Below are 56186 nucleotides of genomic sequence, written 5' to 3' on the forward strand. Positions count from 1 at the left end.
AAGCCGGCGAGATTCAGTATTCGTTCAGAGTTTCCATTGCAGTTTCGCTTTGCATCCAAACGGATGGCGCAGCCGATCAAATTGGCTTGCAGATGTCAGAAGGCAAAGTCGTCCCGCGTAAATCCGGGGACATGGGAACAGGCGCAAAGCGCCATAGATTGAAGGGAATATAATATGTCCAGCATTCTGACCAACAACAGCGCGATGGTGGCGCTTCAAACGCTGAAGTCCATCAACTCGAACCTTGCCAGCACACAGGCCGAGATCTCGACCGGTAAATCGATCAGTTCGGCCAAAGATAACGCAGCCGTCTGGGCGATTTCGAAAGTCATGGAATCTGACGTAAAGGGTTTCAAGGGTATTTCGGAAAGCCTTTCGCTGGGGGAATCGACCGTCGCCGTTGCGCAGAAAGCAGCGGAAACAGTGACCGATCTTCTGACGCAGATGAAAGGCAAGATCGTTGCCGCGCAGGAAGAAAACGTGGACCGTTCGAAGCTGCAGACTGATATCGCTGCGCTGCGCGACCAGATCGGCTCGGTTGTGAACGCAGCCCAGTTCAACGGTCTGAACCTGATCGACGGCACCAGCACCGACACAATGGACGTTCTGGCTTCGCTGGATCGTGATTCGTCGGGCAACGTGACGGCCCGTCACATCGAAGTTGACCGTCAAAACCTGTCGGTGACCACGCCGGTGACGTCGGCCGCATTCGGGACCACCGACCCGGCAGACCAGGCAGCAGCGAACGCGTTGATTCAGGCGGGTGCGAACAACACCCAGTTCAACGATGCGGCTTTTGACCCGGCCTCGCCGACCGCAACCATTGCGGATGGTGGAAGCCTGACCTTCACGATCGGATCGGTCAGTGAAGGCGACAGCTATCAGGTCATTCTGGATGATGTGAATGTCAACGTTGCCGGAGGCGGCACGTCGTTGGGTCAGCGCACCTTTGAATATGTCGCTGGCGCCAATGACGGTACTGCCGACGTCGCACAGCAGCTGGTCTCGCAGATCAACTCGTTCTTCGCGGCAGCGACCGGATCGGCTGAAGGCTACTCCATCACGCAAGGCACCGGCAGCAATACCAACCAGTTCACCATCACGAATGCGACTGGCGGTGTTACTGATGCCATCAACGTGGGCGTACGTGCACAGACTGGTGGCACACCGGGCACGACGGCAGCTTCGGGCGGTTTGGGTGCATTGCAAAACATTGATGTCACCACTGATTCCGGTGCGACTGGCGCGCTGACCGCGATTGAGGGGTTGATCGACAAGTCAATCGATGCAGCAGCGGCCTTTGGCTCGGCTCAGGGCCGGATCGAGACACAGACGAACTTTATCTCGTCTCTGTCCGACTCGCTGACCTCGGGGATTGGTGCGCTTGTGGACGCGGACATGGAAGCGGCCTCGGCACGTTTGCAGGCGCTGCAGGTTCAGCAGCAGCTGGGCACTCAGGCGCTGTCGATTGCCAACCAGGCGCCGCAGAACATCCTGTCGCTGTTCCGCTAAATGGCGTGACTGTGGGGCGCCAAAACGGCGCCCCGCGCATCCCTTCTCCATGACCACTATTGTATCCGGAAGGACATCCTGTGACCGCTATGAACATGACCAAAACGGCTTATGCGGCAACTCAAAACACCGTTCGCACACCGCGCGGTATCGAATACGAGGCATTTGCCCGTATCACACACCGCCTGAAATCCTCGGCAGAGAAAGGCCGCGGCGAATTCGGGCAACTGGCGCAAGCCATTCACGAAAATCGTCAATTATGGACCTTGCTGGCCGCCGACGTCGCCGCCGCAGACAACGGCCTGCCCGCCGATCTTCGCGCCCGCATTTTCTATCTTTATGAATTCACCAATCAGCATTCGCGCAAGGCTCTGAAAGACCCGGTTGAGGTCGACGCCCTTGTTGAAATCAACACAGCCGTTATGCGCGGCCTGCGCCAGACAGGAGTAGCAGCATGAGCGGATTGGTCCTGAAACTCAGCCCGAAAGAACGTGTGTTGATCAACGGAGCCGTCATTGAAAATGGCGACCGGAGATCACGGCTGTCCGTCGTCACACCGAACGCCAACATCCTGCGCCTGAAAGACGCCATCCACCCAGAGGAAGTGAACACGCCTGTGCGACGGGTCTGCTACATTGCTCAACTGGTTTTGTCTGGCGACGCGAAACAGGAAGATGGGCAACTTCAATTACTGCGCGGAATTGAGCAGCTCTCTCAGGTGCTCACAGATCCAGACAGCCGTAAGTTTCTGGATGCGGCCTCTGGTGCGGTTCTGGACAACCAGTACTATCAAGCGCTCAAGCAACTCCGCGCCTTGCTACCGCGTGAAGAACGCCTTCTGTCGGCACGGTTCGCATGAGTTTTCAACCGGTCATACCGTTCAGCGGCGCGGCCGGTTGGGCTTTTTTGCAGCGCACGAAAGACGCGCAGCAAGCTTCGTTCGAAAGCGGCGCGGTCCTTCAACGCGACGTACAGTATTTCCAAGAAAACATCGGAAAAGTCACAACGGCTGAAGAACTGGTCAGCGATCGCCGACTGCTCTCGGTTGCGCTTGGGGCTTATGGGCTAGGCGACGATATCAATAACACCTATTTCATCCGCAAAGTCCTAGAAGACGGAACGCTAAGCACCGACGCGTTGGCCAACAAGCTATCCGACCAACGCTATTTTGAAATGGCTCGGGATTTCGGGTTCGGAGACTACAATATTCCGCGCACCCAAATCTCGGATTTTGCCGCCAAGACGGTCGCAGCATATAAAGTGCGGCAGTTCGAAGTCGCGGTGGGCAATCAAGATCAGGATATGCGCCTTGCGATGAGCCTGGAGCGAGATCTAGGCAATATCATTGGAAAATCCACTTCAGATACTGCGAAATGGTATTCGGTCATGGGGAATCCGCCATTGCGTCAAGTGTTTGAAACGGCGCTGGGGCTTCCGTCCTCTTTCGGGACCATCGACATCGACAAGCAGCTTAAAGTCTTTCAGGAGAAATCCGAACGCTATTTCGGGTCCTCTGCGGTTGATCAATTTTCGAAACCCGCACAGCTGGAAGAACTTACCCGCCTGTTTCTCGCACGGTCTCAGATTGCGCAGGGAACGGCGGCGCTCAGCTCAAACTCAATCGCTCTGACATTGCTTCAGAACGTGTGACGCTAGTCCGCATTCTTGGACAAACAGGCCGCCAGCCGATCGAAACTGGTGCGCGTGTCCAGCACCTCGGGTGCAGCCAGAAATCCATCTATCTTTGGCCAAGCCTCAACCGCGTGATCCAGCATTTCATCTGCTCCTGCAGAATATAGTCCCGCTTGGATCATCATTTCAGACCGATCATACAATCCCAGTAACTGGCGCCCTTCTAGAATAAGGGCATTCTCGTCGTTCGAGGCCGCTTCCGGCAAGGCCCGCGATACCGACCGCAGAACATCAATCGCCGGGAAGCGCCCGCGTTCTGCGATCTTGCGATCCAGCACGACATGACCATCCAGAACCCCACGCAAGATATCCGCAACGGGCTCCTCCATATCAGATCCCGCGACAAGGACCGAAAACACAGCTGTGATGTCTCCTGTCCCGTCGACACCCGGCCCCGCCCGCTCACACAGAGAGGTAATCTGTTGCGTGGTAGATGGGGGAAACCCACGCAGATTTCCCGTCTCGCCTGAAGCAAGCGCAATCTCGCGATGCGCCTCGGCAAATCGGGTTACGCTGTCTGCCAGAAACAACACCTGCCGCCCAAGATCGCGAAAATGCTCGGCAACCGACATTGCCATCCATGCGCAGCGACGACGCATCATCGGCGATTGATCCGAAGTCGCGGCGACGACAACCGCACGCTTCATCCCTTGTTCGCCCAAGACACGCTCCACGAATTCACGCACCTCGCGCCCGCGTTCACCAATCAATGCGATCACGACCACATCAGCGTGCACGCCCCGTGCAAGCTTGGCCAGCAGGGTGGATTTGCCCACTCCCGAGCCCGCAAAAAGTCCGATCCGCTGCCCGGACACAATCGGAAGATAGGTGTTGAACACGGTCATTCCGGTCTCAAGCCGATCCCCCAACGGGCGGCGCGCGGTCGGGTTCGGCACCTCACCTTTCAAGGCGCGCACCTGAGTCCCCTGTAGGATCGGCGCACCGTCCAGACTTTGCCCCAACGGATCCACAACCCGCCCGATCCAACTGTCATCCGGGGAAATACTGGTGCCACCCAGCAACTCAACCTCGTCTCCGATCTGCAGTCCGGCGCAATCCCCATCTGGCAAGACCGAGATCGTGTCACCCGACAGCCCCAGAACCTCGCCCATCCGGGGTGTACCACCGCGCGGATGGATCTGCACCAGATCCGCCTGTGCGGCGATTTTTGCAAGCCCCGACACCTCGACCATACCCTGCCGAATGTGGTTCACACGCCCGATATGTCGAACGACCTGCAGTGATGAAAGCGCTGCGGTCACCTGCTCGAACCCAACATTGTGCATCGGCATTCTCCTAAAATTTTCACTGAAACTGTTTATAAAGGAATCAGGGTTAAGCCTTGGTTGAAGCCAATCGAGGGAGAAGCCCCGATGTTTGAAAAACTGAGTATTTTTGCAAAGGCGAACGACCTTGCGCTCCATGCTGCGGCACGGCAGTCCGTCATCGCGCAGAACGTGGCGAACGCGGATACGCCGGGGTATCGCGCCCGCGACGTTGCCTCGTTTTCTGAGACGTATAAGCCTGACCGGCCTGACCAAATGCGCGCCACGCGCAGCGGGCATATCGGGACAGATGCGGCCACCTCCCCTGCAACAGAATCGAACGTCGTTTATCGCGCCGGCGCGACCTCGCCCAACGGGAACTCGGTGTCGCTTGAGACCGAGATGATGATGGCTGCCGAGGCCAAGCGGGACCACGACATGGCGCTGGCCGTTTACAAGTCCACGCTGGGCATTATGCGCAGCGCGCTGGGGCGGAGGTAACGGGCCATGAGTGATCTTCGCAATTCGGTCGCCGCTGCCGCATCGGGCATGAAAAGTCAGGCCAACCGCCTGCGCCATGTGTCTGAAAACATCGCCAATGTGGACACGCCCGGCTATCGCAGAAAAATGGTCAGCTTCCAGGCCGCGCTTGAAGGTGGGCGCACCACGGGACTGGTGGAAACAGGTCGCGTCCAGTTGGACAAAACTGCCTTGCCCGCCATTTACGACCCCTCACATCCGCTGGCTGATGAAAGCGGTCACTATCAAGGCTCGAACGTCGATCTGGTGATCGAGATCGCGGACGCCCGTGAAGCGCAGCGGAGCTATGAAGCTAACCTGAAAATGTTTGACCAGTCGCGCCAGATGTCGCGCGGGCTGTTGGATCTGCTGCGCCGGTAGGAGGATAGATTATGGATATTCGTGCAACACTCGCCTCGCAGCAATATGCGGCCTCGCGACAGGCAGCTCAGCCGACGGCGAATAATGAACAAAAAGTGAACAATTTCGCGGGTGTCGCGCAGGATTTCGCGCAGACCCTGCAAACTGGCGAACGCACCGCGATGGCCGCGCTGTCTGGTGATGCGGATCCGCATGCATTGGTGCAGGCCTTGGCCCAGACCGAGCTGGCGGTCGAGACCGCAGTGACCGTCCGCGACAAGGTGGTCGAGGCCTATCAGGAAATTCTAAGGATGCCGGTCTGATGGACGAGATTATCTTCTATGACACGCTGCGCGCGGGGCTGTGGGATGCGGTCCTGATCTCACTTCCCATCCTGTCGGTCGCGCTGATTGCCGGTCTGATCGTTGGCCTGTTTCAAGCACTGACTTCGATCCAGGAAATGACCCTTACCTTTGTCCCCAAGCTGGTGGCCATTCTGGTCGTCTTCTGGGGCAGCATGGGGTTCATGACCGAAACGCTGGTCAGCTTTTTCCAGCTGCGCGTCGTTCCCTTGATTGCAGGAGGCTGAGATGGACAATATCGGCTATACGTCCCTGACACGGCAATCTGGCCTGATGCGCGAAATGCAAAGCATCGCCAACAACATTGCCAATGCCTCGACCACCGGGTTCCGACGCGAGGGCGTGATTTTTTCCGAGTATATTCATGCGCTTGAACGGGGTGATCCGTCGCTTTCCATGGCAACGGCCAACACGCGCGCGCTGAATTTGGAACAAGGCGCACTGACCCAAACCGGCGGCACATTCGACTTCGCAATCGAAGGCGATGGTTTCTTTCTACTGGACGGACCAACCGGCCAATTCCTGACCCGTGCAGGAGTCTTCACGCCATCCGCCGAGGGCGAGCTTGTGACCCCTGACGGCTATCGTCTGTTGGACGGTGGCGGGTCCCCCGTCTTCATTCCGCCCGATGCGAAAACCGTATCGATGGCCGCGGATGGGACGCTGTCTGCCGACGGCCGGGCACTGGCCTTGATTGGTCTGTTCACCCCGGTCGATCAGACCGACCTTCAGCACCGCGACGGCGTCCGGTTCGAAGCGCCCAGCGGGGTCGAACCGGCCCTATCTGAGGCCTCGATCCTGCAGGGGTTTGTCGAAGGATCCAACGTCGATCCCATCGCCGAAATCGCCCGCATGATCGAGGTGCAGCGCAGCTATGAGCTGGGTCAGAAATTCATGGAAAAAGAGGATGAACGCATCCGCTCGGTCACCAAAACGGTCATCGGACAATAGGAGGCTTAAATGCGCGCACTGAACATTGCAGCAACCGGGATGTTGGCCCAGCAAATGCGGGTCGAGACGATCTCGAACAACCTCGCGAACATGTCGACTACGGGTTACAACACTCGGCGGGCCGAGTTCGCGGACCTACATTATCAGCAGGCCACGCGGGCGGGCACGATCAATGCTGCGGACGGGACGGTCCTGCCGACTGGCGTCCAGTTGGGTCTCGGAGTGCGCCCAACCTCGGTCACGATGATGGTGCAGCAAGGGACGCTGGCGCAGACCAATGGCGATCTGGATCTGGCCATCGAAGGGCGGGGATATCTGGAGGTCACGCTGCCTTCTGGCGCGTCTGGGTACACGCGGGACGGTGGGCTGAAATTGTCTGGCGACGGCTTAATCGTGACCTCGGACGGCTATCCGGTCGCGCCTGAAATCACCATTCCCAGCGACGCGCGCCAGATCTCGATCAACGCAGATGGCGAGGTCTATGCCTATTTCGACAACACCATCGAACCCGAACTTATGGGCGCCTTCACCCTTGCCAGTTTCACCAATGACAAAGGGCTTGAGGCGATCGGCTCGAACTTGTTTCGCGAAACGCCTGCCTCGGGCCCCGCTTTTGTTGGGGCCCCGGGGACGGACGGGCGCGGAACGCTACGGCAGGGCTATCTGGAAAACAGTTCCGTCGATGCCGTACGCGAAATCACCGAGCTGATCGCGGCCCAGCGGGGCTATGAACTGAACTCGAAAGTCATCACCGCGGCTGACCAGATGCTTGCGGCAACCACACAGGTGCGCTGATGAAACGGTTTCTGACATTCCTTTTGATGGGGCTCGCAGCGCCTGCTGCCGCCGATACGGTCGTCGCAGCCAAGAACCTACGGCCCGGCATGATCGTCTCGGCGATGGACGTAAAGCTGGTCGAGGCCGATATCCCGGGCGGCTTTCAGCTGCTCGACGATGTCATCGGACAAGTGGCCCGCGTGGTGCTGTATGCCGGGCGGCCCGTGTTGCCCAATGACATTGGCCCGCCTGCTCTGATCGACCGAAACCAGATCGTTACTCTGGTCTATACCGCCGGACCCATGACGATCCTGACCGAAGGGCGCAGCCTTGGGCGCGGCGCGGTCGGGGACCGCGTGCGGGTGATGAACCTGTCATCGCGCACGACGATCACCGGCTCGGTGTCCCCCAATGGCGACGTCATCGTTTCGAATTCTCACACCCAATTTTGACAAGGAAGACCCATGCGTTTGACCCTGCCCCTTCTGATCCTGTCCCTGGCTGTGACCGCCTGTTCCCGCATAGAAAATGTCGGCAAAGCCCCTGCGCTAAACCCTGTTGAAATGAGCGCCGAGCATCACGCGATGCAAGCCTCGGCGCTACCGCAGAACCTTCCGCCGCAAGGCACCGTGGACCGTTCGTCCTTGTGGAGCGGCGGGCGACAGTCGCTGCTTGGGGATCGGCGCGCTCAGCAGTCGGGCGACATTCTGACCGTGGTAATCGAAATCAACGATCGCGCAGAGTTCTCGAACAGCTCGTCCCGCGCGCGTGGGGCGTCTGACGATATGGGCGTTCCGCATCTGTTTGGGATCCCACAAGCCATCGACGGCGCACTGCCCGAGGGTGCCTCGATGGCGAACGCAGTTGGGATGTCGTCCAGCAGTGCGTACAACGGCAACGGGTCGGTGAAACGGAACGAGAAACTGGAACTGCGCGTGGCCGCCACTGTCCTCGGGACGCTGCCAAATGGCGTGTTGAAAATTCAAGGCTCGCAAGAGGTTCGGGTCAATTTCGAACTCCGCGAACTTCTGGTCACTGGGTTCGTGCGGCCTGAGGACATCTCGCGCCAGAACGAAATCCCGTATGACAAGATCGCCTCGGCCCGTATTTCCTATGGCGGTCGCGGGCAAATCACCGACGTCCAGCAGCCGCGCTATGGTCAGCAGATTGCTGACATCATTCTTCCGTACTAAAGGGGGGCGAGATGGGTAAAATCATCCCAATCATTCTGGCTCTGATCGGGCTTGGTGTCGGTGCTGGGGCAGGCATGATGCTTCAGCCTGAACCAGAACCTGTGGTGATGAACCCGTGCGGAGACACGGATACCGCCGAAAAAGATGACCATAAAGACATGGACGAGGACACGCCCTCGGACACCGAATTCGTGAAGATTAACAACCAATTCGTTGTGCCTGTCGTCGCAGATGGCAATATCTCGTCCTTGGTCGTGATGTCCTTGAATATCGAGGTCGACCTGGGCGGTCGCGAAACAGTCTACCAGCGCGAACCCAAGCTACGTGACGAGTTTCTTCAGGTGATGTTTAACCACGCCAATACGGGTGGGTTCGACGGCGTGTTCACGCAATCAAGCCGCTTGGATCCCCTGCGCTCGGCCCTGCTTGAGGTGGCACAGTCCATTCTGGGACCGAGCGTGAAAGATGTGTTGGTAACAAACATCGTGCGGCAGGACACCTAAGATTTGGTTGGCCGGCGTTGTGCCCCTTGAAACACTTCAACCTGCCCGGTGATGTTGCTAGTCTGCCCCAAAGGGAGACCATTGAATGCAGTTGAAATCCGTGGACGTGTCGAAGACCGCCTCAGCCACCACTATTATTTTCGAGGCGTTGAAACAGGCCATCGTCGAAGGTGAGCTGGAGGACGGGACCCCGCTGCGGCAAGACGAAATTGCGAAGATGTTCAACACGTCGCGCATCCCAGTTCGCGAGGCCATCCTGAAGCTAGAAGAGCACGGGTTGGTAACATCGCAGCGCTATAAAGGAGCGGTTGTCTCGTCCCTGTCGCAGGATGAGGTGCGCGAGATCTTCGACTTTCGTGCTTTGCTAGAGCCGCATGTCATCGCGCAAGCCGTGCCGAAAATGGATGCCGAAACGCTGCGCACCGCGCGGGGGTACTACGAGGCGCTGGCCTCGTCGAACGACTCCTCGGAATGGGGCGATCTGAACCGGAAGTTCCACGCGACACATTACGCCGCCAGTGGCCTGACCTATCATCTGGCTGCCATCGACAACGCCCTGAACCGGATCGACCGCTATCTGCGGGCGCGCATCATGATGGATGATGGCATGATCCGCGCCAATCATGATCACCTGATGATCCAAGAAGCCTGCGAGGCCGGAGACGCGGATAGAGCGGCCGATTTGACGCTGACGCATATTCAAGAAGCACGCGACAAGCTGTTGGCCTATTTTGGGTAAGCCGTCCTAGGCGATATGCGTGGTGACGCTGCCCAGCCCGTCGATCTGCGCAACGCATGTGTCGCCTGACTGAAGCGGTCCAACATTTTCCGGCGTTCCGGTGAAAATCAGATCACCCGCGCTGAGCTCAACCAGCGTCGACAGATAGGCAATCACATCGGCCACCGGCCAGATCAGGTCAGAGATGTCCGAGTTCTGGCGCGTCTCTCCATTCACGCTCAGCGAAATGGCGCCTTTAGTGAAATGCCCGACCTCGGCCACGGGATGCAGCGCGCCGCAAGGGGCGGAACGGTCGAACCCCTTGGCCATATCCCACGGACGCCCGTTGGACTTCGCGTCCGCCTGAACATCGCGCCGGGTCAGGTCGTTGCCGACTGCATAGCCCCAGACATGATCCAGCGCGGCGGCGGCGGCGATGTTTGCACCGCCTTTGCCGATCGCCACGACCAGCTCGACCTCGTGATGCAGGTTCGACGTGCCCGGCGGATACGGGATACTTGCGCCATCCGCGACCAGTGCGTCGGCAGGTTTCGAAAAGAAGAAGGGCAGCTCCCGATCCGGGTTCGACCCCATCTCGCGCGCGTGGGCGGCGTAGTTTTGTCCAACGGAGAAAATCCGGCGTACCGGGAATTTCTGGTCCGAGCCAGCGATGGGAAGAAACGGTTGTGCGGGAGCGGGAATGGCCCAAGTCATTTCAGGAACACCTTGCCTTTCATCGTGTCTGCAATCGGCGCGCCCATCAGGGACAGCACTGTGGGCGCAAGCTGAGTTTGGCACAGAATATCGCTGTCATCGACCACGTCCGCATCTCCGAAATAGTAAAGCGCGACGTCTTGTTGCACGTCCTCGTGCCCGCCGTGATGGCCACGATCGGTCTGGCCGTGATCGGCGGTGACGATCACCTCGTATCCCTGATCCCGCCAGCGCTTGATGAAGGGGGCCATCTGTTCATCCATCGCGAAACATGCGTGATCCATTTCGCTGCAATCATGCCCGAACCGGTGGCCCATGCTGTCCAGCGTACAGGTGTGCAGAATGCCATAGTCGATCCCCTTACGCTCGCACAACATGGTCAGCGTGCCGAACAGGTCGACATCCGCGGGGGTGCATTGGTTGATCATCCCATAGCCGGTCATCGTGTGAAAACGGCCGTGGTTGATCGAGGTGCTTTCGGGCTCGTCATATTCCACATCGCGCACCACATCGAAGGGCGCGCGATTGAAGAACTCGGACCAGAAGGAATGCGTGACCGCGCCGGTTACGCCGCCAGCCTTGCGCACCTGGCTGAAGATGTCGTCATGCGACAGACGAAAGACATCGTGATTGCCAGTGCAACCGTGCTCCTGCGGGGTCACGCCCGTATGGATCGACGCGTAGCAACTGGCCGATGTCGACGGCAACACGGCACGCATCTTCAGAAGCTTCGCGTCACCCGACTGCACCCAGCCTTCCAGATTGCCAAACAACCGACGCCAGTTACGGTGCGGCACCCCGTCGATGATGAGAAGCAGGAGTTTTCTGTCCATGTCAGCGCCCTTCCAGATTGCGCATTGATTTTCCCAAGACTAGGCGCGGGGCGTCACGGATTTATGTAACAGACGCGCCAAATTGGGTCGGTTTTGGTCTGAAGAAAAGAAAACGGGGGCGCAAGTGCAGCGCCCCCGATATGTTCGAGTTCCAGCAATCAGTTGCCGGCGCTTTCCATCTTGCGGTTCTGCACGACCTCTTCCAGCCAACCCAGCCGCATCTCGGGGACGGAACTGAGCAGCAGGTCGGTATAGTCGTCGAACGGAGGCGCCAGCACCTCGGCCTTGGGGCCATAGCGCACGACGCGGCCCTGATACATCACGGCAATTGAATCCGCGATGGCCTTCACCGTCGCAAGGTCGTGGGTGATGAACAGATAGGCGACATTTTCGATCTTCTGGAGGTTCTCGAGAAGCTTCAAAATGCCGTCCGCCACCAGCGGATCCAGCGCCGAGGTCACCTCGTCACAGATGATGACCTTGGGCTTGGCGGCCAATGCGCGGGCGATACAGACACGCTGTTTCTGACCACCTGACAGTTCCGCCGGGTAGCGGTCGATGAATTCGACCCCCAGTTCGATCTCGTCCAGAAGTTCGATGATCCGCGCGCGCTTTTCCTTGCCCTTCATGCCGAAATAGAATTCCAGCGGACGACCGATGATCGTGCCCACGGTCTGACGCGGGTTCATGGCGACATCCGCCATTTGATAGATCATCTGCAACTCGCGCAGATCCTCGCGCGAGCGGCCCTCAAGATCCGGCGACAGGTCACGCCCGTCGAAATGGATCTTGCCTTCGCGCGGCGGCAACAGGCCGGTGATCACGCGGGCTGTGGTCGACTTACCCGACCCGGATTCGCCCACAACGGCCAGGGTTTGGCCCGGGTGAAGCTCCATCGTGACATTGTGCAACACGTCGAAGTTGGTGCCCTTGTAGCGGGCGGTGACGTTTTCCACGGTCAGAACCGGGTTGTCCGTTGGCGGCTTGCCGTCGTGCTGGGTGGACCGGACCGACACCAGATCGCGGGTATATTCCTCAACGGGATGGTTGATGATCTGATCCGTGGTGCCATGCTCGACCATGTCGCCCATACGCAGCACCATGATCTCGTCCGAGACCTGAGCCACCACCGCAAGGTCGTGCGTGATATAAAGCGCCGCAACGCCAGTATCCCGAATGGCATCCTTGATCGCCATCAGAACGTCGATCTGCGTGGTCACATCCAGCGCCGTGGTGGGTTCGTCGAACACCACCAAATCGGGCTCGGGGCACAGGGCCAAAGCCGTCATGCAGCGTTGCAACTGACCACCCGACACCTGGTGCGGATAGCGATTGCCGATGTTTTCAGGATCCGGCAGACCTAGCTTGGTAAACAGCTCTACCGCACGTGCTTCAGCCTCTTTCTTCGAGAACTTGCCTTGGTGCAGAGACGCTTCGATCACCTGCTCCATGATCTTCTTGGCGGGGTTAAAGCTGGCCGCAGCCGACTGGCTAACATAGGTCACCTCGGTTCCGCGCAGCTTGCGCAGGTCGCGCAGGTTGGTGCCAAGGATCTCGCGACCATTGACCCAGACCTTACCGCCGGTGATCTCAACCCCACCTCGACCATAGGCCATCGAAGCCAGACCGATGGTGGACTTACCAGCACCCGATTCCCCGATCAGGCCAAGAACCTTGCCCTTCTCAAGTTCAAAGGACACGCCGTGCACGATGTCGATGTTTCGGGGTTTTTCGCCGGGAGGATAAATCCGCGCGCCGATTTTCAGGTCTTCGACCTTCAGAAGCGTATCGCTCATCCGCGGCCTCCTTTCAGGCTGGTGGTGCGGTTCAGCACCCAGTCGGCAACAAGGTTCACGGAAATTGCCAGCGTCGCGATGGCCACAGCGGGCACAAGGGCTGCCGGGATGCCATAGACGATGCCGTCTTTGTTTTCCTTCACGATGCCGCCCCAGTCAGCGTTGGGCGGTTGCACGCCAAGGCCAAGGAACGAAAGCGTCGACACGAACAGCACTGCGAAGATAAAGCGCAGGCCCATTTCCGCCACCAGAGGCGACAGCGCGTTGGGCAGGATCTCGCGGAAGATAACCCAGCGACGGCCTTCACCGCGCAGTTTGGCAGCTTCAACGAAGTCCATGACGTTGATGTCCACCGCAACCGCACGGGCCAGACGATAGACACGGGTCGAATCCAGAAGACCCATCACAAGTATCAGGATGAACAGCGTCACCGGCATAACCGACAAAACAACCAGTGCGAAGATCAGGGTCGGGATCGACATGATCAGGTCGACGAAGCGGCTCATCACCTGATCGACCCAGCCGCCGACAACGGCTGCCGTGAAGCCAAGGATCGAGCCCAGCGTGAAGCTGAGGATCGTGGCCGCGGTGGCGATGAAGATCGTCGTCCGCCCGCCATAGATCATACGGGTCAGCAGATCACGGCCGATATTGTCGGTGCCCAGCCAGTGCTCGGACGAAGAAGGCTCCCAGACGTCACCGACGATTTCAGTCATCGAATAGGGCGCAATCAATGGGGCGAAGACTGCCACAAAGAAATACAGCCCGGTGAAAAACAGGCCAATCAAGGCCGCGGGGGGTATTCTCATCATTTCGGATGCCTCAGCCTTGGGTTCGCCAGGATCGACACGATGTCAGCCACCATGTTCAATCCGATGTAGACCGCCGCAAAGATCAGACCGCAGGCCTGCACAACGGGCACGTCACGTTTGGCCACGTGGTCGACCAGATACTGGCCCATGCCGGGATAGACGAAGACCACCTCGACAACCACAACGCCCACGACAAGGTACGCAAGGTTCAGCATGACCACGTTCACGACCGGCGCAATGGCGTTCGGGAAAGCGTGGCGCGCGATGACCTGAAAACTTGTCAGACCCTTCAGCTCAGCCGTCTCGATATAGGCCGACTGCATCACGTTCAGAATGGCGGCACGCGTCATGCGCATCATGTGCGCCAGCACGACCATGGTCAGAACGGTAACGGGCAGTGCAATCGCGCTAAGCTTTTCGCCCAGAGACATGCTGTCATAGATCGTGGACACGGTCGGTGCCCAGCCCAGTTTCACGCCGACATAGTACATCAGCACGTAACCGATCAGGAATTCCGGAACCGAGATCGATGCCAGCGTCACCGCCGAAATCAGCTTGTCCGGCCACCGCTCGCGATAGCGCACGGCAAGCAGGCCAAGGAAAATGGCCAGCGGCACGGCAACAACTGCGGCCCAGAAGGCCAGGAACAGCGTGTTTTTCAGACGCCCGCCAAGGCTGTCGACAATGTCACGCCCGTTGGTCAGGGCTGTGCCAAGGTCGCCCTGCAATGCACCGAACAGCCAGTTGAAATAGCGTGTGGTTGCAGGTTGATCCATGCCCAGCTCTTTGCGCAGGTTGGCAAGGCTTTCGGGCGTGGCGGATTGTCCAAGGATGTTTTGTGCGACGTCACCCGGAAGGATGGTGGTGCCCGCAAAGATCAGCACCGACGCTGCGAGAAGCAGAAGGGTGCTCAGCGCTAAGCGCTGAGCAACCAGTTTAAGGACGGGATGCATGTGAATCCCTTATTTCAACCAGCAACGCGAGCCTGCCAGACCGGCCATCAGTTCGGCGTTCGGATCTGGCATATAGCCACCGATATCGTTGCTGACCCCGTCGATGAAGTCGTTGAACATCGGAGCAATCAGGCCGCCTTCTTCGTGCAGGATGCGGGCCATTTTGCCGTACATCTCTTTGCGCTTGGCTGCATCCAGCTCGGCCTTGGCAGCTTGCAGAAGACTGTCGAATTCGGCGTTGTTGAAACGGGTGTCGTTCCAGTCAGCGGTCGACAGATACGCAGTCGAGTACATCTGATCCTGAACCGGACGACCCGTCCAGTAAGACGCACAGAACGGCTGTTTGTTCCAGACTTCCGACCAGTAGCCATCATTCGGCTCACGCTTGATTTCCAGCGGAATGCCAGCCGCTGCGGCCGACTGCTGGAACAGCTGTGCTGCGTCAACAGCGCCCGGGAACGCGGTTTCAGCGACACGCAGGATGATCGGAGTGCCGTCATGGCCCGAGTTCTTATAGTGCTCGGCAGCTTTGACAGGGTCATACTCGCGCTGCTCAAGGCTGTCATCAAACAGCGGGTAAGCTGCGTTGATCGGAATGTCGTTGCCGACACCGCCATAGCCACGCAGGATCTTGTCCACCATTTCCTGACGGTTGATTGCGTATTTCAGTGCCAGGCGCAGTTCTTTGTTGTCAAAGGGCGGCGTGTCGGTGTGCATGATGAACACATAGTGGCCACGGCCCGAGACGTTTTGAACGGTGATGTTCGGCGCACGATCCAGCAGGTTTGCGATTTTCGGATCAACCGAGTTCACCATGTGTACCTGACCCGACTGCAAAGCCGACATACGGGCGGTCGCGTCATTGATCACCAGAATTTCGACCGAGTCCGCGTGACCTACGCTGTCATCCCAGTAGTTTGCGAACTTGGTGAAGGTGTGACGAACGCCCGGCTCGTTGTTTTCGATCTGGTAAGGGCCAGTACCGATCCCCGCGGCGGGATCATCCATGCCACCATTGGGCTGAATCACAAGGTGATAGTCAGCCATCAGATAGGGAAGGTCAGCATTCGGTGTATCAAGGTTCAGCGTCAGCGTATTGCCGTTGACCGACATGCTTTCGATGCCTTTTACGATCCCCAAAGCACCCGATTTGGATTCTTCGTTCGAATGACGCTCGATCGTTTTCATCGCGTCTTCGGCGGTCAGGGATTTACCATTGTGGAACTCGACACCCTGACGAATGTTGAAGTGCCAGGTTTTCGCGTCTGCCGAGCTGTCGATGCTTTCGGCAAGGCGCATATCGATCTCACCGGTCGGCGAAACGTTTACAAGAGTATCACCCCAGTTACCCAGAGCAGCCCGCGGGGTCTGCGATGCAACCAGACCTGGGTCCAGCGAATCCGTACCGGCGCCGCCGTTCATACCCAGCTTGATGGTGCCGCCTTTGTTGGGGCCGGCTGCCATGGCCGCGGTCGACAGCATGGTGCTTGCGGCAGCGGTCGACACGCCCAAGGCGCTTGCGCGACCCATGAAGTCACGACGCGACAGCTTGTTTTCCGCAACGCGCTTGGACAGATATTCTAGTTCTTTCGACATTTATTGCTCCCTGAGTTTCGGCGCTACCTGTTGGTGCACCGCATTTTATTGGTTCCGGTAACAGAGTTGCCTAGTTGCCGCCGTTCTGCAAGGGCGGTTCCCGACTCTCGAATACATGTTTACGACATTAGATGACGCAAAACGGCAAGTTTTATAGCAGAAACGACCGCGGCGGTCGTTCCATTTCCAACAAAAAGGGCCGGATAAAATCCAGCCCTTTCAATTATTTATATACTTATCCGCGTTTGTGGATCAGAAATTCAACGAGATGTCGCGGTGATAAGCCGTACAAGAGGCCATCTCGAGCGCCTGATCTCGCGTAAAGCGTGCCTGCTGGCGGATACCAAGAGTATCCCTGATTCCGTCCAGATAGGCATTCAGTCCGCTGCGCAGCTTGGCGTCAGCCTCGGCGCGCCATGCGACCTGAGCCTCATAGGCGGCGACGGCATCGTCATAAGCGGCGAGCGCTTTTTCGCGATCCGGGGTCTTGGACTTCAACGCTTTGCGCGCCTTGCCAAGGGCCTTCTTCACGTCATCCGCACCTTCGACCTTGCCGAACACTTTAGACAGCTCGTTCACAAGCTCCTGCGCCTCGTCTTCCGGCGTCGACATGATCGTCGCTTTCATATTCCGCAGATCCTGCTCCAACGCAGCGAATGCGTCGTTGGCGTCCAGCACGGCCAGAACCGACAGCGGGGCTTCCCACGCCTCGTCCGCCGCACGACGATACTTGGTCCGTGCACCGTTTTCGGCCTTGGTCAGGGTCAGGAACTCTTTGTTCACCCCTGCCCAGCTTTCTGGGATTTCAGTCTCAAGATGCGCGATTTCGGCTTTCAAGGCAGCAGCCTTGGTTTCAAGCTTGGCGCGCTCAGCCGCCTGACTTTCGTCACGCATCCGGCTGGCAGTTTTCTCGATCTCATCCACCTCGCGTTGGATGTTGCGGATCTGCTTTTCGATCCCGCGTACCAGTCGCAACTGCGGACGATACTCGCCCGAGGCCGCCTGTACGTTGTCAGCCGCCGCAAAGGCACCTTCCAACTGCGCAATCGCGTCGTCAGCCGCATCCAGACCATCGGTCAGATCACCGGCCAGATCCTTCGGCAGCACCGCAAGATCCAACCCACGCGCAGCCGCAATCGCATCCCGCGTGGCCGAGCTTTCCGCAAGTCGTTGACCCACGTAATCCTCGACACACAGCTGCAGTTTCGGGTTACGCGGCGGCGGGCTGCTTTCCGACAGGAAGCTGACGCGGTTCGGCAGATAGTTCACCAGCGGCGGGTACAGACCCACGATCACCAGCGCCGCAATCTGCAGCGAGATGAAGGCAATCACGCCCTTGTACATCTGCACCGTCTTCACGATCGCCGGGGCCACACCGCGCAGATAGAACAGCGCGAACCCGAACGGCGGCGTCAAGAAGCTGGTCTGAATGTTCAGACCAATCATCACACCCAGCCACACGGCGGTGATGTTTGCCTCGGGATCGGCCAGCAGGATCGGGGCCACGATCGGCACCACAACCACGGCGATCTCGATGAAGTCCAGGAAGAAGCCCAGAACAAAGATCACCAGCATGACGATGAAGAACTGTGTCCAGAACCCGCCCGGCAGACCCTGAAGGAACTCTTTCACCAGATCCTCGCCCCCGAAGGCACGGAAGGCGGCGGTCAGCATGGCGGCACCCAGCAGGATGATAAACACCAGCGAGGTCGTCTTGGCCGTTTCCAGCATGACGCCTGCCAGCGTGTTCTCGATTTTCAGAACGCGCCAGCACGACCAGACCAACGCGGTCAGAAGCATAATCGACCCGATGGCGCCAAGGATGATGCCAAACTGATCACGGCTATCCTCGATCGCTTTCACGTTCATGTCGTAGTTGATCAGGGCAAAGGCAATCACGGCCAGCGATGCAATCGCCAGAAGCGCTGGATAATAGAGTCCCTTGTTGGCCTCAGGCAGGCGATAGCCCGCCATGATCATTGCACCCGCCGCACCGATAGCACCCGCTTGGTTCACCGTGGCAACACCGGCAATGATCGAGCCCAGAACCAGGAAGATCAGGGCCAGCGGCGGCACCAGTGTGATCAGCACGTTCTTCAGGAAGGCTTTGTCATACTTGCCTTCGTAAGGCACCGCCGGCGCCTGCTTTGGCTTCAGGATCGCGTAGACAAGAATGTACAGCATGTACAAACCCACCAGCAGCAGCCCCGGAATAAACGCACCCAGGAACATCTCGCCCGCCGAGGTCGATCCCACGTCGAAGACCGACGGCATCGACAATTCGCCCGTAGCGTCCTTGTGCAGCGCCTTCCGCGCGGTCGAGGCTTGGTCCGTGGCCGAGGCCAACTGGTCGGCCAGAATGATCAGCACGATCGAGGGCGGGATGATCTGCCCCAGCGTACCCGAGGCCGCGATGGTCCCGGTCGCCAGCGATGGCGAATAGTTGTTGCGCAGCATTGCGGGCAGCGAAATCAGGCCCATCGCCACAACGGTTGCACCAACGATCCCGGTGGTGGCCGCCAGCAGCGCACCCACGAAAACAACCGAGATGCCCAGACCACCCGGCACCGGGCCGAATAGCTGTGCCATCGTGACCAGCAGGTCCTCGGCAATCTTCGAGCGTTGCAGCATGATGCCCATGAAGATGAACAGTGGGATGGCGATCAGGGTATCCCTCTCGACCTCCCAATAGACGCCCCTTAAGTTCGTGACCCCGGCGGACAGCCATTGGTTCGGCCCGCCCGAGTGGAAATAGGCGTCTGTCGAGCCTGCAAAGATGTAACCGGCACCGGCCGCAAGGCCGATGGTGATGATGGCCGCGCCGGGAAGCGCAAAGGCCACGGGATAGCCGGACCCAAGGGCAGCGGCCATGATCAGGATAAGAAGGGCTAGGAAGTAGAATTCCATCTGTCGTGTCCTTAATGGGCCGCCGGGGCGACTTCGCGGTGTCCGGGCTCGTCACGTTTGTCGGCGACGGCCTCGAGGAAGTAGCTAACGAACTGGATCAGCATGGTGATGGCAAACACACCAAGGAAGGCGGCCATCTGGTATTTGATGAACATGCCCACGCCACCAGACTGCGAGATCTCGAAGTTGATGATGGGGCTGTTGATGATCGCGGTCTTGCCGTTGAAGCCAACCGCAAGGATCACCCAAACGGTGCTCATCCCCAGCGCGATCGAGCCAAAGGCGTTGACGAACCCGCGGGTGGTACGGCCAAAGCCTGCATACAGAACGTCCACGCGCACGTGGCCTTCCTCGAACAGGGTATAGGCCGAGGCAAACAGGAACAGGGCGGCGTACCAGTAACGGACAAGGTCACCCATCAGCGCTTGCTCATAGCTGAACACGAAGCGCGAGATGACGATCAGAAGCTCGGCAGCGACGATCATCAGCGCCAGCCACGTAAAGCCCAGCGTGCGGGTAAACAGGGCGATGACGAATCCGGCCACGATCAGCGGCATGTGGATGTAAGGGCCAACCCAGCGCGATTTGTTAAACAGCTTGGCGGTGTCTTCGCTGAACATGCCCGCCAGAATGCCCTCGACCCGCATAAAGGCGATGGCGCTGTCGGCGATCCCGACCAGCAGAACAACCCAGAACGACGCACGGATCAGGTAGACGTTGAACTTGTGGATCTTCATCGCATCCCAGCGCAGCGCCGTGGCCTTCGTGCTGACAACATAGAGCGCTGCCACCGCGATGCAGACGACATAGACTGCCAGATTGGCCCAGCTGCCACCTGTGGCGCCGCCTTGGAAGATCGGCTTTGTGCCGGGCATGCCGAAGCCTACGACCAGCGCGTTGTTAACCAAGAACGCGAACAGGAAGCCAAGCATGCCCCATGCAAACAGCCGTGCGGCAATCGCCGGGCTGCCTTCGCGTGAAATGTCGGAAAAATCGGTTGCCATCAGCTCCCCCGAGGTCGGTTTGCGTAAGGGTCAGGGCAGTGGTCGCCCCTGTGTCTTACAAAAGAGCGGGACCATTTCGGCCCCGCTCTGATTGCTTTTCAGCGATCTGCGACTTATTCGCCCAGACCCAGCACGCGGTTACGCTGGTTGATGTAGCCCACTTCGAACTGAGCCATCATGGTACCCATCTCGCGCAGTTTCGACTGGAAGTCGTCGTTGATACGCGCTGCCAGCTCCGAGTGGTCGCGGGTTTCTTCGAACACTTCTTCTGCGGCTTCACCGAAGCTGTCCCAAACATCATCGTTGAACGAACGGACTTCTACGCCCTGCTCGTCAACCAGCTTGGCCAGATACTCGCCGTTCTTCGCGATGTTTTCTTCGTGCGATGCGGCGTGCTCTTCGTTACAGGCGGCCTCGATCACGGCACGCTCCCAGTCGGACAGGCCGTCATAGAACGCACGGTTCATGCTGAAGGACAGACCGCCGCCCGGCTCGTGCATACCAGCGGTGTAGTAGTACTTGGCCGCTTCGTAGAACTTCATGAAATAGTCGTTGTACGGACCAACCCACTCGGTCGCGTCGATGGCGCCCGATACAAGGTTTTCATAGATCTGCGAACCGGGAACCGACACGGTCGATGCACCAAGCTTCGACAGAACCTGGCCACCCAGACCAGGAATACGCATTTTCAGACCTTTCAGGTCGTCTGCGCTTTCGATCTCGCGGTTGAACCAGCCACCGGCCTGCGTGCCGGTCGAACCAGCAGCAAGAGCTTTCAGGCCAAACTCGCCCGAGACTTCGTCCCACAGTTCCTGACCGCCACCAAACTTGATCCACGCATTCCATTCAGGCGTCGACATGCCGAACGGCACCGAGGTGAAATACGCAAAGCCGGGATGCTTGCCGGTGAAGTAGTATTCAGCGCCGATATAGGCCTGAGCGTTACCCGATGCGACTTCGTCGAACACGTCGAAGGCCCCAACACGTTCGCCGGACGCAAAGTATTCAACATTCAGTGCACCGTCGGACAGTTGGCCAATACGGGCGGCCAGACGCTGCGCCGAAATACCCAGACCCGGGAAGTCCCGCGGCCAGGTCGATACGATGGTCAGGGTTTTGCCACTTTGGGCAAGGGCGGGCGTTGCAAGAGCGGTTGCACCAGCGCCCAGCGCTGCACCCTTTAGAAACTTACGGCGTTCCATATTGGAATTTCCTCCTCCGAGTTCTTAATTTTGTTCTTCTAAGACGCACAGGTAAACCAATGGCCCGCCCGCGCTGCCACGGTAATTACTACGCAGCTAGATTTAGATTTCAATTGGAATCTACTTAACTGGTAAAATTATCTTACCAGAAAACACCCCTATGCTGTCGGTTCTCGGGAACCGGCATGACGGCGCTATCGCTTGATCTGAACTGAACCGCACCACGCAGGAAATTGACACCGTTATTTTGAGGATGCGCCGCTTGACGTAACGTCCGCCGCTCACGCCAGCGAATTTGATTTATTTTCTGGACATTTCATTTTCTGAACTATATGTGAGCGCTCACCATGGAGGGAGTCCGTCCGATGAACGCACCAATAGGCCAAGATACTGCCGGGCTTGAGCCCGAACTGCGCGCCCTGATGGGCGTCTTCTCACTCTACACCTATATCGACACGAACATGCGTCAGCAGGGTGACGACTGCGGCGGCCCCAACCTGGAACGCAAAGTTCTGGTCAAGCTGGACCGGCCCAAGCGGATCGGCACGTTGGCCCGCGATCTGGACGCATTGCCGTCAACCATGACCGCCGTGGCCGACCAGATGGAAGAGCGGGGCTTGATTGAACGCATGCGCGATCCGGATGACCGCCGCGCGTGGCTGCTGTGCCTAACGGAAAAAGGCCAAGAGCAGCGTAAGGAAACTGTCGGCCTTGCCCACGCGCTTCTGCACGAGACGCTGGGCCTGTCCGATGACGAGGTCGAGGCCTTCGCCCAGATCTCGCTTAAAATTCACCTGAAAATCCAAGAATTGAACAACGGCTGAGTAATGCACATGACCCATTTCGCCCGTCCCCTTGTTGCCGCCGCATTGGCAACCGCATTGTCCTTCGGCGCAGCCGTCGCACAGGATACCGCTAAACCGGTCAAACTAATGACCATCTCGGAAAGCCAGCAGACGTTTTCGCGTACCTTCTATGGCAAGGTCGTCGCGCGTCAGACCATTGATCTGGCCTTTCAGGTCGGCGGTCAGATTGTCGACTTCCCAATCATCGAAGGCGAGCTTCTGCCCGAAGGCAGCTTGATTGCGCAACTGGATCAAGAGCCGTTCTCGTTGGCGCTGGAGCAGTCCATCGTCCAGAAAGATCAAGCCGACCGCACCGTTGAACGTCTGACCAAGCTAAGCGGCAACACGGTCAGCCAAGTCACGATCGACGACGCAACAACGCAGGCCAGCCTTGCCGACATCGCCTTCCGTCAGGCCGAGAAGAACCTGGACAACGCCACGCTTTACGCCCCGTTCGACGCGCTGGTCGCTTCGCGCAATGTTGGCAACTTCAACACCATCGGCGCCGGCACCCCCATCGCGCGCCTGCATGACATGAGCGAGATCCGCATTGAAATCGACGTGCCCGAGATCCTATTCCAGTCCGCAGGCGACGAAGAAAAAATCGCGATCATGGCGCATTTCGCCGGCCACCCCGAGGCCTATCCCCTTGGCATCCGCGAATTCAACGCCGAAGCCGCCGCCGCTGGCCAGACCTATCGGCTGACCCTTGGGATGGCACCGGTTGAAGGGCTGCAACTGCTGCCCGGCTCCTCGGTCGACGTGCGCGTCAGCGCGACCAACAACGTGCAGGAAATCAAGCTGCCCGCCACTGCCATTTCCGTTGATCCGCAGGGCAACACACTGGCCATGCGTTTTGTGGACAGCGGCGACGGCACCGGCAGGATTGCCGCGACCCCGATTGACGTGACCACTGCCTCGGATGGCAATTTCATCGTGACCTCGGGCCTGTCGGACGGTGACGTGATCGTCGCCGCCGGTGCCGCGTCGGTGAAAGACGGTGAAACTGTGCGTCCGTTTAACGGCTTTGCGAACTGAGGCCCGACATGTTGAACATCGCCCGCGCCTCGATCGAGAAGCCGCTTTATACGTGGCTGATCATCCTCACCATGCTGTTTGGGGGAACCTATGGGTTCTTCAATCTGGGCCGTCTTGAGGACCCAGCATTCACCATCAAACAGGCCGTTGTGGTCACCCAATACCCCGGTGCCAGCGCCCAGCAGGTCGCGACCGAAGTGTCCGAACCCTTGGAAAGCGCCCTTCAGAAGATGGAGGAGGTGGACAAGATCACCTCGACCAACCGTCCGGGGGAAAGCCGGATTGATATCGAGATCAAATCGACCTACCCGGCCGAGGCTTTGCCCGACATCTGGACACGCCTGCGTGCGAAAGTCCGCGACACCGCGCGCAACCTGCCATCCGGCGCTATGACGCCCTTCGTGAATGACAGTTTCGGAGACGTGTTTGGCCTGTACTATGCCGTCACCAGCCCCGGTTTCACCGACGCTGAACGGCACGAGCTTGCCACCTTCCTGCGGCGCGAGCTGTTGGTCGTGGATGGCGTGGCCGACGTGGATCTGGCGGGTCTTCCCGATGAGGTGATCTATGTCGAGCCCAACATGACGCTGGCCGTCAATCAGGGCATCCCACCCAATGCGATTGCGGGGGCCTTGTCGACTTCGAACTCGGTCGCATCTGCGGGCGGGTTGGACAATGACGCAGGTCGCACCATGTTCCGCGCGCCGGAAGGGTCGGAAACCATCGACGATATTGCGTCGCTAAACGTCGGCGTGAACGGCGTTCTGGTCAACGTGGCGGACATCGCTCAGGTGTCGCGCGAACGGCTGGCGAACCCGGATCAGGTCATCCGTTTCAACGGACAAGAGGCCTTCACCATCGCCATCGCTGGCCTTGAAAGCGAAGACATCGTTCAGGTCGGCCATCGCGTTGACGCCCGCATCGCCCAGCTTAGCGAAAACATCCCGCACGGGATCGACCTGCACCCGATCTATCAACAGCATCTGGTGGTCGAGCAAAGCTCGAACGACTTTCTTGTAAACCTTGCCATGTCGGTGGGGATCGTGATCGTCGTGCTGGGCGCCTTCATGGGCTGGCGCGCGGCTATCGTCATCGGCACCACGCTTCTTCTGACCGTGGTGGGCACCATCCTGTTCATGTGGCTCTTTTCGATCGAGATGGAGCGAATTTCGCTGGGCGCCCTGATCATCGCGATGGGGATGCTGGTGGATAACGCCATCGTGGTGGCGGAAGGGATGCAGATATCCATGCTGCGCGGGCGCAACTCGCGTCAGGCCGCAGATGACGCCGCAAAGAAAACGCAAATCCCGCTTCTGGGCGCGACCGTCATCGGCATTATGGCCTTTGCAGGGATTGGGCTGTCGCCGGATTCGACTGGTGAATTCCTGTTCTCACTCTTTGCAGTGATCGGCATTTCGCTGCTGCTGTCGTGGGTGCTGGCGCTGACCGTGACCCCCCTGCTGGGCCACTATCTGTTCAAGCATGACAACCAGAACGCCGAAGACGCCTATAACGGCCCGTTCTTCCGTCTGTATAAACGCACGCTGGATCTGGCCCTGTCCGCACGTTGGATGGTGATCGCCGCGCTGGTCGCCATCACAGTGGTCTGCTTTGCCGGGTTTGGCCAAGTGAAACAGCAGTTCTTCCCGAACTCGAACACGCCCTTGTTCTTTGTCTACTACAAGCTTCCGCAAGGCAGCTCGATCCATCAGGTGTCGGACGATCTGGCGCAGATGGAAGCGTGGTTGCTTGAAGAAGAAAAGGTGGTCTCGGTGGCCTCTTACGCGGGGCGCGGGGCGTCGCGCTTCATGCTGACGTATGATGGCGGCAAGGACAATCAAAGCTACGGTCACCTGATCATCCGGACTGAGGTTCTGGACGACATTCCCGATCTGCATGCCCGCCTTGAAAGCTTCGGCAAAGAGACCTTCCCACACGCCGAATTCCGCGTGCAACGTCTGGTCTTTGGTCCGGGCGGCGGGGATCCGATTCAGGCGCGCTTCTCGGGCAGCGATCCGAAGGTCCTGCGCGAACTGGCTGATCAAGCAGCGCAAATTATGCGTGAGAACTCGGACAACCTGCTGAACCTGCGCACTGACTGGCGCGAGCAGGAACTGGTGATCAAACCGATCTACGCCACCGAACGCGCGCAGACCGCAGGCGTGACCCGCGAAGACATCGCAGGCACCTTGCAGTTCGCCACCGACGGGCAACGCATCGGCGTCTATCGCGAACGCGAGCGTCAGATCCCGATCATCATGCGCCGCCCGCAGGAAGAGCCGTTCAACATCTATGATCAGCTGGTCTATTCGCCGGTCGCGCGCAGCCATCTGCCGATTGAACAGGTGACAGACGGGTTCGAAGTGCGCACGGAAAACACCCTTGTGCACCGCCGCAACCGCGTCCCCACGATCTCGGTCGGGGCGGACGTGGTGCCGGACGTGACCGCAGCGCAGGCGCATTCCGAGATCCGCGCCGCGATCGAGGCGATGCCGCTTCCCCCGGGCTATAAGCTGGAATGGGGTGGCGAGTTCGAGAACGCCAGCAACGCGCAAGCCAGCCTTGGCGCGCAGCTGCCGGTCAGCCTGTTGATCATGGTCATGATCTCGATCCTCTTGTTCAACGCGATCCGCCAGCCGATCATCATCTGGCTTTTGGTGCCCATGTCGGTGAACGGCGTTGTGGTCGGGCTTCTTGGCACCGGGCTGCCCTTTAGCTTCACCGCGCTTCTGGGTCTGCTCAGCCTGTCGGGGATGCTGATCAAGAACGGCATCGTTCTGGTCGAGGAAATTGACCTTGTCCGCGCCGAAGGCAAAGCCCTGCGCCCCGCGATCATCGAGGCCTCGGCATCGAGGGTCCGACCCGTGGTGCTGGCCGCCGTGACCACCATCCTTGGCATGGCCCCGCTGCTGGGCGACGCGTTCTTTGTGTCGATGTCCGTCACCATCATGGGCGGCCTTGCCTTTGCGTCGATCCTGACGCTGGTTGCCGCCCCGGTGTTCTACTACGTGTTTTTCAAGCGCGACGAACAACGCGAAGCCATTTCTGCTGCCTAACCCACCCCAACTCACGGAAGCAGAAAAAGAAGGGCGGCCCATTGGGTCGCCCTTCTCTTTGGGAATAAGCGCTTAGAATATACTGACGCACTGCTGCAGGATGGGCGCCTGCACGACACTTTGGGCAGCAAGCCTCTTGTGCGGCCTAGACCAATATGGCGTCCACAACCTCCTGACCATACCCAAGACCCGTCAAGTAATCCTCGACTTGCTGGGCACTTTGGTAATTGGCGTACTGAATATTTCCGTCAGCGTGCATCAGCGCCCGCAAATAAGCTGTGCCGTCGACCGTCTTAAAATAGATCTCTTGGAAACCGTCACCATCGAAGTCAAACGCATCCACAACGCGCAGATTGTCAATATTCAGGTCATTTTGAAATCTGTGCTGACTGTCATGCTCCGAGAACTTTGCAACAACGCCCGCCTCGACAAGTGGATCAATATAGACACCTACAACGCGTGTATCGCCGCCCGCGCCATGATTATTGAAATCAAAGGCACCTTGCGCGTCTGGGCCAACCGTCGCCCAGCGCCCAATGTTGCTGTTGATAAAGATAAACTCTCCGTCCCCGTCGAACTGAATGTCTGCTTCACCAATCAACTGCCAACTGCCGCCCGCACCTAAGTCGTTCCCGTCAAAATCCCGAATCTGGGACATGTCGGTGGGGGCCGTGCCGTTAGCGGTCTGTGTGCGACCGGCGAATTTCTCATCTGGGGTCACGAAGGTCAGATAAGTGTCTGCGCCATTGAACGCAGTTTGGAATTCGACGTAAGTAAAATCGCCCTCCAGCAGGATCTCAGCGTCTGAAAGGCCGTCGTCATCCTCGTCCAGCTGCAGCGTGGTTCTGTCTTCCGCCGCATCGTACACGACGCTGATGTCATCCGTGTCAATCTGGCTGGATTTAAACACAATCACATCTTCCGAGGTGAAATCGAGGATCGTGTCGTCGTGCAGTTCCGATAGCGTTCCAATGGCAGTGTCAGCACCACCACCAAGCGAGATCCGATCGGCCCCTGCGCCACCAAAAACAGTGTCACCGCCCGCCCCGCCATAAAGTTCATCAGCTCCGCCTTGGCCTTCCAACAGGTCATCACCATCATGGCCATAGAGTATATCAGCACCCGCTCCGCCAATGATGGTGTTATTGCCCCGGTTGCCGCTCAGCGTGCTGGCCGCGTCACTTCCCGTCAGGTCGATATTGCCAACGCCAAGCAAAGTCGCCTGAGTGATTCCCGATACGATGGTCAGGTTCGCCGAAGCCAGCAAGTGACTTCCATCAACCACGTCAAGTTTGACATTTCCAGCCGTCAAATCAACATCAACCACCGCAGCAAGGGCATTGTACGCAATCGACACCTGCGCAGAAGAGGCCGCAGCAAGCGCCAGCGCATACCCCCCAGAGGAAGTGCTTGTTGCAGAGGCCCCACCAACGGTGAACGTCGCGCCCCCTGCGCCTTCACCCGGCGCATAGAACAAATCGCTATCTGCATCATTGAACACAACGCCGGTCACGAAGACCGATGTGCCAGTTGTTGCGAAATTCTCGGTCACCATCGAGGCGTTGAAGGTCACGCCATTTGTGTGTGTGAACTGGCCTGCGATCTGCGCCAGACCAACTTCGCGGAAAGATCCATTCAGTGTGTTTTCCCGATGCCCTGCACTGAGGAACAGACCTTCGTGCTGGCGTTCGATCGCCGCTTTCAGATCTAGCGCCCCGGTTGTGCCACACCAGGAAATGTTTTCCCCCCAAGACCATGCTCCTGTGAAGACATACCCGGCTGCTGCCATGCGGTCGCCAGGCGTGCTGTCACCCGATCCAGTATGGCTGAACGTATCTGTCTGCAGCATCCAGTTAGAATGGCCTTCTGCCGCGAGCTCTAGCAGATCATTTGGGGCCAGGACCTGCTTTTGGGTGCCGTCAAGCGTCCCGGGGGCAAGGCCTTCATTCAGGTCGATTCCGTAGCGCCCTGCCTCGGCAAGTGGGTCAAGGCGGGATCTATTGATCAGTTCCAGAAGATACTGTTCATAGTTATTCAGAGCCAACTCAGCCTCCAGAATGAATGTGCGCTAGCGGGGCATCACGCGTCCCCAAAACGCGCCTTTCGCTCTTTGAGAGGTTGGCAGCACGGCGTTAATTTAGCCCTAAGATCTGGTCTGGGCTGATCGCTTACAGCGAAATTCATCGCGACGCCCCTTAAGTTTCGCACGTTTGCAGCGCATAATTTGCGACACTTGCGTATGGTTGGAACCTTGCAACCAAGACGTGTGAAATGAAATAGCCAAAAGAACGTATCATGAGCGCTGTGCACCCCAACAGCGCTGGCAGCACGTAGGAAAACAGCCTCAGAATCGCCGAAAAGGTAAGGGTTGAATAAGTGGAATTTTCTGTCGCAGAAATCTACTTTGTGGTGTAGACGTGCTATTGAGTGCCGTGATCCACATCATCAACGCGGCGACCCACAAACTGGTACCGTTAGCCTATGCTCCCATCCCATAAACGTCTAATTTTATGCGTTTCCCTTCTTCTAAGCGGGTGTGCAGACTTGCCGCGACAGGGCCCAACTGCGGATGAGCTTCTGGCTCCGTCGCCTTCAAGCGCGGAGAGCACTGCCGTCAAAGGCTACGACGTTGTTCGGGTGACTGAAACCATACTTGAGATCGAAGAACGCCGCGCAAGCCCGTCCTTGCGTGCAGCATTTGGGCAAGATCGCAAAGACGCGTCGATGGGTATCGGCATCGGCGACACGGTTTCCCTAACCATCTGGGAAGCCGGACCGGGCGGTTTGTTTGCCACGTCAACGACCACAGCCGATGGCGGAACCACAACTGGTGGGCGAACCATGATTCCCGGGCAAGTCGTCGGGCAGGATGGGAAAATCACGGTTCCATTTGCCGGGCGCATCCGGGCAAACGGGTACACACCCGCACAGCTTGAAGATCAGGTCGTCCAGCAACTGACAGGCCGGGCGATCAATCCGCAGGTCGTGGTCAGTGTCAGCAATCGCGTCTCTGGGTCGATCAACATCATCGGCAACAACGTCGCTTTACCCAGACTTCCTTTATCGCCCGCCGGGGACCGGATATTGGATGTCATTGCACGCGCCGGGGCAGCAACATCGTCGGTTGAGAACACCGAGGTGCGCCTGACGCGCGGCAGTCGATCTTCGGCCATTCCGTTTACAAGGCTGCTACAGGATCCCTCGGAAAACATTTACGTCCAGGCAGGGGACAATGTCTTCCTGACCGAAAACCCGAACGAGCTGACGATTTTGGGGGCGGCGGGTCGCAATACTGCCGTGAAATTTGGGGCCGAGGTGTTCTCGCTTGGGCAAGCAATCGCCAATGCTGGCGGCCTCTTGGATCGCCAAGCTGATCCGGCTGGAATTTTTGTTTTCCGCATGGAGCCCCATGATGGACGCCGGGCTTCACATCAGCGGGGTGGGCGCCCGACAATCTATCACGTGGACCTCACCACCGGCATGTCTATTTTTCAGGCCAATCGCTTCCAGATGCGAGACGGCGACGTCATTTACGTCGCCACCGCGCGAACCAACGCCCTCGAGAAATTCATCGCCGTCCTCAGCGCCGCCAGAAGCGAAGTGTCCGCCATTGGCGCGCTCTAGGAATCGTGCTGTGAAGATTAAGTTCGATGTGACGCAGTTTCTGCTACAAAATGGGTTTCAAACGCCCACTGGGATCAGTCGCGTTGAACTGGCCTATGCCAAGCACCTTCTGGACCAAACGGACTATGACGTCAGCTTTGTGACGTCATATCCCCCCTTTCTAAACCGAATAGATCGATCAAAAATTGAGGACTACGTCCATGCGACCGAGCTGTGTTGGAGCGCCGACGGCGACGCGAAGAAAAACGTAGCCCAAAGGCGGCGCGCGGCGTTTTCCGCAGTAGGTAACGCAACTAAAAACGGGATTCTCCATCGGGAAAAACTGTCGCAAACCCCACCCAACAGCACCGAGATTTACCTTTCCGTATCGGGCTGGCGTCTCCCCACTCCGTGGGTGGCCAGTTGGCTTTTGAAGCACCCAGAAACCAAGCCCGTTTTCCTGTTACACGACATTATTCCCTTGTCGCACCCCGAGTATGTTCGGAAAAAATCGCAGCGAAAGTACAAGGTCTATTTGGAGCGTATCTTGCAGTGTGGTGCACTGATCCTGGCGAACTCAGAAGATACGAAGCACAAGCTGTCAGAACATTGCACGTCAAAAAACATCCCTGTTCCGCAGATTGAAACGCTTCCTTTGGGGATCAGTCCAAGCGCAGGACATAAACCCGTTCCCCGCAATTCGACGACCCCGTACTTCATGATCATCGGGACCGTTGAGCCCAGAAAAAACCACCTGCTTCTGATTGAGGCCTGGAAACGGATGCTGGCAGAAGCGGATGGAAAGCAGGTCCCCAAGCTGTTCATTGTGGGGAAGCTCGGGTGGTCGGGGTCCAAAATACTGAACACTCTGAACCAAGACGATGCTTTGAAAGATCATATCGTTCACATCACAGGCGCCAGCGACGAAACCATCGAGAAGATGCTTCAACAAGCAACCGGTGTTCTGTTTCCTTCATTTGTCGAGGGATATGGCCTGCCGCTGGTCGAGGCGCTGGACAAGCGGGTGCCGGTCATTTGCTCGGACTTGGCCGTTTTTCGCGAACTTGGCGGGGAGCATCCACGCTATGTCCCTTATGATGACATAGAGGGATGGATATCCGCCATTCAGGACCTCACCAATCAATCGCCGTCAGACAGGATGGCTGAAATTGAACGGCTCGAGGGTTTCTCGGCCTATCAATGGACAGACCATTTCGCGCAATTGGACCGCCTTCTTCGCGCGCTGCCGGATAAGGCGTCTATCTGAACGACAATCTCTCGCGCGAAGACAGCATGCTCCAGATCCCCAGAGCATTCATGACGATGCACCATATAATCACATAAGGGACCGAGTAGTGCGCGGTGATCTCGGATCCAAAGAATCCCTCTCGTATCATTTCATACATATGTGGAAGCGGGATAAGCAGCGCCAGATGACGCAACTCGACCGAGAGCCACGATACCAGATAAAAGCAGCCAGAGATCGGTAGAAGCAGATATTGGAAGGGCTGGATCAGGCTTGATACCGCTTCCGACCTCTCTGAAAGGCCAGCCGCCAAACATCCGAAGCTGAAGCCAAACCACGTCATCAACACCCACCCCAACACAAGAGATGTTGGATTGGCGATTGGCGCGGCGAAGCCCAACGTTAGGACAAAGAAATACACGATCAAACTGGCTGCTGTGACACCTGCGAGCTCGGTCAATGTACGCGCGATGATGATGTCGAAAACCGATGTTTGTCGGTGGTACAGAAGCCCAAAGTTATTGGACATCAAACGCGGATATGAACTGACATGCCGCCAAAGCGTCAGAGGCATGTAGCCGCTGATGACGAAGGTGATAATCGGCAAGCCATTCTTGCCGTCCGCTTGCGACAGCCCCCAGATCAAGATCACTCCGGTAACCAGCGCCAGCGGTTCAAGAAGCAGCCATAGAAAGCCAAGATTCCCGCGTCCGTATCGGGAAACCACCTCGCGGATCATCAGGGCCGCGATCACATTCTTCTGGATGCGCAAACGATCAAACAAAAGCCCCAATGCGCGATGGCTTTTGGATGGGGTGATGTTGAATTTCCCGTCTTTCATGATCCCCTACCGATAGGTTTAGGCCTGAAACCAGCCCCCGCGGACACTTACTTCAGCAAATTCTCAATTTGCGTGCATTGATAGCAATTGTTAACTACCTTAGGTTTATAGAGCATTACACACTCAAGGAAAGCGACATGTATGTTGGCCACCCGCCATTGAAGGAACAGACCAAGCTTCCGGGTGTTCACGAAAACAAAATCCTGTTGCTTGAGCCACTTGAACCGACAGCAAGTGATGATACCGGGACCGAGAACTATGGCGGGGTGAAACGCCTGCGTCGCTGGTCCGATTTGGACGGATGGTTCGGCTTCCTTCTCGTGGTGATCGCCCCCACGTTTTGTGCAGTGTTCTATTTCTTTTTCATTGCCGCTGATCAGTTCACGTCAAAGGCTGCGTTTGTGGTGAAATATGCAGAGCAGCAGTCGTTCGGGGATATTTCCGCACTGTTGGATGGTCAAAGCGCGGCATTGCCTGCGGCGACAGGCGCGGGGATCGGATTTGGAAACAGCGATTCCCACATTGTGTCCGCCTATATCTCGTCCATGGCGGGGATGGAGAAAGTCGACGAGCAGGTCGATCTTGAAGCGGTGTTCAATCGGGACGAAGCGGACGCCCTCGCCAGATTTGACCCCCTTGGAAATGCGCACACACGAATTGATCTTCACAGATATTACCTGCGCATGACGGACGTGGAATTCGATCCCGCGACCACCATTACAACCCTACAGGCCACGGCGTTTCGCCCCGAAGACGCTGCAAGAATTCTGGAAGTTCAAATCCAAGTCGCAGAAGAGCTGATCAACGGCATTAACGATAGAATGACGCACAGTGCCGTTGAGCTAAGCGAGCAGAGATTAAGTCAGGCCCAAGGAACTCTGACCGAAATCGAAGCACTGATGATCGCATTTCACGAACGCGAGAACATGCTCAGCCCCGTGGAAGTCTCGATGGCGATCTCGGCAACAATTGCAGAGCTGATCGCAAAGCGCGCCAAACTTCGCAGCGAGCTAGAGTACCTTTTGCGCGTGGCACCGGAAAGCGAACACATTGCGTTGCTGCAGTCACAACTGGCTACGATCGAGAATCAGATTCAGCAAGAACGCCAAGATTTGGCCGGGCCGCAGGGTGAATTGACACCTGCACTCATGGAGTTCGAGCGGCTCGCAGCGCGCCGAGAGATCGCGAACCAGATCTATATCGCCGCGGTCCAAGGCTTGGACGAGGCAAGGTTCTCGGAGCTTGAGCAACGGGTGTTCATCGAACGGATCTACGATCCGGTTCTGCCCGACTATGCCCAGAAACCGCTGAGGGTGCTGTGGTCGCTGGTGATCCTCGTAACATCCCTGTGCGTGTTCTCTCTTCTGCGTGTCTTCATTCGGGATTCGAGGATGCATCATGGCAGATGAGGCAAAAATGCTGTCGCGGACCAAACCCGTCCCTGTGCAAGCTGAGGCGCCCGAGATCCGCGTCCAAAACATTGTAAAGGAATTTCACACCGAGATCGGAACCCGGCGCGTATTGGACGACATATCGTTTACCGTTCAGAAAGGCGAAAGGATCGCCATTCTGGGCCGGAATGGGGCTGGGAAATCCACCCTGATCAGCATTCTGTGCGGGTTGCAGAAGCCCACCTCGGGCCAGATCACGCGCGGATTATCAATGTCCTGGCCGATCGCGATCGACGGCGCCGTTCAGGGAGAAATGACAGGGTATGATTACGCCCGGTTTATTCTTCGGATCTACGGCGCCCCGTTCGGCGAAACTTTCGAATACGTGCGAGAATTCGCAGATATCGGACAGCAGATTTTCACCCCAATGAGGTACTATTCGACCGGCATGAGAGCCAGGCTGGCATTTGCGCTTTCGTTCGCGATTAACTTCGATTGCATCTTGATCGACGAAGTTCTGGCGGTCGGTGACCAGAGTTTTCAAAAGCGGTGTAACCACATGCTTTTTGAACAAAGGAAGGACAGCGCGATGATCATTGCCATACATGATCCCGGCTTTGTGCGCGAGCATTGCACCTCGGCTTTGGTTCTGAAAGGGGGGCGGGGTCGTGTTTTCCAAGACGTTGATCTTGCTGCAAGAATTTATGAAACGCTGTAACCGATGCCTTTGGGTGCTTAAGTCTTAAGGGGCGACACATGGCAGTAACCTTTCCAGTCTTCCGGTTTGCCCGCAGGAACTTGGGTGTTCTGATCGGCATCGTTTTTCCAGTCGCAATTTCGGCGATCTATTTCTTTGGGTTCTCGACCCCCCGGTATGTGTCCGAAGCCCAGTTTGTGGTCCGTCAATCCACCTCGAACCAACAGTTTGGCGGGCTCAATTCCTTTCTCCGGTCGGCGGGGCTTAGCTCTAGTGCGGATAACTCCAGCATCGTGAAAGCATACATCGCCTCGCGCGCGGCCCTTGAGGATCTTGAGCAACGCATCCCGGTCCGGGAGCACTATCAAGGGTCAGGAGCAGACTTCCTATCTGCCTGGCCTTCCGTTCTCTATGGCGAGTCGAGCGAAGAGTTTTATCAGTACTTCCAAAACAGGATCAGCATCACCGTGGACACCTACACCGGGGTTCTGATCTTGCGAGTCGAGGCCTTTTCTCCAGAGTTTGCACAAGAACTGGCCGCCAATCTCATCTCTCTGTCTGAAACGAAGATAAACGAGATCAATGAACGCATTGTGGAAAGCACCCTGACCACCGCGCGCTCTGAACTTAAAAGAAGCGAAGAGGAACTCTCGAACAGCCAGTTTGCAGTGGCTTTGTTTCAGCAAGGCGAACTGACACTGGACCCCACCCAAAGCGTGTCATTATTCGGGTCTTTGTTGGCGGAACTGAACTCCGAACTGTCCGAGGTCGAAACACAGATTCAGAACCTTCGCAAAGCCGCGCCAAACAGCCCCAATCTTCCGTGGCTGCTGAACAGATCCGAGGTGATCGCGGACAGGATCGAGCAAATCAAATCCGAATACTCAAGTGAAGAGACCGGATACACAGAAAGCATTTCAGAATTCGAGCGTTTAAAACTACAGCATGAACTCGCTCTCAAGCGGCTCGCCGTTGTTGTCGCATCGTATTCCGCGGCCCTGTCAGAGGCACAAAGGCAAAAAGTCTTCCTAGAGCACTTCGTGTCACCAAACCTGCCGGACAAGTCGACCGAACCAAAGCGGCTTGCGATTACCCTAACTGTTCTGGGGTGGTCGAGTTTGCTGTACTTGGTTGCCTGGCTGATGATTTCCGGCCTTCGCGAGCACTCAGTCAGAGAGTGACAGAGACCAGCTTTCTTTCAAACTCACATCAGTTCGCCGGTTCGCTGATCTTTTCCAGCATCGCTCAATCTTTTGTTAACGGCGCTATTTTACTCCTTTGATTAGGCGTCGAATAATTTGTGAATTGCAGATTGGAAGCACGCCAATATATGTATACTCATGATTGTACTGTATGTAGTATAATCCCGTTATAAGAGATCATGGCGTACCTATCATGTTTCAGTTTACAGACCTTACAGATCGTTTTCAGCAACACCCTGTTGGTAGCGCACTCGCCCGCGATCTTTTCAGTCAAGAAGACCGCGCGCTCATTGCGATGTCGAACGATCTAAGCACATGGCTCCACAAAAAAGCGCTTCCGCTCTGGGCTGAGCGGGGTTTCTGCGCCGATGAATGCCGCTTTATCGAAGGTTTGTGCGAAGATGATCAGCCGCGCGCGCTGGCCGACAACCGCGCGCGGGTTCAACCCCGGCAGATCTTTGCATTTACATCCGCATGGCTGCGTGGCTGGCGTGGTATGTCACCTGAATTGATCACCGGCAGTTTCGACTGGTTCATGTCCCGATACCGCCGTTCTGATGGAACTTTTGGGAATATCGTGAATGCTGAAGGTGTCCTGACTGACCCACAGTTCGACCTATATAATCAGTCCTTCGTGCTATTGATGTTCGCCCAGATGGCGCAGTTTCAACCCGCGCAAAAGGCCCTCTTTGAAGCTGAAGCTGTTTCATTGCTTAAGGCAATCAAAGCCAAATACGCGAATCCTCACGGGGGATATCTGTCGGGGCCCGCTGCGGGGGGTTTTATGGAAGCCAATCCGCACATGCATCTGTTTGAGGCTGCGCTCGCGTGGGAGGGAATTGCAAACGACAATTCCGTTTGGCTGGATCTCTCGGACGAAATCGGCACACTCGCCATAAGACGTATGATTGACCCCAGTCAGGGGACATTGGGCGAGTATTTCAATTTGGATTGGACGCCTGCAGCGGGCGCCAAGGGAAAAATTGTCGAGCCGGGACATCAGTTTGAATGGGCTTGGCTGCTTGTTCGGTGGGCGAACCGCTGCAACAATCCTTGGGCAAAGAAAGCCGCGCTACGCCAGTATCAGTTCGGGCGGATACATGGGACATCCCAACACGGGTTGGTCATGATGTCCGTTGGACAGGATGCCACCGTCATTGATCCGACCGCTCGGCTTTGGTCTCAGACCGAATGGCTTAAGGCCGCCATCCTTTTTGCCCAAGAGCCGTCCATTTCGGGTCAACACGACTTCATGAGCGATATTAATAGCGCACTCCAAGCCGTCTTCGCATTCCTGAATGCAAAAGAGAACGGCTCTTGGATCGATCGGATTGATCCCAACGGTCATACGCTTGATGCCAAGGCCCCTGCCAGCTCTTTGTATCACATCATAAGCGCGATTTACGAACTTGAAGACGCTCTGGATGTGCTGACCTATCATAAGCATTTCTAAAGAAATGCCATTCCATAAAGGCTCGCGAAACATGCTCTCCCCCTTGGTTCAGCCCGTAATATTAGCCGGTGGATCGGGTACGCGTCTTTGGCCACTTTCGACGCCGGCCTACCCCAAGCAGTTCCGCCCTTTGCTTGGGGATACGTCTACATTTCAAGACACGCTGGCGCGCGTAACAGTCCCCGGGCTGTATAATCCACCGATCACCATTACAAGCGCGGCACATATTGAGACCGCCAAACAGCAGCAACAAGCCGTGGGCGTGAAGGGGACGCTAATCGCCGAAACGGCAAGACGTGATAGTGCGGCGGCCGTCGCTGTGGCGGCTCTGTCTGCACAGCGTCATGACCCGAAATCGCTGGTTTTAACCCTCGCCGCAGATCACGTGGTGCAGGACAATCTGGAATTCAACGCCACGGTCCGGGCAGGATGCGCCGCCGCGGAAAGTGGCTCTGTCGTTGTTTTTGGCTTGCGCCCTTCCGAACCGAAAACCTGTTACGGGTACATCAGCCCGGGGCTTCCACTGAATGGATCGGAGCGGGTGTATATGGTCGACAAATTTGTCGAAAAGCCCAACCCCCAAAAGGCAATCGAGTTCTTCAGGGACGGCTACCTTTGGAATTCGGGGAACTTTCTTTTCCGTGCAGACATCATGGTTGAGGCATTCCGCAGTTTCGCCCCAGACATCCTTGCCGCAGCCCAAGCCGCGCTCGAACAATCCTCGGAATGTGAGCCTGGCATATGGGAACTCAACCAATCTAGCTTCCAAAAAGCTCCCACGATTTCTATCGACTATGCAATCATTGAAAAACTAGAAAACTGCGCGGTTGTCGAGGGCCGGTTTGCTTGGTCGGATGTCGGGGCCTGGGACGCAGTTTGGGAAACCTTGCCCAAGGATAGCGATGAGAACGCACATGTTGGATCCGCGCATTTTTCTGGATCACAGGGCTGCTTCGTTCATTCAGAAGGCAGGAAAACGATCGTGCATGGAATGTCCGATGCGATCATCATCTCCACAAATGAGGCAGTGCTGGTGCTCCCCAAAGACCATGCGCAGGATGTCAAAAAGATAGCGCAACTTCTGGAGGACTAAAGGGAATAGACCTATAGGTCAGTTAAGTATCTCGCGCGCAATTTAGAAAGTTTCTTACGACAGACATGAAGCGGTTTCAGATCAACTATTTTGGCAAGGCGGAATCCTGGATTGTTCCCCGGATGGTTCGCGCGTTGCCGAGGTGGGTAACACCCGACATGATGACCCTGCTTTCGCTCGTTGGGGCGGGATTGGCGTCTTATGGCATGGTCAAGAAGGGTGACGTGATTTGGGGACTTGTGCTTTTAATCTGCGGGCTTCTTCTGAACTGGATTGGCGATTCAAGTGATGGCGCTTTGGCACGCCTCAGAAACAGGCAGCGCCCGATACTAGGCTTCTGGATCGACCGTGCCGCTGATACGATCTGCTTCGTACTCCTCTTTGTATCGCTTGGCGCATCGCCCTATCTGAATATGGGGTCAGGGTTGGGGCTGGCCGGCGCATACCTGTTCTTCCAACTGGCGTCATTGAACCTAGCGCGGAGAAATCGGATCGCATTGATTGGATATGGGGGCCTAGGAGCAACCGAAGCTCGACTGCTAATCGCGTTTTCCGTGACAATACAGTATGTTTTGATATCCTTTGATATCAGGCCATCGATTGGACCTCTCCCCCTCGACGCATGTGTTGCAGCAATGTTTTCGTTCGGAATGGCAACTGCGGGTGTTCGACTTCTATCTCAGGCCACCAAACACACGTCCCGCAAGAGAGTACTGAGCTAGAAGTCCTTTCGAAGAAAGTGGGGATACACGGTCTGCCATGCGCACGTCTTTCCCCAGCAAGTGGGTCCTTTGCAATTCAAGCCTGAAGGCGGCGGTAAAGATCCCCCATACGCTTTTCATAGGCCTTCATCGAAAACAGATCAGCTTGCTTTCGTCCCAGATCAGAAAGCCTGTTTCTAAGGTCTGCGTTGCTATTCAGCTCGCGGATACCCTCTGCCATCTGCCGCGTATCATATGGATCCACCACAAGCGCCGCCTCGCCCACAACCTCTGGCAGCGAACCACCATTCGAGGTCAAGACCGGTGTGCCAAGCTTCATTGCCTCCAGAACGGGCAGGCCGAACCCCTCGTATAGCGAGGGGAAACAGATCGCTTTCGCCCCCATGATCAAGCTCACAAGAATTGGGAATGGCGCATAGTCGATATGAATGATCCGCTTGCGCCGATAGAACCCTGTGCCGACCTGCTCCAGATAGGATGTGGCCTCGTCATTGATCAGCTTCATTTCTTGCGCAGATTTCCAGGCCAGCTTTCCCACAAGAACAAGCGGCGTATCAACATTCGAGGTCAAATAGGCTTCAATCAGGCGCCCAACATTTTTCTTCGGTTCAATTGCGCCGAAGAACATGAAGTACTCTTTGTAATCGAGGTTGAAGCTGCCCTTTACCTCTCGGCGAACTACATCCGCTGACTTAGAGCTGTACTTTTCAGGAATATCAACGGCTTGATAGGTGTTTGTCACCTTTTCTTCTGACACCCCGAGAAGGTTAATGATGTCTTTTCTTGACGTTTCAGAGACAGTCACGATGTGATCGGCCTTCTTGGCGATCATCTTGCATAGCTTGTAGTATGCCGCTTTCTTATCAAGTGTCGTAAAAGGCAGTCGAAGTGGCACAAGGTCGTGGAGCGTGTAGATGTTCTTCGCACCCGGCGTGTACATTGGAAGCGGATAAGTCCAGTGGGCAATATCGGGCGTTGATGGTGTTTTTACGGCCAGCCGCATCGGGTGGATGCTGAGCGTCTTCCAAAAATGACGGTGCGCCTTGCCGAAAATATCCGGGCTGCTCACAATTTCGTCGAAGTACGGCATTCTCGATTTGTAATGGTTCGAGACAACGTTCCCTGCGATTTCAATAGGTTTGGCAGTCGTTGGAAAGAAAGAGCTTAGGCTTTCGGTCAGAAACCGCTGAGCAAGCGTCCACTTACCCGCCTCTTCAATATCCGGGTCAAAGAAAAACACTTCCTGAAGCAGCAAGTTATTTTTGGGCCCGTTCTTCGTGTCATAAAGGACGCTGGTCTTGTAGTTCAAATTTCGTGTGCAGTAGCTTAGATTTCTTGCATAGGTTGCAACCCCAGTTCCCTTTTCGAGTCCCAGATTGAAGCCATCAATCATTACATGCGTCATGTGTGCCTCTGCTGAATTCCCCAGACGGGTACCGTGAACAGTTTTATCTACCTATGGTTACTTTAAGTTGCGCAGCAAGTACATGGCCGAGGTGCACGCTGGTTCTAGGCCTATGCCGGACGTCGCGACACACTGACGTTGAGAAGTCCGACATGCCCGAAGATCGCACCTTCATCGCTCTTAATTCGGACCTCGATTGGTTCTTGTGGATATGCTACATCCACCACCAAATTGGCGGCAAACTTTCCGGCTGTCGCAGCAGCCACCTTCCCCCGACCGATTACGTTCTTGTTCACGACTTCGAGGGTCAACGGTAAACCGATGGCATCCTCTGAAAACTGCATTGCGATCCTGAACTCATACGACCCTTGGGGGATGTGAAAATAGGGGCCGTAGTACAAAGTTCGGGCGGGCCCGGTCAGGTCCAACCACATGCTTCCAACGGGTTCATTTATCTCTCCAAACATGAAGAGAGGATAATCCCATTCATATCCTGCGGTTGGCTTGCCACTTTTCGGGCGACCAAAAAGCTCGGTATACGGCCGATTTTCGACACGTTCCCCTTCGCTTTGATGCGCCTTGGGAAGACCTTGCCCCAATTCCTTTAACAGGTCTTCACCGCATTCAGCTATACCGCAAGCTTCCTGAACAAAGCCCTGCAGTTTCCGGACAATATCGTGCCCATACGCGAAGCGATTTCTATCCACGATCAACGTATTTTCAGTTTTGACGAGGTCAGCACAAAGGGCCACACTGGCCGAAATCGCCCGCAAATCCGCAAGCGCTTCTTGTGGTAGTTCCTCTTGATCACGTCCAAGCGAACAGACAGGCTCTTCAAAAAAGCCCACTATGGGGATGGATGCGCGCGCACAATAGTTGGCGAGCAGCGGGTTTGGAAAGTTGGTTGATACAACGTGACACCCTTCCGCATCGCCGAACGTGCCGGAAAAATCCTGTAGGTCTATATGGCTATGCGTCACCCGCATGTGGGATGCGATAAGAGACCTAAGGGCACCTACCCCCCAATTGAAAAATGCCCCCGGGTAGCCGATCACCAAGATCGTCATCTCAGTTCCACCTTGTCTCACCTCTGACCATTTGATGGTCGTTACATTTCGCTCCCGGCGCTTAGGTCAGCCGATGGCGTTCCTAACGCCAAAATCAACCTGGACTGCATGAGCGCCCCTGCGTTTCGTTTACCCTAGCCTTTGTCGGACATTCTCCAGACTCCGCGCGACCAGTTCCCGAGCTTGGTGGGATGTCGGTGCTTCGGCATAGCAGCGGAACTCTGGCGCATTGCCGGACGGGCGAAAATGGACAACCAGACCTTCCTCAAAAGACATGCGCAGACCATCCGTTGTATCCAGCGATGTTTCTGCCCCGAGGCCATTAAAGAACGAAGCACGAGCGCGGGGTGATTGAGTGAGCTCCGCAATGAAGTTTCGCGAGAGCTGCGTTGATACCTCGGTCAAGCGGTCACCCGCAGTGAAGCGCGCGGGAAGCGTCGCGACCAGTTCCGACAATGTGACACCCTTGGCGCGGGCAGCTGCCAGCGGTGCAAGCATGGGTAACAGGCAGTCACGGGTCATCAGCGGCACAAGGGTCTGCCCTGTCGGACCAATGGCGGAGAAGCCCAAAAGAAAACCTCCGTTCGCTTCATACCCAACCACCCGCGCATCCGGATCAGACTTCAGGGCGTCCTCCATTGCGGCGATGACATATGGGGATCCGATGCGTGTCAGGCGAACGGTCGCAAACCCGTCCATCTCTTGCACCCCTGAATTTGATGAGACAGGCGTACAAATTATCCGAGCACCCAGTATTTGCGCGGTCAACATTCCCAAAAGGTCGCCCGGCACGACGGCACCATCCGCGTCCGCAACCATAGGACGGTCCGCATCGCCATCGGTTGAAATCACCGCGTCCAGATCATGCTCAGCACACCAGCCAGCCAACAGGGTGCGGGTGTTCGGGTCCAAAGCCTCGGTATCGACGGGGATAAACGTGCTGGACCGCGCCAGTGGCACCGCCTCTCCGCCCAAAGCACTGACCACTTCACACATGATGTCACGGGCCACCGAGCTGTGCTGATAAACACCAATCCGCAACCCGGTCAGAGCATCAGGCCCAAATCCGTTTGTATAGCGCGCCACATAGTGTGTGCGCGCGGTTTCATCGCTGATGATTGGCGCTGAAAGACCAAGACTGCTTCGGCCCAGATTTGCCTGAATGCTTTGTTCATCTTCTTTCGAAATTTCGCCAGTCGGTACGTAGAATTTTATGCCGTTTCTGTCCGCGGGGATGTGGCTTCCGGTGATCATGATGGCGGCGTTGCCCGCGTTCAGAGCAGCCAGCGCCAAAGCTGGGGTGGGCAGTGCGCCACAATCGATAACAGGCACGCCCTGTGCCTGGGCTGCAGCGGCAACCATGGCAGAAATAGACGGAGAAGACGGGCGGAGATCACGCCCTAAGAATAATGCGCCACCGTGTGGACAGGCCTCCAAAAAGGCGCGCGTGTAATCTTGCACAAGGGTCACGGTCAATTCAGTGGTCAAGCCGCGCAGGCCACTGGTGCCAAATTTAGGAGCCATTTCAGTTTTCGTTTTGTTAATGAGAGCAAGCCCGCACAAAGCCAGCCAGGTTCGTCTCTATAGGGTTCAGTCACATTACCCTTTATAGTGGCGTTTTATTAATTTTGTCTATTATGGCGAGTATTGGCAATTTTTATACGTGACACTCTGCTTTCGAGTGAAGTCGAAAAAATCCATCACCTCACGCTCTTGACGCCCAGAAGCGCATGAAATATGTCCTGTTTTTACTGAGCGGGCGTTGTGTAGTGGTAAGACCTTAGCCTTCCAAGCTAATGACGCGGGTTCGATTCCCGCCGCCCGCTCCAGACCTTCCTGACATCGCAGATTTGGCACCCGAATGGGGTCTTTCGCGGGCGTTTAGCCCCGCGCGTCACTCTTCGATCTTGCGCGCCTCATCCACCAACATCACCGGGATGCCGCCACGAATCGGGAAGGCCAGATTGGCGGCTTTCGACAGAAGCTCTTGCTTGTCCGCATCATAGGTCAGCTGCGTCTGGGTCACGGGGCAAACCAGAGCCTCGATCATGCGACGATCAAACTTGGTTTCAGCTGGGGTGGTCATTGAACTTTCTCCTCGCCCGTGCCTGTTCGCAGAGCAAATTCCATAAGCGTTACAAGGGTTTCACGACGTGTCGGCAGCGATGGTGCCTCGAGCAACGCCTGCTTGTCTTCAGGTGCAAAGGGGCACAGCATGGACAGGGCGTTTATCAACAACTCGTCCTCGGCCGATTCAAGGCTTTCCCAATCGGTCTGCAATTCCTGCAGATTGAAATAGCGGGTCAGCAGCGCCAAAAATTCCTCGCGGTTCAAGCTTCGGTCATGTTCGGGCTGGCCAAGATCGCGATCGAAGCTGTCCCACCCCATCTGCGCTTTCAGATAGGGGGTAAAGCCGGTCTCGACCTGCCCAAGACGAAAGCGCGACACGCCAGTCAGCGTGATCATATAGCGCCCGTCATCGGTTTCCGTGAAGCTTGTGATCCGCCCCGCGCAGCCGATGCTGTGCAGCCGCGTATCCTCGCCGCATTCTTCGCCAATGGGCTGGATCATCCCAAGCAACCGCCCGGGCGTCTTCAGCACATCGTCGACCATCGCAAGATAGCGCGGTTCAAACACATGCAGGGGAAGCCGGCCACGCGGCAACAGCAGCGCGCCCGGCAAAGGGAAGATCGGAAGGGTATCCGGCAGATCAGCTGGTGAAATCATGACAGCAGTCTAGCGCGACTTTCCCATTCACACAAAGATCATCGACGACAGCTTGCGACGACCGGTCAGAGCGATCGGGTCCTTGGCGTCCAGAGCGTCGAAAATGGTGAAGAGCTGCTGCTTGGCGGCGGCGTCGTTCCAGTCTCTATCCCGGCGGAAAAGCTCCAAAAGCTCGTCCACGGCGCCTTGCACATCGCCATCAGCGTTCATCGCAACGGCCAGATCAAAGCGCGACTGGTGATCGTCGGGGTTGGCGTCGACAGCGGCGCGCAGCTCGGCAACAGGGCCGGCGCTTGCGGCCTGACGGGCCAGTTCGATCTGGGCGCGCACGGCTTCAAGATCCGGCGCGTCCGAGATCTCGGCCGGGGCGCCATTCAGGGTCGCTTCGGCGTCGTCGGCATTGCCAACAGCAAGGTGCGTGCGGGCCAGACCGGCATAGGCCGGGCCCGAGTTCGGGTCTTCTTCAAGGATCGCGGCATAGGTCTGGGCGGCGTCCTGAACCTCGCCCGCTTCCAGCATTTCGTCCGCGGCGGCAATGGCATCCGCCAGACCACCGTCACCGCCAAGGGCTGCGACACGGTTGACGAACTCCTTGATCTCGCTGGGCGGCACTGCGCCTTGGAAGCCATCCACAGGCTGGCCTTGAAAGAACGCATAAACGGTCGGGATCGACTGCACGCGCATCTGGCCTGCGATCATCTGGTTTTCATCCACATTCACCTTGGCCATGCGCACTTTGCCGCCAGCCTCGGTCACAGCGGCTTCCAAAGCCGGGCCGAGCGTTTTGCACGGGCCGCACCACGGCGCCCAGAAATCGACGATCACCGGCACCTCTTGCGAGGCTTCGATCACGTCCTGCATGAAGGTCGCTTCGCCCACATCTTTGATCAGTTCCACGCCCGCAGACGCGCCGTCCATTCCGAATTCCATGGCTTTGGCTCCGTTAAATAGGTTTACCGCTTATATGGCGCGGGTGAGGGTGGTTTTAAAGGTCAAACGTCGCGAAGACCGGCGCGTGATCCGAGGGCTTCTCCCATCCGCGCGCGTCGCGCATCACCCGCGAACCGTGGCCTGCGTTGGAAATATCGGGCGTGGCCCAGACGTGGTCCAGTCGGCGCCCCTTATCGGCGGCGTTCCAGTCGCGGGCACGATAGGACCACCAGCTGTAAAGCTGCCCTTCGGGGATGTCCTGACGTGTGATGTCGACCCAACCGGCGGCATCCTGTACGTCGCCCAGCGCCTCGACCTCGATCGGCGTATGGCTGACCACCTTCAAAAGCTGCTTGTGCGACCAGACATCGTCTTCGCGCGGGGCGATGTTCAGATCGCCCACAAGGATCGACTTCTGCGGCTTCTCGCGCCCGAAATGGTCGCGCATGTCGGTGAGGTAGTCGAGCTTTTGGCCAAACTTCTCGTTCACCTCGCGATCCGGCACATCGCCGCCCGCAGGGACATAGAAGTTGTGAACCGTCACGCCGTTTTCCAGCTGCCCGGCGATGTGACGGGCGTGGCCCAGATCGGCAAAATCAAAGCTCTCGGTCTCGACCATCGGGATGCGCGACAGGATTGCGACGCCATTGTAACCCTTCTGCCCGCGCGCCACCATGTGGGTGTACCCCAGCGCCTTGAACCCCTCGAGCGGGATCTTTTCCACCGGGCTTTTGCACTCCTGAAGGCACAGCACATCCGGCGCTTCTTCCTCGAGCAGCTTTAGCACAATCGGTTCCCGCAGACGGACCGAGTTGATGTTCCAGGTGGCAAGGGTGAAGCTCATGGTGTCCTCCGGTGAACGCGCGTTTGGGGCGACCATAAAGGACGGATCAAAAAGTGAACAGGGGCGAGTTTCATCCCGCCCCCCTTCTTTAGCTGTAGGTTACCACTTCCCATTCGACACCGTCATGGTCATCGAAATAAAACCGTTTTCCCGGCTCGTAATCCGCGTGGTTGTGCGGGGTGAATCCGGCTGCTTTCACCCGTGCTTCGACCGCATCAATATCGTCCACAACAACCCCCACATGGTTCAAACTTGCACGGGTGGTGTAGGAATGTTGCGGGTCCTTCATCGCCATGTTGGGCGTGTATAGAGCCACATATGACCCCTTATCGCCCACATGCGCGGTGTATCCGCCCGATATCGCGTCGCCCTCCCAGCGGGTGGTCCAGCCAAACACTGCGCCCAGCCAGGCGGCGGTTGCTTTGGGGTCGCTTACGGTCACATTCACATGCTCTAGATTTGCCATTTTGGCCTCCTTGATCTTTGGTGCGACTCGGTTGATAATTCCTAAAGTTAACTTTAGCTCAAGCTTTTTCTTTCGGGGGTTTCACATGCAACGCAGGAACGAGATTTCGATCGGCACATTGGCAAACCGCACCGGGTTGGCCGTATCCGCAATCCGGTACTACGAGACCCAAGGACTGGTCGCGCCCGAACGCAATGCGGGCGGTCAGAGACGATTCTTGAGGTCAGACATCCGCCGCCTGAGCTTTGTGATGATCGCGCAGAAATTTGGTTTCACGCTGGACCGCATCCGCGAGGTTCTGGGGCGCCTGCCCCAAAGCCGCACGCCGACTGCCAAGGACTGGACCGAGATCTCGCAGGACTTCCGCGCGGAACTGGACGAACAGATACAGGCTCTAACCCGCCTGCGTGACAAGCTGGACGGCTGCATTGGTTGCGGCTGTCTGTCTCTGGACCGCTGTGCACTGTACAACCCCGACGATGTAGCAGCGGATAAGGGCGCGGGGCCGCGGTATTTGATGGGGGATCAGGCCGTGCGGCCAGAGGACTAGTAATCCCTTGATCTGCCTTAAGGCGCCGCATCGCCCTCTCCTTCACACTGATGTGAAGGAGATCGCACATGTCAGATCACGGACACAGCCCACAGGAAATCACAGCCCGCATCGGGGCCCCACCCGGACGTGGGGTATTGAAGGATGCCGTCTATGGTGCGATTGACGGTGCGGTGACCACATTTGCCATCGTCGCGGGCGTTGCGGGGGCCGGGCTGTCCCCGTTCATCATTGTCATTTTAGGGCTGGCGAACGTACTGGCCGACGGGTTCTCGATGGCCGCGGCGGCCTATTCCGGGACTAAAGCGGAACAGGACAATTTCCAGCGCATCCGAAAGATCGAAGAGGAACACATCGCCCGTAATCCCGAAGGCGAGTGGCGCGAGGTGCGCGAGATCCTGGCCCAGAAAGGCCTGTCTGACCGCATCCTGGACGAGGCAACAGACGCCATCACCAAGGACAAAGAAAACTGGATCGCCATGATGATGGAAGGCGAATACGGGCTGGGCGGAATAGACCCTAATCCACTGCGATCCGCCACTACCACCTTTCTGGCCTTCCTGGTGGCGGGCATGGTGCCCCTGCTGCCCTTTATCCTGAATCTCGAAAACGCGTTCACCTACTCAGCATGGATGACCATGGCCAGCTTCTTCGCCATCGGCGCCTTAAAAAGCCACTGGTCCCTCAGCCCGTGGTGGCGGTCAGCCTTTGAGACACTGCTGATCGGTGGCGCGGCGGCAGGGCTGGCATATGGCGTAGGCAGCCTTTTCAACACATAGAAAACAGGTCGTTGCTCATAAATATGGATAAGACGGCCAACCCTCTGCCAAAACACAGCTTTTAGTGACTTTGGGGCAACTGCTTACAACGTACCGGTGTGCGACGTTGACCTTGCGACACAAAGGCCGCATTAACCAAATGTGGGATTAGGAAGGGTATTACAATGAAAACCAAGATTTGTGCAGCACTTGCACTGAGCGCATCCTTGCTTGGCGCAAGCGCAGCTTCGGCAGAAGAAGGCTTCTACTACGGTGGTTCGATCGGTGGATCGTCGTTCAATAGCGGCAGAGGGAACTTTGTTGAGACAGAAGGTAATAGCCTCACGCTTGGTGTGGTTGCTGGCTATAGCTTCGAACTTCAGAACGGCTGGTCGGCTGGCGTCGAAGGTTCGTTCGACTTCCTGACTGGCGGAGCGATGTCCTATAGTAACGGACAGCCCTCCTGCACCAGCCGTTCGCCTGACTGGTGTGACGTCGACAGCATCGTACGCGTCCGTGGCTTCGTGGGCGTACCAGTGAACGACAACCTCGAGTTCTTGGCTATGGGCGGCTTCGCCACCGCTTCCGGTTTTGCAGAAGACGGACCGACCACCTTTGTAGACAGCCGCGCTAAAGGCTTCACAGTAGGCGTGGGCGCTCAGACCCAAACCGGCTTCGGCACCACCCGGTTCGAACTGATCTATGACGAAATGTCGAACGTCACGCCGAACCGCTATGACAAGACGCTGAAAGTGATCTCACTGAAGACGTCAATTCTGTTCTGATCCAAATCCAGTTCAGCATAATCGGGCGTAGGGGGAACCTTGCGCCCGTTTTTCGTTTGTCCCTGTGCCGCATGAAAAAACCGGGCCACGCGGGCCCGGCCAGTCTTCAGGGAGGGAAGCGTACTCGTAACCCCGAGTACGAGGGAACCTTAGGCGTTCAGGCGATAGCCACCGCTTTCCGTCACCAACAACCGCGCGTTCGAGGGATCGGGCTCGATCTTTTGGCGCAACCGATAGATGTGAGTTTCCAGCGTGTGGGTGGTGACGCCCGCGTTATAGCCCCAGACCTCGTGCAGCAGCACGTCGCGGGCGACGACGCCATCGTTCGAGCGATAGAGGAACTTCAGGATGTTCGTCTCTTTCTCGGTCAGGCGAACTTTGCGGTCGTCCTCGGTCACCAGCATCTTCACCGACGGCTTGAACGTATACGGCCCAAGCTGGAATACGGCGTCTTCGGACTGTTCATGCTGGCGCAGCTGGGCGCGGATGCGGGCCAGAAGCACCGGGAATTTGAAGGGTTTCGACACATAGTCATTGGCACCCGCATCCAGACCCAGAATGGTGTCCGCGTCGGTGTCATGACCGGTCAGCATCAGGATCGGGCATTTCACACCCTGCTTGCGCATCACGCGGCACAGCTCGCGCCCATCCGTGTCCGGCAGGCCCACGTCAAGGATCACCAGATCATACAGCGCTTCCTTGGACTTGGTGATCGCCTCGGCCCCGTTTCCGGCTTCGAAAACATCGAAATCCTCGGTCATCAGCAGCTGTTCGGCCAAGGCGTCGCGCAGATCCTCGTCGTCATCTACCAGCAAAATCTTTTTCAACGTGGACATGGCGCCCTCCTTCATCCTGTTGCTGTCAGATTTGTGGGCGCGCACGGAAATGACAAGATATGCAACAAAACTCTCACGGCCTCGTGTCAATTCGCCGGGAAATGTTTCATATGGTGACAGAACCACCTATCTAGGGCGGGAAAGGATGCCCATGACGCTTGCCCCAAACCAGACCGAGCTTCTTGCCCGCGCCCGTGCCGATCTGCGCATGGGGGTGCCAGTCGTGTTGCGGCTGGATGGTCGCGCTGTGATCGCGGCTGCGGCCGAGACCCTGTCGGCGGGCCGGTTGGACGATCTGCGCGCCTTGGGGGACGCCGTTCTGGCGATCACGCCGCGCCGGGCAGAAACACTGAAGGCCCGCGCCTATTCCGACCGTGTGGCCCGGATCGAACTGCCATCAGACGCGGATACCCGCTGGATCGCCTCGGTCGCGGACCCGGCGGATGACCTGTCGCACCCGATGAAAGGCCCGTTCCGCACCTGTCGCGGCGGCGATGACGCGCTGGAAGCACATGCGATCGCGCTGTGCAAATCGGCGCAGCTTTTGCCCTCGGCCTTGGTGGTTGAAACGCTGGATGCCAATGAGCTGACCCAGATGCATGGCCTGACGTCCGTGCATCTGAACCCAGAAACGCTCCGCGATTTGCATCTGGCGCCTGTGGTCCACGCCCGTCTACCCATGCAAGTGTCCGAGGCCGGACGGCTGCACATCTTCCGCCCAGAAGATGGCGGGGAGGAGCATTACGCCGTCGAAATCGGCCGTCCCGCGCGCGACGAACCGGTGCTGGCGCGCCTGCATTCCGCCTGCTTCACGGGCGACGTTCTGGGCAGCCTGAAATGCGATTGCGGCCCGCAGTTGAATGCGGCGTTGGCGGCGATGGGCGAAAACGGCGCGGGCGTACTGCTTTACCTGAACCAAGAGGGTCGCGGCATTGGTCTGGCCAACAAGATGCGCGCCTATTCCTTGCAAGATCAAGGGTTTGACACGGTCGAGGCCAACCACCGCCTTGGCTTTGAAGACGACGAACGTGACTTCCGCATCGGGTCCGAAATCCTGAAATCCATGGGATTCTCTCAGGTCAAACTCATGACCAACAACCCGCGCAAAGTGGCGATGATGGAAGACAACGGCATCAAAGTGGCCGAACGGGTGCCCCTGAAAGTCGGCGAAGGCGCGCATAATGCGGCCTATTTGGCGACGAAAGCCGCAAAATCCGGGCACCTGCTGTGACCCTTCCGCGCCGCCATGACATGACCGTCACCCGCTGGGGCGCGCGGTTCATGGGGCGACGCTTTCCCGTGGCGATCGGGCGCGGCGGTATGACCGATGACAAGCGCGAAGGCGACGGGGCAACCCCGCGCGGCGTCTGGCGTCTGGTGGGCGGTAGCTTCCGTGCGGACCGTCTGGCCCATCCTGACACGCTGTTCGACCTGAACGCCATTGGCCCGATGGATATCTGGTCCGACGATCCCACAGATCCGGCCTATAATCACGGGTTGCGCGCGCAAAATTACGCGCCAAGCCACGAGAAAATGCGCATGACCGCGCCGCTTTATGACGTGGTGCTGTTCAGCGATTGGAACTATCCCGACGCCACGCCCGGTAAAGGCTCGGCCATTTTCGTGCATCACTGGCGCAAACCGCGTCACCCAACGGCGGGGTGCTTGGCCTTCGCGCCGAAAGACCTGCGCTGGATCCTAGACCGCTGGACCAATCACAGCCGGATCATCGTCCGCTGAACGCATTTTCTTGCCAAAAATATCCTGGGGTGAGAGCCGCAGGCTCGAGGGGCAAAGCCCCTTAACCATAGTCGCGCTCGCCAAAAATCGCCGAACCAACCCGGACATAGGTCGCGCCCTGCGCAATCGCGCGTTCGAAATCGCCGCTCATCCCCATCGACAGCCCGTCAAAGCCATGTTTCTTCGCCAGCTTAGCCAGAAGCGCGAAATGCAGGCTGGGCTCTTCATCCGAGGGCGGGATGCACATCAGCCCTTCCACGGGCAGTTTCAATTCGCGGCACAGGGCAACCAGTTCGTCCAGATCGCCGGGCAGAACGCCGGCTTTCTGATCCTCTTCCCCCGTATTCACCTGAATAAACAAACGAGGGCAGTGGCCTTCTTCTTCCGCGATACGCGCGATGGCACGGGCCAGTTTGGGGCGGTCGACGGAATGGATCACGTCGAACAGCCCAATGGCCTGCCGTGTCTTATTCGTCTGAAGCGGGCCGATCAGGTGCAGCTCAACCCCGTCGAATTTTTCCTTCAGTTCGGGCCACTTGCCAGCGGCCTCTTGCACCTTGTTTTCACCGAAGACGCGGTGGCCTTCTTCCAACACCGCGATCACGCGCTCCAACGGTTGAACCTTGGACACGGCAATCAGCTGTGCCGACCCCGGGGTGCGGCCCATGCGCGCCTCTTCCTTGGCGATGCGGGTTTGAATGTCTGAAAGAGCCATGGGTCATCCTGTCGTTTCTACAATGACAGATGTCCCAAAAGAAAAGAGCGGACGCAAGGCCCGCTCTTCCCTTACCAAATAATCCGTTAGGATTAGAAGGTCATGTTGATGCCCAGATCGGCTTTGGTAACGCCGTTAACTTCTGCAACACCTGCGTCAACCGAAGCGCCGCCGCCCAGGTCGTACGAGATGCCCAGACCGTAGCCTTCAACACCGTCATCGTTGCCGTAAGCAATGGTGATGGTCGAAGCGCCCATGGTGTAGCCAGCGTCAACACCGTACGAATAGTTGGAAGCAGTCGAGTCACGGCCATACAGAGCGTTCAGAGCAATGTCGCCGAAGGTGGCGCCAGCGCTGATTGCATATACGGTGTTACCACCGTCTTTTTCCACACCAGCACCAACTTTGAAGTCGCCCATTGCGTACTTGGCGCCAATCGCCCAGTCCGAAGCACCGGAGGACAGGTCGCCCGACAGAGCAACGCTGAAATCACCAAAGGTACCTTGGTACAGAGCGTTAGCGGTCGAGGTGCCTTTTTCGGCTTCTGCCAGGTTGTCAACACCCAGACCCGAATAACCGACGTCTTTGATGCCCGAAACCGAAGCGTCAACAGCGTTGTCTACGGTACCAACCGACAGCTTGCCGAAGCCGCCTTCGATGTAAACAACTTGGTTGTCAGTAACACCAAAACCACCGTTGTCGAAGGTCAGGTCCAGATCGGCACCAAACGACAGGCCACCATCGGTTTCACCGGTCAGCGAGATGTTCAGGGTGGTGTAGTAGTCCGGGTTCCAGTTGGTGCCGTCGTAGATCATACCGAAGCCAGCAGCACCGGTGAAGTCTGCGTCAGCAGCAGCGAAACCAGCCGAAGCGACCAGAGCGGTCGAAGCGAAGAGAATCTTTTTCATTTCGTTTTCCCTCATAAATTTTAGAGTTCGCCTCAATTCAGGGGAATCCGAATTGAGTATGCATCGTTCAATCCACCTTTCCGGCGCTCATTGCAAGCTGACTGAAACGTCGAAAACCGAATGTCGGGCATATTGGTGCTTTCATGCCACAGTTTCATTCGCGCAGTCGGCGAAAACCCGCAATATCAAGCGATTCTCTAATTATATGACTCACATAGGGTGCTTGGGAAAACGCTTGCCCGCCCGCAGGGGCTTATATACTAACAAGAGGAATTTTTACTTATGGGGCTGTTTCATGGGCATCCTTAAAACGTCTGCTTTTGGTCTGTCATTGATCGCTATGCTTGGTCTTTCTGCCTGTGGTGGCAGCCGTGGATCAGTTGGCTCCGCTGGATCGGGCAATATTTTCGGAGGCGGCTCGAACGCCCAGCAACAAGGTGGTGGGCTTGGGCACACGCCAGAAATTGAAGAGCCGCGCGAGACGATCTGGGATCTGTTCAAGAACGTGGACGACCCCAACACCACGGTCGAAGTTAACCGCTATATCTGGAACGCATCGCTTGATGTGCTGAGCTTCATGCCGGTTCAGGCCGCTGACCCGTTTTCGGGCATTATCGTATTTGGCTATGGCCGTCCGCCGGGTGGCGGTGCAGCTTACAAAGCCACAGTATATGTCCGTGACCCCGCGCTGGACGCGCGCTCGCTGTCGGTTGCGCTGTATACACGCGGTGGCCCGGCCAGCGCCGAAGCCGTCCGCAAGGTCGAAGACGCGATCCTGACCCGCGCGCGTCAGCTACGTATTCGTGACGGCAAGCTCTAGACCCGGAACGACCAGACTTATAAGACATGCGCCGGGCCCATAGCCCGGCGTTTTCACATCAAGGACCTGACGAATGTCGCGATACACTGCCGCAGATATCGAACCGAAATGGCAAAAAGCCTGGGACGAGGCCGGAATCTTCACCGCCACGCGCGATGAGACGAAGCCGAAATATTATGTGCTCGAGATGTTCCCCTATCCGTCGGGCCGCATCCATATGGGTCACGTGCGCAACTATACGATGGGCGACGTGATCTCGCGCTATAAGTCTTCGTGCGGGTTCTCGGTTCTGCACCCGATGGGCTGGGACGCCTTCGGGATGCCTGCTGAAAACGCGGCGATGGCGCAGGGCGGCCACCCTGGCACGTGGACTTATGACAACATCAAGACCATGAAAGGTCAGATGCGCCCACTGGGTCTGTCGATTGACTGGAGCCGTGAATTCGCCACCTGCGACCCGGAATATTACGGCCAGCAGCAGGCGATGTTTATCGACTTCATGGAGAAGGGTCTGGTTTACCGCAAGAACGCCACGGTGAATTGGGATCCGGTCGACATGACGGTTCTGGCCAACGAGCAGGTGATTGACGGCTGCGGCTGGCGCTCGGGTGCGCCGGTGGAACGTCGCGACCTGACGCAATGGTTCTTCAAGATCTCGGATTATTCGGGTGAACTTCTGGATGCGCTGGATGGCTTGGACAACTGGCCGGAAAAAGTGCGCACCATGCAGGCCAACTGGATTGGCCGCAGCCAAGGTCTGCAATTCTCGTTCGAGCGTGTGGATGGTGGTGAGTCGATCGAAGTCTATACGACGCGCCCCGACACGCTGATGGGCGCCAGCTTCGTCGGCATCTCGCCCGATCACCCGATCTCCAAGGCGCTTGAGGCCGAAAACCCCGAGATTGCCGCGCAGCTTGTCGAAATGCGCAAGGGCGGCACCACCGCCGAAGCCATCGAGACCGCCGAGAAGCTGGGATACGACACCGGCATCCGCGTGAAACACCCGCTGAACCCGGAATGGGAGCTGCCGGTCTGGATCGCCAACTTCATCCTGATGGATTACGGTACCGGCGCGATTTTCGCCTGTCCGGCACATGACCAGCGCGATTTGGACTTCTGCCGGAAGTACGACCTGCCGGTTGTGGACACGTTCCTGTCGCTGGACGATCCGAAGCCCGTCGAAAACGAAGCCTTCGTGCCGCCGAAAACCGAAAAGGTGAAATGGGTCGACCACTTCGCCGGTCTGGACGAGGCCACCGGCGAGGAAGCGATCGACGCGACCGTCAAGTTCGCCGAAAACGCCGGCTGGGGCACGGGCGTCGAGAAATTCCGCCTGCGTGACTGGGGTCTGAGCCGCCAGCGTTACTGGGGCTGCCCGATTCCCGTCGTTCACTGCGACACCTGCGGCGTGGTGGCTGAGAAGAAAGAAAACCTGCCGGTCAAACTGCCCGAGGATGTCAGCTTCGACACCCCCGGCAACCCGCTGGACCGTCACCCGACGTGGCGCGACTGTGCGTGCCCGTCCTGCGGCAAGCCCGCCAAGCGTGAAACCGACACGATGGACACCTTCGTCGATTCGTCCTGGTACTACGCGCGCTTCACCTCGCCGAATGCAGCGACACCGACCGATCTGGAAGAAGCCTCCTATTGGATGAATGTCGACCAGTATATCGGCGGCATTGAGCACGCGATTCTGCACCTGCTGTACTCGCGCTTCTTCGCCCGCGCGATGAACATCTGCGGCCACCTGCCGGACACAGCCCGCGAGCCATTCAACGCGCTGTTCACGCAGGGCATGGTGACCCACGCGATCTATAAGAACGCAGACCGCACCGACGAGAACGGCCGCGCGATCTATCACTATCCCGAAGAGGTCGAGGAACGTGATGGCAAAGTGGTCGTGAAAGAGACCGGCGAGGCGATCAAAGTGATCCCCTCGGCCAAGATGTCGAAGTCGAAGAACAACGTGGTCGACCCGGTGAACATCATCGACGCCTTTGGCGCCGACACCGCCCGCTGGTTCGTGCTGAGCGATTCGCCCCCCGAACGTGACGTGGAATGGACGGCATCCGGTGCAGAGGCCGCCGCCAAGCACTTGGCCCGCGTGTTCGCCACCGCAGTGAAGATCGCCGATATGGACGACGCCGACGGTAATGACGAAGAACTGCTGCGCGCGATGCACAAGGCCATCCACGATGTGACCATGGGCATCGAAAGCTTCGGCTTCAACGCCGCCATTGCAAAGCTTTACGCCTTCCAGAACGCCATTTCGAAATCGAAAGCGGGCGGTAAGGCGCAAAAGCAAGCGATGCGCACCATGGCGCAGCTGATGTCGCCCATGACGCCGCACCTGTCCGAGGAAATCTGGTCGATGCTGGGCGGCGAAGGTCTGGTGGCGCAGGCCGCATGGCCCGTCGCCGACGAAGCCATGTTGGTCGAGGATACCGTGACCCTGCCGATCCAGATCAACGGCAAACGCCGTGCGGAAATCAGCGTGCCCAAGGACATGGACAAAGCCGAGGTTGAAAAACTCGCGCTGGCCGAGGAAGCTGTCGTCAGGGCGCTGGATGGTAAGGCCCCGAAAAAAGTCATCGTTGTTCCGGGGCGTATTGTGAATGTCGTGGTCTGATCGCCGCCACTTCCTGAAAATCACCGCCGCTGCCGCGCTTCTGGCCGGCTGCGGCTTCACCCCGGTCTATGCGCCGGGCGGCTCGGCGGATGGATTGCGCGGGGCGGTAACCATCGCTGCGCCGAATGATTCGAATAGCTACGAGTTCGT

General features: G+C 57.5%; 56 protein-coding genes and 1 tRNA gene (1 of these 57 running past the window's edge). 34 read left to right on the forward strand and 23 right to left on the reverse strand.

All coding sequences use genetic code 11. The annotated features are described in order from the left end of the window. Positions 1-174 precede the first annotated feature (174 nt). The 4 genes from Q0677_RS01140 (at position 175) to Q0677_RS01155 (ending at position 3162) form a co-directional block, all read left to right on the forward strand. Positions 175-1512, forward strand: a complete 1338-nt coding sequence (locus Q0677_RS01140; RefSeq protein WP_133486986.1) for a flagellin — start codon at positions 175-177, stop codon at positions 1510-1512. Positions 1513-1607: 95 nt separating this feature from the next. Beyond that, a complete protein-coding gene (gene flaF / locus Q0677_RS01145; RefSeq protein WP_298905157.1) occupies positions 1608-1970 on the forward strand; it encodes a flagellar biosynthesis regulator FlaF in 363 nt (120 codons plus the stop codon). Then, positions 1967-2371: a flagellar biosynthesis repressor FlbT gene (gene flbT, locus Q0677_RS01150; RefSeq protein ID WP_133486988.1), complete on the forward strand. Its 405-nt coding sequence runs from the start codon at positions 1967-1969 to the stop codon at positions 2369-2371. Before flaF ends, flbT begins: the two co-directional genes overlap by 4 nt. Beyond that, positions 2368-3162, forward strand: a complete 795-nt coding sequence (locus tag Q0677_RS01155) for a DUF1217 domain-containing protein (RefSeq protein WP_298905160.1) — start codon at positions 2368-2370, stop codon at positions 3160-3162. The genes flbT and Q0677_RS01155 overlap by 4 nt, the downstream gene beginning before the upstream one ends. A gap of 2 nt (positions 3163-3164) precedes the next feature. On the opposite strand, the gene Q0677_RS01160 is transcribed toward Q0677_RS01155, so the two are convergent. Continuing rightward, positions 3165-4490 carry a FliI/YscN family ATPase gene (locus Q0677_RS01160; RefSeq protein ID WP_298905162.1) on the reverse strand — a complete coding sequence of 442 codons (1326 nt, stop codon included), beginning with the start codon at positions 4488-4490 and terminating at the stop codon, positions 3165-3167. 87 nt (positions 4491-4577) lie between these two features. On the opposite strand from Q0677_RS01160, the gene Q0677_RS01165 reads away from it, so the two are divergent. The 10 genes from Q0677_RS01165 to Q0677_RS01210 all read left to right on the forward strand — a co-directional run bounded on the left by Q0677_RS01165 (position 4578) and on the right by Q0677_RS01210 (position 9873). Beyond that, positions 4578-4970: a FlgB family protein gene (locus Q0677_RS01165; protein WP_298905164.1), complete on the forward strand. Its 393-nt coding sequence runs from the start codon at positions 4578-4580 to the stop codon at positions 4968-4970. 6 nt (positions 4971-4976) lie between these two features. After that, positions 4977-5369, forward strand: a complete 393-nt coding sequence (gene flgC / locus Q0677_RS01170) for a flagellar basal body rod protein FlgC (protein WP_298905166.1) — start codon at positions 4977-4979, stop codon at positions 5367-5369. Positions 5370-5380: 11 nt separating this feature from the next. Continuing rightward, entirely contained in the window at positions 5381-5671 is a 291-nt protein-coding gene (gene fliE / locus Q0677_RS01175) for a flagellar hook-basal body complex protein FliE (protein WP_298905167.1), read from the forward strand. Beyond that, positions 5668-5937 carry a flagellar biosynthetic protein FliQ gene (locus Q0677_RS01180; protein ID WP_133487000.1) on the forward strand — a complete coding sequence of 90 codons (270 nt, stop codon included), beginning with the start codon at positions 5668-5670 and terminating at the stop codon, positions 5935-5937. Before fliE ends, Q0677_RS01180 begins: the two co-directional genes overlap by 4 nt. Position 5938: 1 nt before the next feature. Next, positions 5939-6661, forward strand: a complete 723-nt coding sequence (locus Q0677_RS01185) for a flagellar hook-basal body complex protein (RefSeq protein ID WP_133487002.1) — start codon at positions 5939-5941, stop codon at positions 6659-6661. Positions 6662-6670: 9 nt separating this feature from the next. Then, on the forward strand, positions 6671-7456 hold the full coding sequence (gene flgG, locus Q0677_RS01190; RefSeq protein ID WP_298905171.1) for a flagellar basal-body rod protein FlgG: 786 nt from the start codon (positions 6671-6673) through the stop codon (positions 7454-7456). Continuing rightward, positions 7456-7890, forward strand: coding sequence for a flagellar basal body P-ring formation chaperone FlgA (flgA, locus tag Q0677_RS01195; protein ID WP_298905173.1), 435 nt, complete (start codon positions 7456-7458; stop codon positions 7888-7890). The genes flgG and flgA overlap by 1 nt, the downstream gene beginning before the upstream one ends. A 12-nt stretch (positions 7891-7902) precedes the next feature. Continuing rightward, positions 7903-8631: a flagellar basal body L-ring protein FlgH gene (gene flgH / locus Q0677_RS01200; protein WP_298905175.1), complete on the forward strand. Its 729-nt coding sequence runs from the start codon at positions 7903-7905 to the stop codon at positions 8629-8631. An 11-nt stretch (positions 8632-8642) separates the two neighbouring features. Next, positions 8643-9134 (forward strand): flagellar basal body-associated FliL family protein, encoded by a 492-nt coding sequence (locus Q0677_RS01205; RefSeq protein ID WP_298905177.1) that lies wholly within the window; start codon positions 8643-8645, stop codon positions 9132-9134. A gap of 85 nt (positions 9135-9219) precedes the next feature. Continuing rightward, positions 9220-9873: a GntR family transcriptional regulator gene (locus Q0677_RS01210; RefSeq protein ID WP_133487012.1), complete on the forward strand. Its 654-nt coding sequence runs from the start codon at positions 9220-9222 to the stop codon at positions 9871-9873. 6 nt (positions 9874-9879) lie between these two features. Here Q0677_RS01210 and Q0677_RS01215 read toward each other — a convergent pair whose 3' ends face one another. The 9 genes from Q0677_RS01215 to Q0677_RS01255 all read right to left on the reverse strand — a co-directional run bounded on the left by Q0677_RS01215 (position 9880) and on the right by Q0677_RS01255 (position 21669). Further along, the gene (locus Q0677_RS01215; protein ID WP_298905181.1) at positions 9880-10566 is read right to left on the reverse strand and encodes a fumarylacetoacetate hydrolase family protein; all 687 of its coding nucleotides are present in this window, start codon (positions 10564-10566) and stop codon (positions 9880-9882) included. Continuing rightward, positions 10563-11399 carry an alkaline phosphatase family protein gene (locus tag Q0677_RS01220; protein WP_298905183.1) on the reverse strand — a complete coding sequence of 279 codons (837 nt, stop codon included), beginning with the start codon at positions 11397-11399 and terminating at the stop codon, positions 10563-10565. The genes Q0677_RS01215 and Q0677_RS01220 overlap by 4 nt, the downstream gene beginning before the upstream one ends. A gap of 158 nt (positions 11400-11557) precedes the next feature. Continuing rightward, positions 11558-13195: an ABC transporter ATP-binding protein gene (locus Q0677_RS01225; RefSeq protein ID WP_298905185.1), complete on the reverse strand. Its 1638-nt coding sequence runs from the start codon at positions 13193-13195 to the stop codon at positions 11558-11560. Further along, on the reverse strand, positions 13192-14007 hold the full coding sequence (locus Q0677_RS01230; RefSeq protein ID WP_298905187.1) for an ABC transporter permease: 816 nt from the start codon (positions 14005-14007) through the stop codon (positions 13192-13194). The genes Q0677_RS01225 and Q0677_RS01230 overlap by 4 nt, the downstream gene beginning before the upstream one ends. Then, positions 14004-14960, reverse strand: a complete 957-nt coding sequence (locus tag Q0677_RS01235; RefSeq protein ID WP_298905189.1) for an ABC transporter permease — start codon at positions 14958-14960, stop codon at positions 14004-14006. Before Q0677_RS01235 ends, Q0677_RS01230 begins: the two co-directional genes overlap by 4 nt. Before the next feature lie 9 nt (positions 14961-14969). Next, the gene (locus tag Q0677_RS01240) at positions 14970-16556 is read right to left on the reverse strand and encodes an ABC transporter substrate-binding protein (protein ID WP_298905192.1); all 1587 of its coding nucleotides are present in this window, start codon (positions 16554-16556) and stop codon (positions 14970-14972) included. Between the two features lie 252 nt (positions 16557-16808). After that, positions 16809-19463, reverse strand: a complete 2655-nt coding sequence (locus Q0677_RS01245; RefSeq protein ID WP_298905194.1) for a TRAP transporter large permease subunit — start codon at positions 19461-19463, stop codon at positions 16809-16811. 11 nt (positions 19464-19474) lie between these two features. Beyond that, positions 19475-20467 carry a TRAP transporter small permease subunit gene (locus tag Q0677_RS01250; RefSeq protein ID WP_298905196.1) on the reverse strand — a complete coding sequence of 331 codons (993 nt, stop codon included), beginning with the start codon at positions 20465-20467 and terminating at the stop codon, positions 19475-19477. Between the two features lie 113 nt (positions 20468-20580). Next, positions 20581-21669: a TRAP transporter substrate-binding protein gene (locus Q0677_RS01255; RefSeq protein WP_247093072.1), complete on the reverse strand. Its 1089-nt coding sequence runs from the start codon at positions 21667-21669 to the stop codon at positions 20581-20583. A 365-nt stretch (positions 21670-22034) separates the two neighbouring features. Between Q0677_RS01255 and Q0677_RS01260 the strand changes: the two genes are divergently transcribed. From Q0677_RS01260 to Q0677_RS01270, 3 genes are read left to right on the forward strand one after another with little or no spacing between them, the layout of a single operon-like run. Continuing rightward, complete coding sequence (locus Q0677_RS01260) at positions 22035-22493, forward strand: MarR family transcriptional regulator (protein WP_298905197.1); 459 nt, start codon at positions 22035-22037, stop codon at positions 22491-22493. A gap of 9 nt (positions 22494-22502) precedes the next feature. Next, positions 22503-23552: an efflux RND transporter periplasmic adaptor subunit gene (locus Q0677_RS01265; RefSeq protein WP_298905198.1), complete on the forward strand. Its 1050-nt coding sequence runs from the start codon at positions 22503-22505 to the stop codon at positions 23550-23552. Between the two features lie 11 nt (positions 23553-23563). Beyond that, on the forward strand, positions 23564-26608 hold the full coding sequence (locus Q0677_RS01270) for an efflux RND transporter permease subunit (RefSeq protein WP_298905764.1): 3045 nt from the start codon (positions 23564-23566) through the stop codon (positions 26606-26608). 145 nt (positions 26609-26753) lie between these two features. Here Q0677_RS01270 and Q0677_RS01275 read toward each other — a convergent pair whose 3' ends face one another. Further along, on the reverse strand, positions 26754-28652 hold the full coding sequence (locus Q0677_RS01275) for a CAP domain-containing protein (protein ID WP_298905199.1): 1899 nt from the start codon (positions 28650-28652) through the stop codon (positions 26754-26756). A 680-nt stretch (positions 28653-29332) separates the two neighbouring features. On the opposite strand from Q0677_RS01275, the gene Q0677_RS01280 reads away from it, so the two are divergent. Both Q0677_RS01280 and Q0677_RS01285 read left to right on the forward strand, forming a co-directional pair. Beyond that, on the forward strand, positions 29333-30232 hold the full coding sequence (locus tag Q0677_RS01280; protein WP_298905200.1) for a polysaccharide biosynthesis/export family protein: 900 nt from the start codon (positions 29333-29335) through the stop codon (positions 30230-30232). A 10-nt stretch (positions 30233-30242) separates the two neighbouring features. Further along, entirely contained in the window at positions 30243-31478 is a 1236-nt protein-coding gene (locus Q0677_RS01285) for a glycosyltransferase family 1 protein (RefSeq protein WP_298905201.1), read from the forward strand. Here Q0677_RS01285 and Q0677_RS01290 read toward each other — a convergent pair. Beyond that, positions 31471-32298 carry an ABC transporter permease gene (locus tag Q0677_RS01290; RefSeq protein ID WP_298905202.1) on the reverse strand — a complete coding sequence of 276 codons (828 nt, stop codon included), beginning with the start codon at positions 32296-32298 and terminating at the stop codon, positions 31471-31473. The two genes, Q0677_RS01285 and Q0677_RS01290, sit on opposite strands and share 8 nt — an antisense overlap. Positions 32299-32435: 137 nt before the next feature. On the opposite strand from Q0677_RS01290, the gene Q0677_RS01295 reads away from it, so the two are divergent. From Q0677_RS01295 to Q0677_RS01320, 6 genes are all read left to right on the forward strand, one after another. Continuing rightward, positions 32436-33707 carry a hypothetical protein gene (locus Q0677_RS01295; protein ID WP_298905203.1) on the forward strand — a complete coding sequence of 424 codons (1272 nt, stop codon included), beginning with the start codon at positions 32436-32438 and terminating at the stop codon, positions 33705-33707. A gap of 7 nt (positions 33708-33714) precedes the next feature. Further along, positions 33715-34407: an ABC transporter ATP-binding protein gene (locus tag Q0677_RS15075; protein WP_366940943.1), complete on the forward strand. Its 693-nt coding sequence runs from the start codon at positions 33715-33717 to the stop codon at positions 34405-34407. Between the two features lie 38 nt (positions 34408-34445). Continuing rightward, a complete protein-coding gene (locus tag Q0677_RS01305; RefSeq protein WP_298905207.1) occupies positions 34446-35567 on the forward strand; it encodes a hypothetical protein in 1122 nt (373 codons plus the stop codon). A gap of 214 nt (positions 35568-35781) precedes the next feature. Continuing rightward, positions 35782-37041, forward strand: coding sequence for an AGE family epimerase/isomerase (locus Q0677_RS01310; protein WP_298905209.1), 1260 nt, complete (start codon positions 35782-35784; stop codon positions 37039-37041). Between the two features lie 31 nt (positions 37042-37072). Then, positions 37073-38134 carry a mannose-1-phosphate guanylyltransferase gene (locus Q0677_RS01315; protein WP_298905211.1) on the forward strand — a complete coding sequence of 354 codons (1062 nt, stop codon included), beginning with the start codon at positions 37073-37075 and terminating at the stop codon, positions 38132-38134. A gap of 65 nt (positions 38135-38199) precedes the next feature. Next, complete coding sequence (locus Q0677_RS01320) at positions 38200-38856, forward strand: CDP-alcohol phosphatidyltransferase family protein (RefSeq protein ID WP_298905212.1); 657 nt, start codon at positions 38200-38202, stop codon at positions 38854-38856. A gap of 76 nt (positions 38857-38932) precedes the next feature. Here Q0677_RS01320 and Q0677_RS01325 read toward each other — a convergent pair whose 3' ends face one another. The 3 genes from Q0677_RS01325 to Q0677_RS01335 all read right to left on the reverse strand — a co-directional run bounded on the left by Q0677_RS01325 (position 38933) and on the right by Q0677_RS01335 (position 42852). After that, the gene (locus Q0677_RS01325) at positions 38933-40249 is read right to left on the reverse strand and encodes a glycosyltransferase family 1 protein (RefSeq protein ID WP_298905213.1); all 1317 of its coding nucleotides are present in this window, start codon (positions 40247-40249) and stop codon (positions 38933-38935) included. A 122-nt stretch (positions 40250-40371) separates the two neighbouring features. Next, positions 40372-41328: a hypothetical protein gene (locus Q0677_RS01330; RefSeq protein ID WP_298905214.1), complete on the reverse strand. Its 957-nt coding sequence runs from the start codon at positions 41326-41328 to the stop codon at positions 40372-40374. A gap of 129 nt (positions 41329-41457) precedes the next feature. Continuing rightward, entirely contained in the window at positions 41458-42852 is a 1395-nt protein-coding gene (locus Q0677_RS01335) for a phosphomannomutase (RefSeq protein ID WP_298905767.1), read from the reverse strand. A gap of 231 nt (positions 42853-43083) precedes the next feature. Between Q0677_RS01335 and Q0677_RS01340 the strand changes: the two genes are divergently transcribed. Further along, a tRNA-Gly gene (locus Q0677_RS01340) sits at positions 43084-43157 on the forward strand. 65 nt (positions 43158-43222) lie between these two features. On the opposite strand, the gene Q0677_RS01345 is transcribed toward Q0677_RS01340, so the two are convergent. From Q0677_RS01345 to Q0677_RS01365, 5 genes are all read right to left on the reverse strand, one after another. Then, positions 43223-43414 (reverse strand): Trm112 family protein, encoded by a 192-nt coding sequence (locus Q0677_RS01345; RefSeq protein ID WP_133485500.1) that lies wholly within the window; start codon positions 43412-43414, stop codon positions 43223-43225. Further along, positions 43411-44055, reverse strand: coding sequence for an LON peptidase substrate-binding domain-containing protein (locus Q0677_RS01350; RefSeq protein WP_298905215.1), 645 nt, complete (start codon positions 44053-44055; stop codon positions 43411-43413). The genes Q0677_RS01345 and Q0677_RS01350 overlap by 4 nt, the downstream gene beginning before the upstream one ends. A gap of 27 nt (positions 44056-44082) precedes the next feature. Continuing rightward, positions 44083-44985: a thioredoxin gene (gene trxA / locus Q0677_RS01355; RefSeq protein ID WP_298905216.1), complete on the reverse strand. Its 903-nt coding sequence runs from the start codon at positions 44983-44985 to the stop codon at positions 44083-44085. A gap of 55 nt (positions 44986-45040) precedes the next feature. After that, positions 45041-45829, reverse strand: a complete 789-nt coding sequence (locus Q0677_RS01360) for an exodeoxyribonuclease III (protein ID WP_298905217.1) — start codon at positions 45827-45829, stop codon at positions 45041-45043. A gap of 88 nt (positions 45830-45917) precedes the next feature. Beyond that, a complete protein-coding gene (locus Q0677_RS01365; RefSeq protein ID WP_298905218.1) occupies positions 45918-46295 on the reverse strand; it encodes a VOC family protein in 378 nt (125 codons plus the stop codon). Positions 46296-46380: 85 nt separating this feature from the next. Between Q0677_RS01365 and soxR the strand changes: the two genes are divergently transcribed. The 3 genes from soxR to Q0677_RS01380 all read left to right on the forward strand — a co-directional run bounded on the left by soxR (position 46381) and on the right by Q0677_RS01380 (position 48388). Then, positions 46381-46845 (forward strand): redox-sensitive transcriptional activator SoxR, encoded by a 465-nt coding sequence (gene soxR / locus Q0677_RS01370; protein ID WP_298905219.1) that lies wholly within the window; start codon positions 46381-46383, stop codon positions 46843-46845. 68 nt (positions 46846-46913) lie between these two features. Further along, on the forward strand, positions 46914-47624 hold the full coding sequence (locus tag Q0677_RS01375) for a VIT1/CCC1 transporter family protein (RefSeq protein ID WP_298905220.1): 711 nt from the start codon (positions 46914-46916) through the stop codon (positions 47622-47624). A gap of 164 nt (positions 47625-47788) precedes the next feature. After that, positions 47789-48388: an outer membrane beta-barrel protein gene (locus Q0677_RS01380; protein WP_298905221.1), complete on the forward strand. Its 600-nt coding sequence runs from the start codon at positions 47789-47791 to the stop codon at positions 48386-48388. A 149-nt stretch (positions 48389-48537) separates the two neighbouring features. Here Q0677_RS01380 and Q0677_RS01385 read toward each other — a convergent pair whose 3' ends face one another. Further along, entirely contained in the window at positions 48538-49224 is a 687-nt protein-coding gene (locus Q0677_RS01385) for a response regulator transcription factor (RefSeq protein WP_133485480.1), read from the reverse strand. 151 nt (positions 49225-49375) lie between these two features. Here Q0677_RS01385 and ribA point away from each other — a divergent pair, with 151 nt between their 5' ends. Next, positions 49376-50455, forward strand: a complete 1080-nt coding sequence (gene ribA / locus Q0677_RS01390; protein ID WP_298905222.1) for a GTP cyclohydrolase II — start codon at positions 49376-49378, stop codon at positions 50453-50455. Positions 50456-50475: 20 nt separating this feature from the next. Beyond that, positions 50476-50964 carry a L,D-transpeptidase family protein gene (locus Q0677_RS01395; protein WP_298905769.1) on the forward strand — a complete coding sequence of 163 codons (489 nt, stop codon included), beginning with the start codon at positions 50476-50478 and terminating at the stop codon, positions 50962-50964. Between the two features lie 61 nt (positions 50965-51025). Here the strand turns inward: Q0677_RS01395 and Q0677_RS01400 are convergent, their stop codons facing one another. Together Q0677_RS01400 and Q0677_RS01405 are read right to left on the reverse strand one after the other, a co-directional pair. After that, on the reverse strand, positions 51026-51679 hold the full coding sequence (locus Q0677_RS01400; RefSeq protein ID WP_298905223.1) for a YggS family pyridoxal phosphate-dependent enzyme: 654 nt from the start codon (positions 51677-51679) through the stop codon (positions 51026-51028). Positions 51680-51771: 92 nt separating this feature from the next. Beyond that, positions 51772-52587 (reverse strand): porin, encoded by an 816-nt coding sequence (locus Q0677_RS01405; protein ID WP_298905224.1) that lies wholly within the window; start codon positions 52585-52587, stop codon positions 51772-51774. Positions 52588-52927: 340 nt separating this feature from the next. On the opposite strand from Q0677_RS01405, the gene Q0677_RS01410 reads away from it, so the two are divergent. The 3 genes from Q0677_RS01410 to lptE form a co-directional block, all read left to right on the forward strand. After that, a complete protein-coding gene (locus tag Q0677_RS01410; protein WP_298905226.1) occupies positions 52928-53407 on the forward strand; it encodes a DUF3576 domain-containing protein in 480 nt (159 codons plus the stop codon). 73 nt (positions 53408-53480) lie between these two features. After that, on the forward strand, positions 53481-56036 hold the full coding sequence (gene leuS, locus Q0677_RS01415; protein ID WP_298905227.1) for a leucine--tRNA ligase: 2556 nt from the start codon (positions 53481-53483) through the stop codon (positions 56034-56036). Continuing rightward, positions 56023-56186: the 5' portion of an LPS assembly lipoprotein LptE gene (lptE, locus tag Q0677_RS01420; protein WP_298905229.1), read on the forward strand. It continues 334 nt past the right edge of the window; 164 of the gene's 498 nt are visible here — the first part of the coding sequence; its start codon is at positions 56023-56025; its stop codon lies beyond the right edge, outside the window. The genes leuS and lptE overlap by 14 nt, the downstream gene beginning before the upstream one ends.

This window comes from uncultured Aliiroseovarius sp. (assembly GCF_947492455.1).
Lineage (GTDB): Bacteria > Pseudomonadota > Alphaproteobacteria > Rhodobacterales > Rhodobacteraceae > Aliiroseovarius.

Excerpts from the sequence above, each read along its gene's own strand:
- Q0677_RS01290 (WP_298905202.1), bottom strand. The coding sequence starts at position 32,298 with ATGAAAGACGGGAAATTCAACATCACCCCATCCAAAAGCCATCGCGCA.
- Q0677_RS01140 (WP_133486986.1), top strand. The coding sequence starts at position 175 with ATGTCCAGCATTCTGACCAACAACAGCGCGATGGTGGCGCTTCAAACG.
- Q0677_RS01265 (WP_298905198.1), top strand. The coding sequence starts at position 22,503 with ATGACCCATTTCGCCCGTCCCCTTGTTGCCGCCGCATTGGCAACCGCA.
- soxR (WP_298905219.1), top strand. The coding sequence starts at position 46,381 with ATGCAACGCAGGAACGAGATTTCGATCGGCACATTGGCAAACCGCACC.
- Q0677_RS01230 (WP_298905187.1), bottom strand. The coding sequence starts at position 14,007 with ATGATGAGAATACCCCCCGCGGCCTTGATTGGCCTGTTTTTCACCGGG.
- Q0677_RS01310 (WP_298905209.1), top strand. The coding sequence starts at position 35,782 with ATGTTTCAGTTTACAGACCTTACAGATCGTTTTCAGCAACACCCTGTT.
- Q0677_RS01250 (WP_298905196.1), bottom strand. The coding sequence starts at position 20,467 with ATGGCAACCGATTTTTCCGACATTTCACGCGAAGGCAGCCCGGCGATT.
- trxA (WP_298905216.1), bottom strand. The coding sequence starts at position 44,985 with ATGGAATTCGGAATGGACGGCGCGTCTGCGGGCGTGGAACTGATCAAA.
- Q0677_RS01225 (WP_298905185.1), bottom strand. The coding sequence starts at position 13,195 with ATGAGCGATACGCTTCTGAAGGTCGAAGACCTGAAAATCGGCGCGCGG.
- Q0677_RS01185 (WP_133487002.1), top strand. The coding sequence starts at position 5,939 with ATGGACAATATCGGCTATACGTCCCTGACACGGCAATCTGGCCTGATG.
- Q0677_RS01295 (WP_298905203.1), top strand. The coding sequence starts at position 32,436 with ATGTATGTTGGCCACCCGCCATTGAAGGAACAGACCAAGCTTCCGGGT.
- ribA (WP_298905222.1), top strand. The coding sequence starts at position 49,376 with ATGACGCTTGCCCCAAACCAGACCGAGCTTCTTGCCCGCGCCCGTGCC.
- Q0677_RS01305 (WP_298905207.1), top strand. The coding sequence starts at position 34,446 with ATGGCAGTAACCTTTCCAGTCTTCCGGTTTGCCCGCAGGAACTTGGGT.
- Q0677_RS01235 (WP_298905189.1), bottom strand. The coding sequence starts at position 14,960 with ATGCATCCCGTCCTTAAACTGGTTGCTCAGCGCTTAGCGCTGAGCACC.
- Q0677_RS01335 (WP_298905767.1), bottom strand. The coding sequence starts at position 42,852 with ATGGCTCCTAAATTTGGCACCAGTGGCCTGCGCGGCTTGACCACTGAA.
- Q0677_RS01400 (WP_298905223.1), bottom strand. The coding sequence starts at position 51,679 with ATGGCTCTTTCAGACATTCAAACCCGCATCGCCAAGGAAGAGGCGCGC.
- Q0677_RS01205 (WP_298905177.1), top strand. The coding sequence starts at position 8,643 with ATGGGTAAAATCATCCCAATCATTCTGGCTCTGATCGGGCTTGGTGTC.
- Q0677_RS01385 (WP_133485480.1), bottom strand. The coding sequence starts at position 49,224 with ATGTCCACGTTGAAAAAGATTTTGCTGGTAGATGACGACGAGGATCTG.
- Q0677_RS01260 (WP_298905197.1), top strand. The coding sequence starts at position 22,035 with ATGAACGCACCAATAGGCCAAGATACTGCCGGGCTTGAGCCCGAACTG.
- Q0677_RS01345 (WP_133485500.1), bottom strand. The coding sequence starts at position 43,414 with ATGACCACCCCAGCTGAAACCAAGTTTGATCGTCGCATGATCGAGGCT.
- Q0677_RS01410 (WP_298905226.1), top strand. The coding sequence starts at position 52,928 with ATGCTTGGTCTTTCTGCCTGTGGTGGCAGCCGTGGATCAGTTGGCTCC.
- Q0677_RS01365 (WP_298905218.1), bottom strand. The coding sequence starts at position 46,295 with ATGGCAAATCTAGAGCATGTGAATGTGACCGTAAGCGACCCCAAAGCA.
- leuS (WP_298905227.1), top strand. The coding sequence starts at position 53,481 with ATGTCGCGATACACTGCCGCAGATATCGAACCGAAATGGCAAAAAGCC.
- flgC (WP_298905166.1), top strand. The coding sequence starts at position 4,977 with ATGAGTGATCTTCGCAATTCGGTCGCCGCTGCCGCATCGGGCATGAAA.
- flbT (WP_133486988.1), top strand. The coding sequence starts at position 1,967 with ATGAGCGGATTGGTCCTGAAACTCAGCCCGAAAGAACGTGTGTTGATC.
- Q0677_RS01350 (WP_298905215.1), bottom strand. The coding sequence starts at position 44,055 with ATGATTTCACCAGCTGATCTGCCGGATACCCTTCCGATCTTCCCTTTG.
- Q0677_RS01255 (WP_247093072.1), bottom strand. The coding sequence starts at position 21,669 with ATGGAACGCCGTAAGTTTCTAAAGGGTGCAGCGCTGGGCGCTGGTGCA.
- Q0677_RS15075 (WP_366940943.1), top strand. The coding sequence starts at position 33,715 with ATGCTGTCGCGGACCAAACCCGTCCCTGTGCAAGCTGAGGCGCCCGAG.
- Q0677_RS01315 (WP_298905211.1), top strand. The coding sequence starts at position 37,073 with ATGCTCTCCCCCTTGGTTCAGCCCGTAATATTAGCCGGTGGATCGGGT.
- Q0677_RS01165 (WP_298905164.1), top strand. The coding sequence starts at position 4,578 with ATGTTTGAAAAACTGAGTATTTTTGCAAAGGCGAACGACCTTGCGCTC.
- Q0677_RS01375 (WP_298905220.1), top strand. The coding sequence starts at position 46,914 with ATGTCAGATCACGGACACAGCCCACAGGAAATCACAGCCCGCATCGGG.
- Q0677_RS01240 (WP_298905192.1), bottom strand. The coding sequence starts at position 16,556 with ATGTCGAAAGAACTAGAATATCTGTCCAAGCGCGTTGCGGAAAACAAG.
- Q0677_RS01160 (WP_298905162.1), bottom strand. The coding sequence starts at position 4,490 with ATGCACAATGTTGGGTTCGAGCAGGTGACCGCAGCGCTTTCATCACTG.
- Q0677_RS01360 (WP_298905217.1), bottom strand. The coding sequence starts at position 45,829 with ATGAGCTTCACCCTTGCCACCTGGAACATCAACTCGGTCCGTCTGCGG.
- fliE (WP_298905167.1), top strand. The coding sequence starts at position 5,381 with ATGGATATTCGTGCAACACTCGCCTCGCAGCAATATGCGGCCTCGCGA.
- Q0677_RS01395 (WP_298905769.1), top strand. The coding sequence starts at position 50,476 with ATGACCGTCACCCGCTGGGGCGCGCGGTTCATGGGGCGACGCTTTCCC.
- Q0677_RS01220 (WP_298905183.1), bottom strand. The coding sequence starts at position 11,399 with ATGGACAGAAAACTCCTGCTTCTCATCATCGACGGGGTGCCGCACCGT.
- Q0677_RS01210 (WP_133487012.1), top strand. The coding sequence starts at position 9,220 with ATGCAGTTGAAATCCGTGGACGTGTCGAAGACCGCCTCAGCCACCACT.
- flgG (WP_298905171.1), top strand. The coding sequence starts at position 6,671 with ATGCGCGCACTGAACATTGCAGCAACCGGGATGTTGGCCCAGCAAATG.
- flaF (WP_298905157.1), top strand. The coding sequence starts at position 1,608 with ATGACCAAAACGGCTTATGCGGCAACTCAAAACACCGTTCGCACACCG.
- Q0677_RS01155 (WP_298905160.1), top strand. The coding sequence starts at position 2,368 with ATGAGTTTTCAACCGGTCATACCGTTCAGCGGCGCGGCCGGTTGGGCT.
- Q0677_RS01380 (WP_298905221.1), top strand. The coding sequence starts at position 47,789 with ATGAAAACCAAGATTTGTGCAGCACTTGCACTGAGCGCATCCTTGCTT.
- Q0677_RS01215 (WP_298905181.1), bottom strand. The coding sequence starts at position 10,566 with ATGACTTGGGCCATTCCCGCTCCCGCACAACCGTTTCTTCCCATCGCT.
- Q0677_RS01320 (WP_298905212.1), top strand. The coding sequence starts at position 38,200 with ATGAAGCGGTTTCAGATCAACTATTTTGGCAAGGCGGAATCCTGGATT.
- flgH (WP_298905175.1), top strand. The coding sequence starts at position 7,903 with ATGCGTTTGACCCTGCCCCTTCTGATCCTGTCCCTGGCTGTGACCGCC.
- Q0677_RS01330 (WP_298905214.1), bottom strand. The coding sequence starts at position 41,328 with ATGACGATCTTGGTGATCGGCTACCCGGGGGCATTTTTCAATTGGGGG.
- Q0677_RS01325 (WP_298905213.1), bottom strand. The coding sequence starts at position 40,249 with ATGATTGATGGCTTCAATCTGGGACTCGAAAAGGGAACTGGGGTTGCA.
- Q0677_RS01280 (WP_298905200.1), top strand. The coding sequence starts at position 29,333 with ATGGGTATCGGCATCGGCGACACGGTTTCCCTAACCATCTGGGAAGCC.
- Q0677_RS01405 (WP_298905224.1), bottom strand. The coding sequence starts at position 52,587 with ATGAAAAAGATTCTCTTCGCTTCGACCGCTCTGGTCGCTTCGGCTGGT.
- flgA (WP_298905173.1), top strand. The coding sequence starts at position 7,456 with ATGAAACGGTTTCTGACATTCCTTTTGATGGGGCTCGCAGCGCCTGCT.
- Q0677_RS01245 (WP_298905194.1), bottom strand. The coding sequence starts at position 19,463 with ATGGAATTCTACTTCCTAGCCCTTCTTATCCTGATCATGGCCGCTGCC.